60 protein-coding genes (1 of these 60 running past the window's edge) are annotated in these 56,057 nt (G+C 67.4%); 33 read left to right on the forward strand and 27 right to left on the reverse strand.

Annotation, left to right across the window (positions count from 1 at the left end):
• The first annotated feature begins 237 nt into the window (after positions 1-237).
• The 7 genes from BST38_RS13750 to BST38_RS13780 all read left to right on the forward strand — a co-directional run bounded on the left by BST38_RS13750 (position 238) and on the right by BST38_RS13780 (position 7,073).
• A complete protein-coding gene (locus tag BST38_RS13750) occupies positions 238-1,416 on the forward strand; it encodes an acyl-CoA dehydrogenase family protein (protein ID WP_083143891.1) in 1,179 nt (392 codons plus the stop codon).
• Between the two features lie 28 nt (positions 1,417-1,444).
• A complete protein-coding gene (locus BST38_RS13755; RefSeq protein WP_083143892.1) occupies positions 1,445-2,680 on the forward strand; it encodes a CaiB/BaiF CoA transferase family protein in 1,236 nt (411 codons plus the stop codon).
• Complete coding sequence (locus tag BST38_RS13760) at positions 2,673-3,473, forward strand: enoyl-CoA hydratase/isomerase family protein (RefSeq protein WP_083143893.1); 801 nt, start codon at positions 2,673-2,675, stop codon at positions 3,471-3,473. The genes BST38_RS13755 and BST38_RS13760 overlap by 8 nt, the downstream gene beginning before the upstream one ends.
• A complete protein-coding gene (locus tag BST38_RS13765; protein ID WP_083143894.1) occupies positions 3,473-4,621 on the forward strand; it encodes a thiolase family protein in 1,149 nt (382 codons plus the stop codon). The genes BST38_RS13760 and BST38_RS13765 overlap by 1 nt, the downstream gene beginning before the upstream one ends.
• A 14-nt stretch (positions 4,622-4,635) precedes the next feature.
• Complete coding sequence (locus tag BST38_RS13770; RefSeq protein ID WP_083143895.1) at positions 4,636-5,784, forward strand: acyl-CoA dehydrogenase family protein; 1,149 nt, start codon at positions 4,636-4,638, stop codon at positions 5,782-5,784.
• Positions 5,785-5,931: 147 nt separating this feature from the next.
• The gene (locus BST38_RS13775; protein ID WP_083143896.1) at positions 5,932-6,573 is read left to right on the forward strand and encodes a TetR/AcrR family transcriptional regulator; all 642 of its coding nucleotides are present in this window, start codon (positions 5,932-5,934) and stop codon (positions 6,571-6,573) included.
• A complete protein-coding gene (locus BST38_RS13780; RefSeq protein WP_083143897.1) occupies positions 6,570-7,073 on the forward strand; it encodes a hypothetical protein in 504 nt (167 codons plus the stop codon). The genes BST38_RS13775 and BST38_RS13780 overlap by 4 nt, the downstream gene beginning before the upstream one ends.
• 3 nt (positions 7,074-7,076) lie before the next feature.
• Here BST38_RS13780 and BST38_RS13785 read toward each other — a convergent pair whose 3' ends face one another.
• The 4 genes from BST38_RS13785 to BST38_RS13800 are packed head-to-tail and all read right to left on the reverse strand — an operon-like array spanning position 7,077 to position 11,044.
• Complete coding sequence (locus tag BST38_RS13785; protein ID WP_083143898.1) at positions 7,077-8,042, reverse strand: NADPH:quinone oxidoreductase family protein; 966 nt, start codon at positions 8,040-8,042, stop codon at positions 7,077-7,079.
• Between the two features lie 7 nt (positions 8,043-8,049).
• The gene (locus tag BST38_RS13790; protein WP_083144026.1) at positions 8,050-9,042 is read right to left on the reverse strand and encodes a phosphotransferase family protein; all 993 of its coding nucleotides are present in this window, start codon (positions 9,040-9,042) and stop codon (positions 8,050-8,052) included.
• Positions 9,043-9,074: 32 nt separating this feature from the next.
• Positions 9,075-10,373: an acyl-CoA dehydrogenase family protein gene (locus BST38_RS13795; RefSeq protein WP_083143899.1), complete on the reverse strand. Its 1,299-nt coding sequence runs from the start codon at positions 10,371-10,373 to the stop codon at positions 9,075-9,077.
• A gap of 20 nt (positions 10,374-10,393) precedes the next feature.
• Complete coding sequence (locus tag BST38_RS13800; RefSeq protein ID WP_083143900.1) at positions 10,394-11,044, reverse strand: TetR/AcrR family transcriptional regulator; 651 nt, start codon at positions 11,042-11,044, stop codon at positions 10,394-10,396.
• A gap of 87 nt (positions 11,045-11,131) precedes the next feature.
• Here BST38_RS13800 and BST38_RS13805 point away from each other — a divergent pair, with 87 nt between their 5' ends.
• Positions 11,132-11,317, forward strand: coding sequence for a hypothetical protein (locus tag BST38_RS13805; RefSeq protein ID WP_083143901.1), 186 nt, complete (start codon positions 11,132-11,134; stop codon positions 11,315-11,317).
• 25 nt (positions 11,318-11,342) lie between these two features.
• Here the strand turns inward: BST38_RS13805 and BST38_RS13810 are convergent, their stop codons facing one another.
• From BST38_RS13810 to BST38_RS13825, 4 genes are read right to left on the reverse strand one after another with little or no spacing between them, the layout of a single operon-like run.
• Positions 11,343-12,296, reverse strand: coding sequence for a TIGR03564 family F420-dependent LLM class oxidoreductase (locus tag BST38_RS13810; protein ID WP_083143902.1), 954 nt, complete (start codon positions 12,294-12,296; stop codon positions 11,343-11,345).
• A 37-nt stretch (positions 12,297-12,333) separates the two neighbouring features.
• Positions 12,334-14,046: a nitric oxide reductase activation protein NorD gene (locus BST38_RS13815; RefSeq protein ID WP_083143903.1), complete on the reverse strand. Its 1,713-nt coding sequence runs from the start codon at positions 14,044-14,046 to the stop codon at positions 12,334-12,336.
• On the reverse strand, positions 14,043-14,858 hold the full coding sequence (locus BST38_RS13820; RefSeq protein WP_083143904.1) for a CbbQ/NirQ/NorQ/GpvN family protein: 816 nt from the start codon (positions 14,856-14,858) through the stop codon (positions 14,043-14,045). Before BST38_RS13820 ends, BST38_RS13815 begins: the two co-directional genes overlap by 4 nt.
• A 54-nt stretch (positions 14,859-14,912) precedes the next feature.
• Positions 14,913-16,076 carry a spirocyclase AveC family protein gene (locus BST38_RS13825; RefSeq protein ID WP_083143905.1) on the reverse strand — a complete coding sequence of 388 codons (1,164 nt, stop codon included), beginning with the start codon at positions 16,074-16,076 and terminating at the stop codon, positions 14,913-14,915.
• A 103-nt stretch (positions 16,077-16,179) separates the two neighbouring features.
• Between BST38_RS13825 and BST38_RS13830 the strand changes: the two genes are divergently transcribed.
• The 15 genes from BST38_RS13830 to BST38_RS13900 all read left to right on the forward strand — a co-directional run bounded on the left by BST38_RS13830 (position 16,180) and on the right by BST38_RS13900 (position 27,975).
• Entirely contained in the window at positions 16,180-16,785 is a 606-nt protein-coding gene (locus BST38_RS13830) for a TetR/AcrR family transcriptional regulator (RefSeq protein ID WP_083143906.1), read from the forward strand.
• Between the two features lie 205 nt (positions 16,786-16,990).
• On the forward strand, positions 16,991-17,515 hold the full coding sequence (locus tag BST38_RS13835) for a nuclear transport factor 2-like protein (protein WP_083143907.1): 525 nt from the start codon (positions 16,991-16,993) through the stop codon (positions 17,513-17,515).
• Between the two features lie 251 nt (positions 17,516-17,766).
• Positions 17,767-19,044 carry an aromatic ring-hydroxylating oxygenase subunit alpha gene (locus tag BST38_RS13840; protein ID WP_083143908.1) on the forward strand — a complete coding sequence of 426 codons (1,278 nt, stop codon included), beginning with the start codon at positions 17,767-17,769 and terminating at the stop codon, positions 19,042-19,044.
• The gene (locus BST38_RS13845; RefSeq protein ID WP_083143909.1) at positions 19,041-19,385 is read left to right on the forward strand and encodes a hypothetical protein; all 345 of its coding nucleotides are present in this window, start codon (positions 19,041-19,043) and stop codon (positions 19,383-19,385) included. The genes BST38_RS13840 and BST38_RS13845 overlap by 4 nt, the downstream gene beginning before the upstream one ends.
• Positions 19,382-20,641 carry a metal-dependent hydrolase family protein gene (locus BST38_RS13850; protein ID WP_083143910.1) on the forward strand — a complete coding sequence of 420 codons (1,260 nt, stop codon included), beginning with the start codon at positions 19,382-19,384 and terminating at the stop codon, positions 20,639-20,641. The genes BST38_RS13845 and BST38_RS13850 overlap by 4 nt, the downstream gene beginning before the upstream one ends.
• A 33-nt stretch (positions 20,642-20,674) precedes the next feature.
• Complete coding sequence (locus BST38_RS13855) at positions 20,675-21,127, forward strand: MarR family winged helix-turn-helix transcriptional regulator (RefSeq protein WP_083144027.1); 453 nt, start codon at positions 20,675-20,677, stop codon at positions 21,125-21,127.
• 59 nt (positions 21,128-21,186) lie between these two features.
• Entirely contained in the window at positions 21,187-22,218 is a 1,032-nt protein-coding gene (locus BST38_RS13860; protein WP_083143911.1) for a ferredoxin--NADP reductase, read from the forward strand.
• Between the two features lie 22 nt (positions 22,219-22,240).
• Positions 22,241-22,987 (forward strand): SDR family NAD(P)-dependent oxidoreductase, encoded by a 747-nt coding sequence (locus BST38_RS13865; protein ID WP_083143912.1) that lies wholly within the window; start codon positions 22,241-22,243, stop codon positions 22,985-22,987.
• Between the two features lie 94 nt (positions 22,988-23,081).
• Entirely contained in the window at positions 23,082-24,365 is a 1,284-nt protein-coding gene (locus BST38_RS13870; RefSeq protein WP_083144028.1) for an aromatic ring-hydroxylating oxygenase subunit alpha, read from the forward strand.
• Between the two features lies 1 nt (position 24,366).
• Entirely contained in the window at positions 24,367-24,702 is a 336-nt protein-coding gene (locus BST38_RS13875; RefSeq protein ID WP_083143913.1) for a hypothetical protein, read from the forward strand.
• 13 nt (positions 24,703-24,715) lie between these two features.
• Positions 24,716-25,561 carry a TauD/TfdA dioxygenase family protein gene (locus BST38_RS13880; RefSeq protein ID WP_083143914.1) on the forward strand — a complete coding sequence of 282 codons (846 nt, stop codon included), beginning with the start codon at positions 24,716-24,718 and terminating at the stop codon, positions 25,559-25,561.
• 2 nt (positions 25,562-25,563) lie between these two features.
• Entirely contained in the window at positions 25,564-26,103 is a 540-nt protein-coding gene (locus tag BST38_RS13885) for a carboxymuconolactone decarboxylase family protein (RefSeq protein WP_237160798.1), read from the forward strand.
• Positions 26,104-26,200: 97 nt separating this feature from the next.
• Complete coding sequence (locus tag BST38_RS13890) at positions 26,201-27,484, forward strand: cytochrome P450 (protein ID WP_083143915.1); 1,284 nt, start codon at positions 26,201-26,203, stop codon at positions 27,482-27,484.
• Positions 27,481-27,672, forward strand: coding sequence for a ferredoxin (locus BST38_RS13895; RefSeq protein WP_083143916.1), 192 nt, complete (start codon positions 27,481-27,483; stop codon positions 27,670-27,672). Before BST38_RS13890 ends, BST38_RS13895 begins: the two co-directional genes overlap by 4 nt.
• 18 nt (positions 27,673-27,690) lie before the next feature.
• The gene (locus tag BST38_RS13900; RefSeq protein WP_083143917.1) at positions 27,691-27,975 is read left to right on the forward strand and encodes a DUF1330 domain-containing protein; all 285 of its coding nucleotides are present in this window, start codon (positions 27,691-27,693) and stop codon (positions 27,973-27,975) included.
• 24 nt (positions 27,976-27,999) lie between these two features.
• Here the strand turns inward: BST38_RS13900 and BST38_RS13905 are convergent, their stop codons facing one another.
• From BST38_RS13905 to BST38_RS13950, 10 genes are all read right to left on the reverse strand, one after another.
• A complete protein-coding gene (locus tag BST38_RS13905) occupies positions 28,000-28,788 on the reverse strand; it encodes an alpha/beta fold hydrolase (protein WP_083143918.1) in 789 nt (262 codons plus the stop codon).
• 1 nt (position 28,789) lies between these two features.
• Positions 28,790-29,995, reverse strand: a complete 1,206-nt coding sequence (locus tag BST38_RS13910; RefSeq protein WP_083143919.1) for a cytochrome P450 — start codon at positions 29,993-29,995, stop codon at positions 28,790-28,792.
• Entirely contained in the window at positions 29,992-30,192 is a 201-nt protein-coding gene (locus BST38_RS13915; protein ID WP_083143920.1) for a ferredoxin, read from the reverse strand. The genes BST38_RS13910 and BST38_RS13915 overlap by 4 nt, the downstream gene beginning before the upstream one ends.
• 60 nt (positions 30,193-30,252) lie before the next feature.
• Positions 30,253-31,455: a cytochrome P450 gene (locus BST38_RS13920; protein WP_083143921.1), complete on the reverse strand. Its 1,203-nt coding sequence runs from the start codon at positions 31,453-31,455 to the stop codon at positions 30,253-30,255.
• Between the two features lie 121 nt (positions 31,456-31,576).
• Positions 31,577-32,386 carry an NAD(P)-dependent oxidoreductase gene (locus BST38_RS13925; RefSeq protein ID WP_083143922.1) on the reverse strand — a complete coding sequence of 270 codons (810 nt, stop codon included), beginning with the start codon at positions 32,384-32,386 and terminating at the stop codon, positions 31,577-31,579.
• 4 nt (positions 32,387-32,390) lie between these two features.
• Positions 32,391-33,209, reverse strand: a complete 819-nt coding sequence (locus BST38_RS13930) for an NAD(P)-dependent oxidoreductase (protein ID WP_083143923.1) — start codon at positions 33,207-33,209, stop codon at positions 32,391-32,393.
• Positions 33,209-34,096 carry an alpha/beta hydrolase gene (locus BST38_RS13935; protein WP_083143924.1) on the reverse strand — a complete coding sequence of 296 codons (888 nt, stop codon included), beginning with the start codon at positions 34,094-34,096 and terminating at the stop codon, positions 33,209-33,211. Before BST38_RS13935 ends, BST38_RS13930 begins: the two co-directional genes overlap by 1 nt.
• 4 nt (positions 34,097-34,100) lie before the next feature.
• Positions 34,101-35,747, reverse strand: coding sequence for a thiolase C-terminal domain-containing protein (locus tag BST38_RS13940; protein ID WP_083143925.1), 1,647 nt, complete (start codon positions 35,745-35,747; stop codon positions 34,101-34,103).
• 28 nt (positions 35,748-35,775) lie between these two features.
• On the reverse strand, positions 35,776-36,069 hold the full coding sequence (locus BST38_RS13945) for a ferredoxin (RefSeq protein WP_165761592.1): 294 nt from the start codon (positions 36,067-36,069) through the stop codon (positions 35,776-35,778).
• Positions 36,070-36,077: 8 nt separating this feature from the next.
• Positions 36,078-37,373, reverse strand: coding sequence for an NADH-ubiquinone oxidoreductase-F iron-sulfur binding region domain-containing protein (locus BST38_RS13950; RefSeq protein ID WP_083143927.1), 1,296 nt, complete (start codon positions 37,371-37,373; stop codon positions 36,078-36,080).
• Between the two features lie 20 nt (positions 37,374-37,393).
• Between BST38_RS13950 and BST38_RS13955 the strand changes: the two genes are divergently transcribed.
• Positions 37,394-37,870 (forward strand): hypothetical protein, encoded by a 477-nt coding sequence (locus BST38_RS13955; RefSeq protein ID WP_083143928.1) that lies wholly within the window; start codon positions 37,394-37,396, stop codon positions 37,868-37,870.
• A 23-nt stretch (positions 37,871-37,893) separates the two neighbouring features.
• On the opposite strand, the gene BST38_RS13960 is transcribed toward BST38_RS13955, so the two are convergent.
• The 4 genes from BST38_RS13960 to BST38_RS13975 all read right to left on the reverse strand — a co-directional run bounded on the left by BST38_RS13960 (position 37,894) and on the right by BST38_RS13975 (position 41,498).
• The gene (locus BST38_RS13960) at positions 37,894-38,751 is read right to left on the reverse strand and encodes an alpha/beta fold hydrolase (RefSeq protein WP_110781756.1); all 858 of its coding nucleotides are present in this window, start codon (positions 38,749-38,751) and stop codon (positions 37,894-37,896) included.
• A gap of 107 nt (positions 38,752-38,858) precedes the next feature.
• Positions 38,859-39,248: a Rieske (2Fe-2S) protein gene (locus BST38_RS13965; RefSeq protein ID WP_083143930.1), complete on the reverse strand. Its 390-nt coding sequence runs from the start codon at positions 39,246-39,248 to the stop codon at positions 38,859-38,861.
• A gap of 3 nt (positions 39,249-39,251) precedes the next feature.
• Positions 39,252-40,394 (reverse strand): amidohydrolase family protein, encoded by a 1,143-nt coding sequence (locus BST38_RS13970; RefSeq protein ID WP_083143931.1) that lies wholly within the window; start codon positions 40,392-40,394, stop codon positions 39,252-39,254.
• Positions 40,395-40,415: 21 nt separating this feature from the next.
• Entirely contained in the window at positions 40,416-41,498 is a 1,083-nt protein-coding gene (locus BST38_RS13975) for an amidohydrolase family protein (RefSeq protein WP_083144030.1), read from the reverse strand.
• Between the two features lie 309 nt (positions 41,499-41,807).
• Here BST38_RS13975 and BST38_RS13980 point away from each other — a divergent pair, with 309 nt between their 5' ends.
• The 6 genes from BST38_RS13980 to BST38_RS14005 all read left to right on the forward strand — a co-directional run bounded on the left by BST38_RS13980 (position 41,808) and on the right by BST38_RS14005 (position 48,378).
• Positions 41,808-42,803 (forward strand): acyl-CoA dehydrogenase family protein, encoded by a 996-nt coding sequence (locus tag BST38_RS13980; RefSeq protein WP_083144031.1) that lies wholly within the window; start codon positions 41,808-41,810, stop codon positions 42,801-42,803.
• Entirely contained in the window at positions 42,803-43,978 is a 1,176-nt protein-coding gene (locus tag BST38_RS13985) for an acyl-CoA dehydrogenase family protein (RefSeq protein ID WP_083143932.1), read from the forward strand. Before BST38_RS13980 ends, BST38_RS13985 begins: the two co-directional genes overlap by 1 nt.
• Positions 43,979-44,008: 30 nt before the next feature.
• The gene (locus tag BST38_RS13990; protein ID WP_083143933.1) at positions 44,009-45,136 is read left to right on the forward strand and encodes an LLM class flavin-dependent oxidoreductase; all 1,128 of its coding nucleotides are present in this window, start codon (positions 44,009-44,011) and stop codon (positions 45,134-45,136) included.
• Between the two features lie 80 nt (positions 45,137-45,216).
• The gene (locus BST38_RS13995; RefSeq protein WP_083143934.1) at positions 45,217-46,386 is read left to right on the forward strand and encodes a sulfotransferase family protein; all 1,170 of its coding nucleotides are present in this window, start codon (positions 45,217-45,219) and stop codon (positions 46,384-46,386) included.
• 1 nt (position 46,387) lies between these two features.
• Positions 46,388-47,164, forward strand: a complete 777-nt coding sequence (locus BST38_RS14000; RefSeq protein ID WP_237160799.1) for a sugar phosphate isomerase/epimerase family protein — start codon at positions 46,388-46,390, stop codon at positions 47,162-47,164.
• 2 nt (positions 47,165-47,166) lie between these two features.
• Entirely contained in the window at positions 47,167-48,378 is a 1,212-nt protein-coding gene (locus tag BST38_RS14005) for a DUF1214 domain-containing protein (protein ID WP_083143936.1), read from the forward strand.
• An 80-nt stretch (positions 48,379-48,458) separates the two neighbouring features.
• Here BST38_RS14005 and BST38_RS14010 read toward each other — a convergent pair whose 3' ends face one another.
• From BST38_RS14010 to BST38_RS14030, 5 genes are all read right to left on the reverse strand, one after another.
• Positions 48,459-48,896 (reverse strand): hypothetical protein, encoded by a 438-nt coding sequence (locus tag BST38_RS14010; RefSeq protein ID WP_083144032.1) that lies wholly within the window; start codon positions 48,894-48,896, stop codon positions 48,459-48,461.
• 73 nt (positions 48,897-48,969) lie between these two features.
• Entirely contained in the window at positions 48,970-50,340 is a 1,371-nt protein-coding gene (locus tag BST38_RS14015; protein WP_083143937.1) for a cytochrome P450, read from the reverse strand.
• A gap of 174 nt (positions 50,341-50,514) precedes the next feature.
• Complete coding sequence (locus BST38_RS14020; protein ID WP_083143938.1) at positions 50,515-50,709, reverse strand: ferredoxin; 195 nt, start codon at positions 50,707-50,709, stop codon at positions 50,515-50,517.
• Positions 50,710-50,742: 33 nt separating this feature from the next.
• Entirely contained in the window at positions 50,743-51,603 is an 861-nt protein-coding gene (locus BST38_RS14025; RefSeq protein WP_083143939.1) for a mycofactocin-coupled SDR family oxidoreductase, read from the reverse strand.
• Positions 51,604-51,638: 35 nt separating this feature from the next.
• On the reverse strand, positions 51,639-52,340 hold the full coding sequence (locus BST38_RS14030; RefSeq protein ID WP_083143940.1) for an SDR family NAD(P)-dependent oxidoreductase: 702 nt from the start codon (positions 52,338-52,340) through the stop codon (positions 51,639-51,641).
• Positions 52,341-52,606: 266 nt separating this feature from the next.
• Between BST38_RS14030 and BST38_RS14035 the strand changes: the two genes are divergently transcribed.
• The 3 genes in view from BST38_RS14035 to BST38_RS14045 are tightly spaced (at most 32 nt apart) and all read left to right on the forward strand, a layout consistent with a single transcriptional unit that may run on beyond the window.
• On the forward strand, positions 52,607-54,109 hold the full coding sequence (locus BST38_RS14035) for an aldehyde dehydrogenase family protein (protein ID WP_083144033.1): 1,503 nt from the start codon (positions 52,607-52,609) through the stop codon (positions 54,107-54,109).
• On the forward strand, positions 54,106-55,314 hold the full coding sequence (locus tag BST38_RS14040) for a CaiB/BaiF CoA transferase family protein (RefSeq protein ID WP_083143941.1): 1,209 nt from the start codon (positions 54,106-54,108) through the stop codon (positions 55,312-55,314). The genes BST38_RS14035 and BST38_RS14040 overlap by 4 nt, the downstream gene beginning before the upstream one ends.
• Before the next feature lie 32 nt (positions 55,315-55,346).
• Positions 55,347-56,057, forward strand: the 5' portion of a protein-coding gene (locus tag BST38_RS14045) for a Zn-ribbon domain-containing OB-fold protein (RefSeq protein ID WP_083143942.1). Its footprint extends 465 nt past the window's final position; the window shows 711 of its 1,176 coding nt (coding positions 1-711); its start codon is at positions 55,347-55,349; its stop codon lies beyond the right edge, outside the window.

The following is a 56,057-nucleotide window of genomic DNA, read 5'->3' on the forward strand; positions in this document are numbered from 1 at the left end:
GCGCGCTACGCAAAGCCGCCGAAGGCCACGACGTCTCCATCAAAGCCCTGTCCAACAAGGAGAAGACGGGCGCGACGTTCGCCGACTTCGCCGCGCGCGCCAAGGAGATGAGCGGCAACCAGGACTGAGTGCACACCCTCCGCCGAAATTGCGTTCCGGCAGTCGAATCCCGAGTGGGGCTCTGCCGGAACGCAGTTTCGGCGGACTTTTGATCAAGGAGTGACGGCTATGCCGGGCATGAGTTTCGAGCTGACCGAGGACCAGGAGCTGATCCGTAAGTCGGTCGCCGAGTTGTGCAGCAGATTCGACGACCACTACTGGATGGAGAAGGACCAGAACCACGAGTTCCCGCAGGAGTTCTATGACGCGATCTCCAAGGGCGGCTGGCTGGGCATGACCATCCCCGAGGAGTACGGCGGCCACGGCCTCGGGATCACCGAGGCGACGCTGCTGCTCGAGGAGGTGTCCCGCTCGGGCGCGGCGATGAACGGCGCCAGCGCGATCCATCTGTCCATCTTCGGCATGCAACCGGTGGTCAAGCACGGCTCCGACGAACTCAAGGCCGCGACCCTGCCCCGCATCGTCAACGGCGATCTGCATGTCTGCTTCGGTGTCACCGAACCCGGCGCGGGCCTGGATACTTCGCGTATCACGACCTTCGCCAAGCGCGAAGGCGACCACTACCGCGTGAACGGGCGCAAGGTGTGGATCTCCAAGGCGCTGGAATCCGAGAAGGTCCTGCTGCTGACCCGCACCGAGTCGCTCGAGTCCATCGAGGCGCGCGGCGGCAAGAAGACCGACGGCATGACGCTGTTCCTGACCGACCTGGACCGCGACCACGTCGACATCCGGCCGATCCGGAAGATGGGGCGCAACGCGGTCAGCTCCAACGAGCTGTTCATCGACGACCTGATGGTGCCCGTCGAGCACCGCGTCGGGGACGAGGGCAAGGGGTTCAAGTACATCCTCGACGGGCTCAATCCCGAGCGGATGCTGATCGCCGCCGAGGCCCTCGGCATCGGTCGCGTCGCGCTGGAGAAGGCCGTCAAGTACGGCAACGAGCGGCACGTGTTCAACCGCCCCATCGGCATGAACCAGGGCCTGCAGTTCCCGCTGGCCGATTCGCTGGCCCGCCTCGACGCCGCCGAACTGGTGCTGCGCAAGGCGACCTGGCTTTACGACAACGGCAAACCCTGCGGGCGTGAGGCGAACACCGCGAAGTACCTCTGTGCCGACGCCGGGTTCGGTGCCGCGGACCGCGCGCTGCAGTTGCACGGCGGAATGGGCTACTCCGAGGAGTACCACGTGTCGCGGTATTTCCGGGAGTCCCGCCTGATGAAGATCGCGCCGGTCAGCCAGGAGATGATCCTGAACTTCCTCGGCGAGCACGTTCTCGGTCTGCCCAGGAGCTACTGATGACGCGGCGGCATGGTTATCTGGTCACGTGACAGGACCAACACCCGGCGCCGGGCCGCTGGCCGGCGTCACCGTCGTCGCGATGGAGCAGGCGGTGGCCGCCCCGATGTGCACCAGGGTGCTCGCCGACTTCGGTGCCCGCATCATCAAGGTGGAGAACCCGAACGGCGGTGATTTCGCCCGCGCCTACGACGACGTCGTCAACGGCCCCGGCGGCCTCGCGGCCCACTTCGTGTGGTGCAACCGGGGTAAGGAATCGGTCACCCTGAACACGAAATCTCCTGCTGGACTGGAGATCCTGCATCGTCTGTTGGACCGGGCGGATGCGTTCGTGTCCAACCTGGCCCCCGGCGCGACCGCGCGGCTCGGGATCTCTTCTGCCGACCTCGCCGTGCGGCACCCCCAGGTGATCCCGGTCGAGATCGACGGCTACGGCCCCGGTGGGCCGATCTCCCACAAGCGGGCCTACGACCTTCTGGTGCAGGCGGAGTCCGGTTCCTGCGCGGTCACCGGCTACCCGGGGATGCCCGCCAAACCCGGACCGGCGATGGCCGACTTCAGCACCGGGCTGTACGCGGCGATCTCGATCCTGGCGCTGTTGTACGGCCGGGTCCGCCGGCCCGTTCCCGGCCCCGCTCCGCACGTCGAACTGAGCCTGTTCGACGTGATGACCGACGTGATGGGATATGCGCTGACCTACACGCAGCATTCCGGGATCGACCAGGAACCGCTCGGCGTGGGCTCGCCGGCCGTCGCGCCCTATGGGGCGTTCCCGACCCGCGACGGTCAGACCGTCGTGCTCGGCACCACCAACGACCGGGAATGGCAGCGGGTCGCGCGTGAGATCATCGACCGCCCCGACCTCGCCGACGATCCGCGCTTCGCGACCAACCCCGATCGCTGCAAGCACCGCGGCATCCTCGAAGAGGCCATCGGGACCTGGTGTGCCCAGCACGATCTCGTCGAGATCCAGCAGATCGCCGACACCGCAGGCATCGGCAACTCGCGCTACAACAAGCCCAGTGAGGTCGTCGTGCACCCGCACCTGGCGGCCCGTGACCGGTGGCGCACCGTGGCCACCCCGAAGGGCGACATCGAAGCACTGCGGCCCCCGCCGGTGATCAGCGACTTCGAGCAACCCATGGGAGCGATCCCGGGGCTCGGTGAGCACACCGACACCGTGCTCACCGAACTCGGGATCACCGCCGAGGAACTGGCGCGGCTGCGCGCCGACGGCGCGATCGGACCGGCCTACCATGGCTGAGGTGCTGCTGTCCTCCGACCGCGACGGGGTGCGCACGCTGACGCTGAACCGGCCGGAGCGGCGCAATGCCATAGACGCGCAGCTGTGGGTCGAGCTTGCCGACGCGTTGCGTGATCTCAAGCGCGACAGGGATGTTCGCGCGCTGGTATTGACCGGCGCCGGCGGCGCGTTCTGCTCGGGCGCCGACATCGGTACCGGCGAGCAGATCCACCCGCGCTACAAACTCGACCGTCTCACCGACGTCGCACTGGCGCTGCATGAACTCGCGGTGCCGACGATCGCGAAGGTCACCGGCATCGCGGTCGGCGCCGGATGGAACCTGGCGCTGGGCTGCGATCTGGTGGTCGCGACGCCGGAATCGCGGTTCTGCCAGATCTTCTCGAAGCGGGGACTGTCCGTCGACCTCGGCGGGTCCTGGCTGCTGCCCAAGATCGTGGGCCTGCAGCAGGCGAAGCGCCTGGTGTTGCTCGCGGACATGATCGGCGCCGACGAGGCGCACGCACTCGGCCTGGTGACCTGGGTGAAAGCCGCCGACGAGATCGACGCGTTCGTCGACGGGCTGGCCGACCGGCTGGCTGCAGGGCCACCGTTCGCGCTGGCGCAGAGCAAGGCGCTGCTCAACGACGGCGCCAGTTCGACGTTGCGGGAAGCGCTGGCCAGCGAGGCGCGCGCGCAGCCCGGCAACTTCGCGACGGCGGATTCCGGCGAGGCCTACGCCGCGTTCGCCGCCAAACGCGATCCTGAGTTCAACGGGGCATGGGCCCTGTACGACCGAGGCGAGGAGCAGAGGTAATGCGGGAGACGGTGATCGTCGGCGCGGTGCGCACACCGGTCGGCAAGCGCAACGGCGGGCTGTCCGAGCAGCACGCGGCCGACCTGTCGGCGGTGGTGCTCAGCGAACTCGTCGAGCGCACCGGAGTCGACCCCGACATCATCGACGACGTGGTGTGGGGCTGCGTCAGCCAGGTCGGTGACCAGTCCAGCAACATCGGGCGCTACGCCGTGCTCGCCGCCGGCTGGCCCGAACACATCCCCGGCACCACGGTGAACCGGGCGTGTGGTTCCAGCCAGCAGGCGCTCGACTTCGCGGTGCACGCGGTGATGTCGGGGCAGCAGGACATGGTCGTCGCCGGGGGAGTGGAGGTGATGAGCCGGGTGCCACTGGGCTCAGCGCGCGCCACCGGAATGCCGTATGGGCCGAAAGTGCTTGCCCGATATGACGATTTCTCGTTCAATCAAGGTATCTCCGCGGAGATGATCTCGCAGAAGTGGGGCTTCTCCCGGACCCGGCTGGACGAGTACTCCGCGCAGTCCCATGAGCGGGCCGCCGCCGCGCAGGACGCCGGGGCGTTCAAGGACCAGATCGTGCCGGTGTTCACCGAAGGTGGAGGCGCGGTCATCGACGACGAGGGCATCCGGCGGGGTACGACAGTGGAGAAGCTGGCGGGACTGAAGCCGGCGTTCACCGAGGACGGTGTGATCCACGCGGGCAACTCGTCGCAGATCTCCGACGGTGCCGCCGCGCTGTTGGTGACCACCGCCGAGAACGCGGTGAACCTCGGGCTGACCCCGCTGGTGCGCTACCGCGCCGGGGCGGTCACCGGCGCGGATCCGAAACTCATGCTCACCGGCCCGATCCCGGCCACCGAGAAGGTGTTGCACAAAGCCGGGGTGAGGCTCGACGAGGTCGGCGTCTACGAGGTCAACGAGGCGTTCGCGCCGGTGCCGCTGGCCTGGCTCGCCGACACCGGCGCCGACGAGGCCAAACTGAACCCGCTCGGCGGGGCGATCGCGCTCGGCCATCCGTTGGGGGCGTCAGGCGCCGTGTTGATGACGCGGATGATTCATCACATGCGCGACAACGGGATTCGCTACGGACTGCAGACCATGTGCGAGGGCGGCGGCACCGCCAACGCGACACTCGTCGAACTCGTCAAGTAGCTGGAGGGCGCTGCGTGCGTAGAGATCTGTTCACCGAGGACCACGAGGCGTTCCGCGAGCTCGCCCGCGACTTCGTCGACAAGGAGGTCGTGCCGCACTATCCGGAGTGGGAGAAGGGCGGCCGGATGCCCCGTGACGTCTTCGAACGGATGGGTGATCTCGGGATCCTCGGTATCGCGATCCCGGAGGAGTGCGGCGGCGGAGGCCAACCGGACTACCGCTACAACGTGGTGCTGCAGGAGGAGGCCGCCCGCGCGCTGGTGACCCTGTCGACGGTGCGCACCCAGCTGGAGGTGATCCTGCCGTATTTCCTGCACTACGCGAACGACGAGCAGCGGCAGCGTTGGTTCCCCGGGCTGGCGGCGGGCCGGCTACTCACGGCCATCGCGATGACCGAGCCCGGCACCGGTTCGGACCTGGCGGGCATGCGCACCACCGCGGTCCGGGACGGGGACGACTACATCGTCAACGGCGCCAAGACGTTCATCACCGGCGGTATGCAGGCCGATCTGGTGATCGTGGTGGCGCGCACGTCGACCGATCCGGACAACCGGCGCAAGGGTCTGACCCTGCTGGTCGTCGAGGACGGCATGGAGGGGTTCACCCGCGGCCGCGAGCTGGAGAAAATGGGCTGCAAGGTGCAGGACACCGCGGAACTGTCGTTCGTCGACGTCCGGGTGCCTGCCGCCAACGTGCTCGGCGAGGTGGACGAGGCGTTCGGCTATCTCGGCCACAACCTCGCCCAGGAGCGCCTGACGGTCGCGGTCGGTTCGGTGGCGCAGGCGCGTTCGGCGATCGGTGCCGCGATCGAATACACGCAGAGCCGCAAGGCGTTCGGCACCCCGGTGGCGTCGTTTCAAAACACGAAATTCGAGCTGGCGGCGTGCTCGACGGAGGTGGAGGCGGCCCAGGCGATGTTGGACCGGGCCATCTCTCTGCACGTCGAAGGCGAGCTCTCGGGCGCCGACGCGGCCAGGACCAAACTCTTCTGCACCGAGATGCAGCAGCGCGTGGTGGACCGTTGTCTGCAGCTGTTCGGCGGCTACGGCTACATGATGGAGTATCCGATCGCCCGGCTGTACACGGATGCGCGGGTGGCCCGGATCTACGCAGGCACCAGCGAGGTGATGAAGGTGATGATCGCCAAGTCGCTTGGCCTGTAACGGGCTATTTGGCCTGACAAATGCGCTGACCTGCTTCTGACAGGAACTGTGACGGCTGTCTAAACCCGATTTCTGTGAGACCCTTGTCACACGCGCCAAACCTACCTACTGTGTGTTCACTAGGTTGGTTAAGCCCCGAGGAGACGAGTGTCAGCCCCCGATTCCGCCGGGCCTGATCTGGAGACCCCCAGAAGGCCGTATGCGGCGCTGTTCGCCAAAGGTGAGGACCGCAGACAGCGGATTCTCGCGGTGGCCGAACGGCTGCTGGCGCGCAACGGGTGGCGCAACACCTCGCTCGCGCAGATCGCCAGGGAGGCCGGCGTAACCCCGGCCGGGCTGTTGCACCACTTCGAGTCCAAGGAGCAACTGCTCAACGCCGTGCTCGATGCACGCGACCTCGACGACGACGAGCACGCCGACCGGTCCGGGGATCTGATCACCGAATTGAGCAGGGTGCCCAAGAGGTTCGAGCGCGCCCCCGAACTGGTCGGCACCTTCATGGTGCTGCTCGCCGAGAACCTGTCACCCGACGCGCCGTTGCACGACCGGCTGCACAAGCGCTACCGCGCGGCGGCCGAGATCATCAGGGACCTGATCGCGCGCGGCCAGGAACAGGGGCAGTACCGCACGGACTTCGACGCGGCCACCAAGGCCACGGAGATTCTCGCCTTCATCAACGGAATGGAGATCCAATGGTTGCTCGATCCTTCAATCCCGCTGACCGAGGTTTACCAGGGGTACGCGGAGTCGCTGGCCCGCGATCTGGCTCCGCGGAGCAGCCGGACATGAGGTACCGGCTCGACGTGGTCTCGCCCACCGTGCTCGATGCAGTCCAGTACGCGGGCGGGTGGATCTATGACCGCGTGATGGCCGGGTGGGATGTCTGCGTCCTGGTCGACCGGCACGAGGATGTGCGCCCGCTGGAGATCCTCGGTGCGCAGACCCTGGAGCTGGAGTCGGTGCTGGAGTCCTGGGAGCAGCGGCCGCATCCGCAGACCGTCGCCGTGGCGGCCGATCTGTTCGGCCGCGACGACCGGGTCCGGCGCGGCGTGCTCGGCGCGCTGGAGCAGGGTGCCACCGAGGTCACGTTGTGGGGTGGCTCGGTGCCGTCGGAGCTGAACAGCAGCGTCGAGTCGGTCGAGCACCGGCTCAGCGCCGCGGCCCGCGCGTTCAAGGCGCAGGCGCTCAAGGCGGCCGTGGACGCCTCGGCGGACACGATCGAACGTACCGAGTCGTTCTGTAGCGGGACCATGGTCTCGGTCGCCGCCGATCTGGTGCCCGCCAGCTGACAGTCAGCTCAGGTCGATGACGACCTTGCCGACCGCGCGGCCGTCACCGACGTGACGCAGCGCGGCGGCGGTGTCGTCGAGCGGGTAGACCGCGCCGATGTGCGGGGCGGCGCGGCCGGTCACCAGCAGATCCCGCAGTTCGGCGTCGTTGCGGGTGAACTCGTCGGCCGGGATGTCCTGGAACTGGAAACCCAGAACGTGAATCCCCTTGATGAGCACCAGGTTCAGTGGGATCCGCGGAATGCTTCCGGATGCGAAGCCGATGGTGACGAACCGTCCGCCGCGGCGCAACGAGCGCAATGCCGGCTCACTGAGATCGCCCCCGACGGGATCGAGCACGATGTCGGCGCCGTCCGGAACACAACCCCGCAGCGCCGCGCGCAGGTCACCGACTCGGTGATCGACGAGATTCTGCGCGCCGTGTTCGGCTGCCGCGTCGAGCTTCTCGGCTGAGGATGCCACCGCGGTGACGCGCGCGCCCAGCGCGGCGCCGAGTTGCACCGCGGCGAGCCCGACACCTCCACCTGCACCGAGGACCACGAGTTCGTCGCCTTCTGAAAGCCGCGCCGCCGAACGCAGCGAATGGTAGGCCGTGCGGTGGGCAACGCCGAATGCGGCCGCCGTGCGTACGTCGATCCCGTCCGGCAGGCGGGCCAGGATCGGCGCGTCGACGGCGACGCGCTGCGCGAACGCGCCGACCATCCCCGTTCCGGTGACCCGGTCACCGACCGCGAAATCGGTCACGCCGGAACCGATGTCGGTGACCACGCCGGCGAACTCGCTGCCCGGCACGAACGGCACCGGCACGCTGACCTGATAGGAGCCCGCCACCAGAAGTACATCCGGGTAGTTGACCGCCGCCGCGGCCACCGCCACGACGACCTGCCCGGACCCGGCCACCGGATCCGGCAGTTCCTCGACCCGCACGACCTCGGGCGGGCCGTACTGCGGGCACACCGCGGCACGCACCGGCGACTCAGCCCCGGTAATCCGTGGACTCGGCCAGATCGGCCGCCGAGGCCATCAGGCTGGTGATCACCGGACCGTAGGCCAACAGCTTCTCGTCGTCGCCCGCGCGCTGAAAACCCTGCTCCAGCACGATGGCCAGCTTCCACTTCGCCAGCACCAGGTAGTAGTCGAGGTCGTCGACCTGCCGCCCGGACACCTGCGCATAGTGCGCCACCACATCGTCGCGCGACGGCATCCCGCGCATGTCGACGTACCCCATCTCCGACGGCGCAGGGTTGGCGGTGTCCTCCGGCCAGGACTGCACCATCCAGCCCAGGTCCAGCTTCGGATCGCCGACCGTGCCCATCTCCCAGTCCACGATCGCCGCCATCCGTGCGGGCGCCCCGTGGTGATACATCACGTTGGCGAACTGGTAGTCGCCGTGCATCAACCCCGGGACGAAGTCGAGTGGTTTGTGGGACCGCAACCACGCCGTGGCGGTCTCGAGGCCGGGCAGGTCACGCTTCTTGATGCGCTCCAGAAAGCCGATCCAGCGGTCCACCTGGCGCTCGTGGAAGCCGTCCGGACGGCCGAGGTCGTGCAGCCCCCTGGCGCGCCAGTCCACCTTCGACAGCAGCGCGATGCCCTCGGCCAGTTGATAACTCAGCTCCGGGCGGGTGGACGCGTCGCTGTCGAACGGTTCCGGCCAGACGCCGTGGGTGTCCATCGGGGACCAGCCGTCGACGAAGCCCATCAGATAGAACGGGCGACCCAGCACCGACGGGTCGTCGCACACCCCGACCGCCGCGGTGTGCGGTACATCGGTGCCGTCGAGCGCCTCGATGATGCGCCACTCCCGCAGGATGCCCTTGTCGCGGTCCGGCGGCGCGCCGGGCGGCGGCATCCGCAGCACACAACGGTGTTCTCCGCGCACCACCTCGAAGATGATGTTCTGGGTGCCGCCGGACAGGAAGCGGGTGGTCAGCGGTTCGCCTTTGCCCGGAAGGCACGCGCCGTCCATCCAGTCGGCGAGCCGGGTGGTGTCGATCCCGCTCACAGGTTCCCGACCTCGTGTTCGAGGAAGTCGGCGTATTTGGTCAGTGCCGCTTCGCGTTTGGCCGGGATCCACTCCGACGGCCAGGTGCCTTCGGCCGGCCGGTAGTCGCGCAGCACCTGCTTGGCGACGGTCGCTTTGTGTACTTCGGTGGGCCCGTCGGCCAGGCCCATCACCGCCGCGCCGGTGACCATCCCGAGGAACGGCACCTCGTTGGTCACCCCGAGCGCGCCGTGCACCTGCATCGCCCGCCACGCGATGTCGTGCAGCACGGTCGGCATCACGACCTTGACCGCGGCGATGTCCTTGCGGACCCTCTTGTAGTCGTTGTACTTGTCGATCTCCCACGCGGTGTAGAGCACCATCAGCCGGAACTGCAACAGTTGGGCGTAGGAGTCGGCGATGTAGCCCTGCACGAACTGCTTGTCCGACAGCCTGCTGCCCTGCGTCTCGCGGCTCAGCGCGCGCTCGCACATCATGTCGAGAGCCTTGCGGGACAGGCCGATCGTGCGCATCGCGTGGTGGATCCGGCCGCCGCCCAACCGGGTCTGCGCGATGACGAACGCCTGCCCCTCGCCGCCGAGCAGCGCCTCGGCGGGCACCCGCACGTTGTCGTAGTGGATCAGTGCGTGCGAGCCCTGATCGGAGTGCTCGCCGTACAGCCCGATATTGCGTTCGATCCTCACCCCGGGGGTGTCCGTCGGTACCAGGAACATCGACATGCCCTGGTAGGCACTGACGTCCGGGTTGGTCACCACCATCACGATCAGGAACGACGCGGTCGAGGCATTGGAGGAGAAGAACTTCCAGCCGTTGATCACCCAGTCGTCCCCGTCGCGCACCGCGCGGGTGGTGAACATCGTGGGATCCGCGCCGGCGTGCGGTTCGGTCATCGAGTAGCAGGAGAAGAGCTCACCATCGAGCAGTGGGCGCAGGTACCTCTGTTTCTGCTCCTCGGTGCCGTAGTGCGCGATGATCTCGGCGTTTCCGGTATCGGGTGCCTGGCAGCCGAAGATGATGGGCGCCCACTGGGAGCGGCCGAGAATCTCGTTGAGCAGGGCCAACTTCAGCTGGCCGTACCCCTGCCCGCCGAGGTCGGCGCCGAGGTGGGTCGCCCACAGCCCGCGGCGGCGCACCTCCTCCTTGAGTGGATCGATGGCCTGGCGTCGCTTGCCCTCCAGAGGGACGAACTGTTGATGAGGAAATGCCAGATCGAGGGGCTCGATCTCCTCACGGACGAACTCGTCGGCCCAGTCGAGCACCTTCTGGTACTCGGGGTCGGTTTCGAAATCCCACATAGCGGCCTCCTTGCCGGCGATCAGGATGTGTGGAGGTATCCGTTGACGAGCGTGCTGATGTCGGAGGTGACGACCTCGGCGAACGACCGCTCGCCGAACGCGCCCGCGGCCCAGTGCCGGGCGCCCTCGCTGACCATCGTCTGGGCGAGGTACGCCGCGTGCGCGATGTCGACGTGCGCGGGCAGTTTGCCGTCGGCCTTGGCGCGGGTGAACAACTCGGTGAACATGTCGGCCTCGGTGTCGGGTGGGCCGCCGTCGGCGAGGATCCGGTGTTCGTGACGGTATCCCTCGAGGATGGTCTCGATGACGAGTTCGCGGGGGTTGCGTGCCATCGATTGCTCGAAGGCGGTCAACGCCGCGGCGACGACGGTGTCGATCTCGTAGGGCTTCTTCAACAGCGCATGGATGCGTCGTTGCGCCGCTTGGGTGGACAGCACGCCGACTTCGAACAGCACATCCTCTTTGCGGGGGAAGTAGAAGTAGAACAGCGCTTTCGAGACGCCGGCGGCGGTGCAGATCTCGGCGACGGTGGTGGTCGCGTAGCCCTTGGTCCGCCACAGCGCCATCGCGGCCTGGACCAGCAGGCGTTTGGTCTCGCGGGACCGGGCGCGCTGGAAGGATGCCCGCCGCTGACCCCGGTCTGGGGTGGTCGCGTCGGCTGTGCTGGGCATATCGGCACGCTAACAGAGAGATTCGCAGAAGAGAATAGTTGACCGATGTCTAACTACTTAACCCGGATCGTTCGGCACAATGGGGGGATGGGTGCGCTGAGAATCGCCGCGCTGGCATTCGCCGTCCTGGCGCTCGTCGCGGGCGGGTTGCAGCTGGCCGCGTACTTCTCGGGCGCCTTCACCCGGCACCTGATTCTCGGGGTGTTCGCCTGTGCGGTCGGCGTCTCGGTGGGGGCTGCCACCGTCGCATCGATGTGGCGGCCGCGCCGCTGAACGGACCCCGCGTCAGAACCCCGCGTCAGAACTCGGAGGCGACGGAGGCGAGGAAGTCCGCGGTGCGCTGCCGGGACCGGCGGCGCTGTTCGGCGTCCTCGCCCAGCGGGATGATGCGCGCGGCCAGGTCGGTGACACCGGCGTCGCGGTAGGACCGCAGCCGGGTGAGCACGGCGGACTCGTCACCGGCAGCCATCGTGTCTCCGACGTCCTCGGCGTCACCGTGTTCGAGCAACGCGACGTAGTTCGGGGAGAAGTGGGCATGGCCGAGAACCTCACTGGCGTAACCGCGCGCCGCGTCGACGTCGCGCGGATGGCACAGCGCCACCGGCACACCCGCCACGATGCGCGGCCGCGGACGACCGGCGGCGCGCGCGGCGCTCGCCAGCCGCGGTGCGACGTGCCCGGCGATGGCGCGTTCGTCGGCCATCCACAGCACGGTGCCCTCGGCGCGTTCGCCGGCGAGGCGCAGCATGGCCGGCCCCAGCGCCGCGAGCAGGACCGCGGGTGCGTCGTCGGCGACATCCACCGGGCTGTGCACCCGGAAGCCGTCGTTGTCGACGTCGACCTGGCCGGGTCCGGCGAAGGCCGCGTCGAGCACGTCGAGGTAGTCACGCAGCAGATGCAGCGGGCGCTGGTAGTCGAGACCCAACTGGCCGTTGATGATCCACTCGTGAGACAGCCCGAGGCCGAGCGTGAAACGGCCGCTGCACGCGGTGTTGGTGGTCAGCGCCTGCTGCGCGAGGATCAGCGGATGGCGTGTCTGGACCGGGACCACCGCCGTGCCGATCTCGATGGTGGAGGTGGACGCTCCGAGCAGCGTCATCGCCGTCATCGCGTCCAGGTAGCCGGGTACCTGCGGTAACCAGAACGAGGAGAATCCCGCCGTCTCGGCCGCTCTTCCGTCGGCGACGACTCCGGAGAGCCGCTCGGCGCGCGATCGTTCCTTGTCCGAGCCGACCATCAGGCCGATACGCATGGTGCTCCTTCGCCGGGCCCCGGCCGCGCGATATCAACTACTTGTGATTGACGCGAGCATATGCCGGTGGCGTTCTCGGAACGGCCAATTCACGCAACGCGCCCAGGAACAGTTCGTCCATCCGCATGCTCAGGTCGCCGAGGGCGGCACCGGCGGCATAGCTGGCCGAACCGAAGACGCGCTCGAGTGCGTCCGCGTCGGTGGCGGCGCCGATCGACAGGCACAGGCACGCCACCCCGTCGGCGCGCAGTTCCTCCAGCGCTTTCCGTGCATCGGCCTCGGCGTAGCGGCCTTCGTAACCGTCGTCGTAGGGATGTCCGTCCGACAGCACGAGCAGCAACCGGTTCGGGGTGCCCGCCTGGGCCTTCACAATCTCGCCGGCACCACGCACCGCCGCACCGAGGCGGGTGTAGTTCGCCGGCCGGAGTTGGGTCAGCCGGGCCCGGCTGATCGCGCCGAAACGTTGCTCGAACGTCTTGATCGCCGGCAGATGCACGGCGCGGCCCTTGGATCGGAACGCGTACACCGCGACCCGGTCCCCGAGATCCTCCAGCGTGGCCGCGATGGTCGCCGCGGCGCGCCGCTGATGTTCGTGCACCGCCAGACCCTGCGGGTCGGCGTCGGTGGCCGACCCGGACGCGTCGAGCAGAATCAGGACACCCAGGTTTCGGGCGACCTTGCGGTGTTCGGTGTACACCTGCTCCGGCGGCGAGAATCCCGACCTCAGGTCGACGGTCAGGTCGACCAGCGCCTCGATGTCGAGATCGTCGCCGTCGGCTCGGCGCCGCAACACCTTCGGGCCGAGACCCACCCGGGAGAGCCGGTGCCGGAGCACGTTGTCGGGCGCGACCGCCGCGGCCGACACATCGGCCGCGGCGGTGAACGGATAGTCGATCACCCGGCACCACTCGGGGCGGTACCGCTTCGAGAACACGTCCCACTCCGGGTACAGCGCCCCGCCGACGCCGACGGCGGCACCGGGGTTGGCGTCGTCGGTGAACTGGATCCGGGTGGGCAGCGGGCGTGCGCCCGGGCCGGCCACTTGGCCGCGCCGGGCGGCCCCGACGCGAAGTTCGGCGCCGCCCGGGCTGTTCGCCGACGCTCCCGGGGAGCTCCCGAGCAGCTTGCGGAGGAAGTCGCCCACGGCCTGCGAGTTGAACAGCGGGTTGTCGAAGAGCTTGAGGATCTTGCTCTCCTCCGGCGGGCCGTCCCCGTCGTCTGGGTCGTCTTCGTCGCCGGTGGAGGCGATCTCGAATCTCAGCTCGGCGCCCGATACCTGCGTGCCCGCCTGCGCCGGTGGCGACCCCACGCGAGCGGGTTTGAGTACCCCGAACCACGACGGGGCCTCCGCCACCCGGGTGCGGCTGCGAGCCAGCTCGAGGGACTCGGCAGCCGACGTGGTTTCCGGTGCGCCCCAGGTGGATACCGCGGCGGCGAGCGGAAGCCGGGTCGCCACGTCGGCGAGCACCCGGCGACCCTCGATCGCCAGATAGCGCCGCGACCACGAGGCCCGGGCCCGCAGCGGACGGATCGTCGAGGGATCGAGACTGCCCGCGCCCAGCAGCGCGCTCTGCACCAGGACCTCGCGGCGCCGCTCGTCGTGTGCGGCGCCGTGTGAGACATAGACGACGCGGCCGTCGGTGTAGGCGGGCTCTCCTGCGGGGGCCTCGGCGATGTCGACCGCGTAGCCGGCGAGATGACCGGCAAGCAGCCGGAGATGGTGTGGCTCAGCGGGTTCTGAGGTGGTCACGGCCGGGGAAGGAGCGCGTCGACCAGTTCGCCGAGGGCGCGGATGATGTCGTGGTCGTCGGTGAGGGCCTCGACGATGGCGGACTGCACCGCTCGGCGCAGGCTCAACCCCTCGGCGACGAGCCCGCCGGCCAGGATGAGCATCCGGGTGGACGACGCCTCCCGCAGCGGTGACCCGTCGATGTTGCGGATCGCGTCTCCGATCGTGACGAGGGTGCGGGCGGTGTCGACGTCCACCCCGGCTTCGTGGGCGACGATCTCGGTCTCCACCGCCGGCGGCGGGAAGCCGAGCTCGATGGCGATGAATCGCTGACGGGTGGATTCCTTGATGCTCTTGAGCACACTTTGATAGCCGGGGTTGTACGAGATGACCAGCTGAAAACCGGGCGCGGCCTTCAGGGTGGCGCCGAGCCGGTCGATCGGCAGTTCGCGGCGGTGATCGGCGAGCGGGTGGATCACCACGGTGGTGTCCTGGCGCGCCTCGACGATCTCGTCGAGGTAGCAGATGCCGCCGGTGCGCACGGCCCGCGTCAACGGCCCGTCCACCCACACCGTCTCGCCGCCCTTGAGCAGGAACCTGCCGACCAGGTCGGCCGACGTCATATCCTCGTGGCCGGCGACGGTGATCAGCTCTCGGCCCAGTTCGTGGGCCATCGCCTCGACGAATCTGGTCTTACCGCAACCGGTCGGACCCTTCAGCAGCACCGGCGACCCCCGCCGCGCCGCCGCGCGGAACACCTCTGCCTCGTCGCCCACCTGGCGGTAGAACGGGACCGGCGCCGAGCTCTCGATCATGGTGACGCCGTTGGTCATTCACTCGCTCCGCTCGTGGGTGGTCATTCACTCGCTCCGCTCGTGGGTGGTCATTCACTCGCTCCGCTCGTGCGGGATGACCGCGGGCATCTCGACGCCCTCGGGCAGCACGAAGTTGCCGTGGACATCGACGTACCCCGAGTGTCTGGTCGGGATCGGCAGATCGGGATGGGGGCACGGCCGGTCGGTGCCGTCACCGCAGAGACCGGAGGTGAAGTAGGACCGCTTCTGGACGTCCTCGGGCCACGGATCGGCATGCGTCGACATGAACTGCGCCGGAACGATGTAGAAGGTGAAGAACGACGCGCTGATCGCGGCGAAGATCGCCAGGAACCGGACGAACTGCTGTTTGGCGAACCCGCCGCGGACGTTGTCGAGTCCCTTCTCGACGACGGTGCGGCCGCGGTCGTCGGTGAAGAACCTCAGGCAGCACAGCGCGGCCTGCACACCGCCCCACATCAGGCCCTCGTAGATCGGCCACTGGTAGTAGGTGCCCGCGTTGATCGACAGCGCCTGGATGGCGCCGGGGAAGGTGTACATCCCCAGCGGCATCAGGATCAGGCCCTCCATCACGAAGTCGAAGACGAACCCCCACGCGAACGCGACACCGATGAGACCCTTGGTGCCGAGGTTCGGGAACCGCTGCTGGGCCTTGCGCATGATCCAGCAGCCCAGGATCGTGCACAGCAGCACGCCGTAGGCGTAGCCGGAGACGTTGATGCCCAACGGTTCTGCCACCTGGGCGCCGGGCTTCTCGGGCGACATCCAGCCCGGGACGTGCGGTGCCCACGAACCCATGTTGAACGCCCAGGCGTTGTACGTGCACCACGTGTTGATGTAGTTGAGCAGCGGGTCCTGGAAGAAGAACAGCCCGGTCGAGACCATGATCATGCCGTCGAGGGTGATCCGGCGCTCGCGCCGCCAGGGCCGGATGATGAACCACCAGATCGCGACCGGGAACAGCGCCGGCGAGCCGATCTGCCACATCATCAGCGCGACCTTCATGAAGGTCGGCGGGTCCGTCGGCCCCGGGTCGACGCGCGTGAAGTACGGGCCGGTGATCCACCGGATCCACACGTAGATCTGGAAGACCAGGATGATCCCGCCCGCGGTGGCCCAGATCTTGACCCGTCGCGAAGACGGGGGCGACGGGGCATCGAGGCGTCCGACGGAACTCAGCGGCTCCGTCGCCGACTTCCTGTTCGACAGTTCGCTCACTGCGCCTCCTCGGTCGCCGTCGGGCACGAACGCCGCAAAATATACCGACTGGTATCTGAATGACTCAACGGTTTCTGAGAATCTTTTGTGGCAGACTTCTGGAATGGCGGAGCGGTGGACGCGGGAGCGGCGGCTGGAACACACCCGTGGCCTGCTGCTCGACGCCGCGGAGTCGGTGTTCGGCGAAAAGGGTTTCACCGCCGCGACTCTCGACGACATCGCCTATGCGGCCGGCTACACCAAGGGGGCGATCTACAAGCATTTCGCCACCAAGGAGGATCTGTTCCTGGCCGTCAGCGACCGGTATTGGCGGCGCTATTTCGACAGTTTCGCCGAGGTGATGGCCTCGGCAAGTCGAGTGGGTGCGCATGAACTCGACGCGATCGCGGAGCGCTGGCGCCAGCTCAGCCTGGACCGCGGCGCCGACCACGCCGCGCTCGGGCTGGAGTTCACGCTGTATCTGCTGCGGAACCCGGACGCCAGGGACCGCGTCGCCCAGAAGCGCTCCGAGGTGGTCGAGAAGCTCGCCGATTTCATCGTCGACAGCATGGGCAAGCTCGGCGCCACGCTGACGATCCCGCCGCTGACGTTCGCTCAGACCCTGGTGGCGACCAGCGACTCGGTGATCCTGGGCAGCCGGCTCGACGCAGTGGACCTGTACCGGCCGGTGATCGAGATGTACACGTCGGTGATCAAACTGCCGGACTGAGTTCCGGCCGGTGCCGAGCAGGCGCGAACTCGCACTGTTCGGGCCCTTTCCGTGCGATTTCGCGGCTGCTCGCGGCCGGGGACCCCGCCCCGACCGGTTCGGCCATTCACCTGTGTATTGCAGATACGGCTATGTATATTCAGTTCCGAAGGCGCCCGGTGGCCGTCTCGCTGCGGGCCTCGCAGGCGAAAGGAACTGCACGGTAATGGATCTCGTTGAGCGCATCGCCAAGCACCGGAGAATGGCCGAGAGCTACCGCGACAAGTATGTGCAGCAGAAGGTGCAGGACGGGGAGAGCTATGACGAGTGGGAGTTCGCCGACGATGCGGTTTACACCTCCCCGTACTTCGTCGCGGAGCAAGAACTGGTGCTCAAGGACGTCGCGACCCATTGGGACACCGCGGCGACGATCGAAGCCAAGGCCTACGGCATCACCTTTCCGGACTGGAAGCCCGTCGACTTCAAGGTCTGGCCGGCCGAGAACGGATTCGTACAGCGCTACCGCTGGGAGGGGACGAACGTCAACACCGGTGAGGTGATGGGCTTCTACTCGATCAGCTTCGTCGAGACCGACGATGACTGCCGCATCGTGCACTGGTCCACCTACGTCAACGACGAGGAGTACGGACCGTTTCTCGAAGCGGCGATCGGTGCGCGCGGACCGTTCCACGGCGACGCCTACATGCAGGCCCTGGCCCGGCATTTCGAGAAGCACAACCTGACGTTCTGAATCTCGTCTCTCCGGCGAGCAGACGCGAAATCGCACGTTCTCGTCCCGAGGCGTGCGATTTTGTGTCTGCTCGCGCGGAGCCGGCGCACCCAATATCAACTACTTGTGATTGCCGGGCCGAGCGTATACCGTCGGCCTTGTCGTCTCGGCGTGAATCCGAAAAGGCAGCTGCGCCTGATTGTTTGCCGCGAGACTGCCTGGACGGTGCGTGCAAGGCGACACAGCAGCGTTGGCAGCCCCCAGGAGACGACATGCCCCGATTTCCGAAGCCGGCAGAAGGCAGCTGGACCGAGCATTACCCGCAGTTGGGGACCGGCCCGGTGTCCTACCGGGACTCGGTGGACCCGCAGTTCTACGAGATCGAGCGCAAGGCCATCTTCAAACGCGCGTGGCTGAACGTCGGGCGGGTCGAGCAGCTGCCGCGTAAGGGCAGCTATTTCACCAAAGAACTGAAGGTGGCCAACACCTCGATCATCGTGGCGCGCACGACCTCCGGCGAGGTCAAGGCCTACCACAACATCTGCAGGCACCGCGGCAACAAACTCGTCTGGAATGACATGCCGCTGGAGGAGACCAGTGGGGTGTGCCGCCAGTTCACGTGCAAGTACCACGCCTGGCGCTACGACCTCGACGGCAACCTGACCTTCGTGCAGCAGGAGGGCGAGTTCTTCGACCTCGACAAGAGCCGCTACCGACTCGTGGGCGTGGCGTGCGAGGTGTGGGAAGGATTCATCTTCGTCAACTTCGCCAAAGAACCCGAACAGTCGCTGCGGGAGTTCCTCGGCCCGATGATCACCGACCTCGAGGGCTATCCGTTCGACAAGATGACATCGCGGTTCCACTACCGTTCCGAGGTCAAGGCCAACTGGAAGCTCTACATGGACGCGTTCCAGGAGTTCTACCACGCACCTGTGCTGCACGCGAACCAGTCGCCGACGGCGTACTCGAAGGCCGCGGCCGAAGCCGGATTCGAGGCGCCGCACTACCGCATCGAAGGGCCGCACCGGCTGGTGAGCACGTCCGGGGTGCGCGCCTGGGAGATGGCCGACGAGATGCGCAAGCCGATCGAGGACATCTGCCAGAGCGGGCTTTTCGGCCCATGGGACAAACCGGATCTGGGTGAGATGCCGGCCGGGCTCAATCCGGCCAAATGCGATCCGTGGGGCCTGGATTCGTTCCAGCTGTTCCCGAACTTCGTGATGCTGTTCTGGGGGCAGGGCTGGTACCTGACCTACCACTACTGGCCTACGTCCTACAACACCCACATCTTCGAGGGCACGCTGTACTTCCCGCAGCCGCGCACCCCACGCGAGCGCATCGCGCAGGAACTCGCGGCGGTGTCGTTCAAGGAGTACGGCCTGCAGGATGCGAACACGCTGGAGGCCACGCAGACGATGATCGAGTCCGAGGTGCTCGACGACTTCGTGCTCTGCGATCAGGAGGTGCTGATCCGGCACCTGCACACCGAGACCGCGGCGTGGGTGGCCGATTACCGGAGCAAGACCGCGCCGGCCGGGCAGGGGGTGTGAGCGTGGACGTCTCGACAGCCAAGCTGCCCACCGAGTTCGCCGATCTGGAGCGCTTCGCCGACTGGTGCCTGGCGACCGAGCCGGACCGCTATGCCAAGCGGCTGGCCAGTTCGATGCCCGAGATGCAGGCCTTCTACGACGCGATCACCCCGAGGGCCGAGGAGGCGATCGCCTACTGCGACAAGTTCGCGCTCGACGACCTGCCCGAGGATGTGCTCAACCTGATGCACCTGCTGTACTCGATGATCCAGGTGTCGTTCCCGGTCGAGTGCTGGAAGCAGCCGAAGGTGCCCGATTCCGGTGCCACCGCGCTGGACTGCGACGGCGAACCCGTGCCGTGACGACGACCGTCATCCGTGCGGCGCGCTGGGTCGACGTCGCCGCGGGCGAGGTGCGCTCGCCGGCGACCGTGGTCGTCGTGGGCAACCGCATCGAATCTGTCGATCCCGCTGTGCCGCCGCAGGATCCCGACGAGGTCATCGACCTCGGCGACGCGACGTTGCTGCCCGGGCTGATGGACATGGAGCTCAACCTGCTGATCGGCGGGCCGGGCGGGCCGGAGGGGCTGCCTAGTCCGATGCACGGCGTGCAGGACGACCCCGTCTATCGCACATTGCGTGCGGCGGTGAACGCCCGCACCACCGTCGAGGCGGGCTTCACCACGGTGCGCAACCTCGGCCTGATGGTCAAGACCGGGGGATACCTCCTCGACGTCGCGCTGCAACGGGCCATCGACCAGGGCTGGCATGTGGGACCGCGCATCTATCCGGCCGGCCATGCGGTCACCCCGTACGGCGGGCACCTGGACCCGACGGTGTTCCAGCGGTTCGCGCCCGGGATCATGCCGCTGTCGGTGGCCGAGGGCATCGCCAACGGCGTCGACGACGTCCGGGCGTGCGTGCGCTACCAGATCCGGCACGGCGCGAAGCTGATCAAGGTGTCTGCCTCGGGCGGCGTGATGTCGCACAGCACCGCGCCGGGCGCGCAACAGTATTCGGATGACGAGTTCGCCGCGATCGCCGACGAGGCGCACCGCGCCGGAGTCCGGGTGGCCGCGCACGCGGTGGGTGACACGGCCATCCGCGCCTGCATCCGCGCCGGCATCGACTGCATCGAGCACGGATTCCTGGCCAGCGACGACACCATCCAGATGATGGTCGACCACGGCACCTTCCTGGTGTCGACCACCTACCTGACCGAGGCGATGGCAATCGACCGGATCGCGCCCGAGCTTCGCAAGAAGGCCGAGATGGTCTTCCCTCAGGCCCAGGCGATGTTGCCGAAGGCGATCGCCGCCGGGGTCCGGATCGCCTGCGGCACAGACGCTCCCGCAGTGCCGCACGGGCAGAACGCGAAAGAGCTGTGCGCGTTGGTGGCGCGCGGGATGACGCCGATGCAGGCGCTGCGGGCGGCCACGGTCACCAGTGCCGAACTGATCGAGGCCGACGACGAACTCGGCCGGCTGGCGCCCGGCTACCTCGCCGACATCGTCGCCGTCGGCGGCGACCCGGCGCGGGACATCGCCGCGACGCTCGACGTGCGGTTCGTGATGAAGGACGGTGCGGTGGTCAAGCGCGACACCGGCGGCCAGGACTAGCGTCAAGGCATGGACGGGCACGACGCGGTCGGCATCGAACTGACCGACAACATCCTGTGGCTGCTCAAGCAGGCGTTCTACTTCTCGCTGACCAGCGTGAACGAGGCGGTCGCCGAGCACGGCGTCAGCACCGCGCAGATCGGTGTGCTGCGCCAGCTGTCCAACGAGCCGGGCCTGTCGGGGGCCGAACTCGCCCGTCGCCTGCTGATCAGCCCGCAGGGCGTGCAACTGGCCCTGACCGCCCTGGAGAAGCGGGGGCTGGTGGAACGCAAGCAGAATCCCGCGCACGGGCGCATCCTGCAGGCGTTCCTGACCGACCAGGGCCGCAAGGTCGCCGCGGCCGTCGTGCACGACGCGATCGCCGCGCACGACAAGGTGTTCGGTGTGCTGACCAAAGCCGAGCAGCAGACGCTTCGCGAACTGCTCGGCCGGGTCGTCGAGCAGGGCACCGGGCATCGGCTCTACGCCGACCACGTCGACAACTGATCACCGTCGGTACATCAAGTACTTGAGGTTAATGACAAGTACTTGATAAAGTGGCCGGGATGGCCGAGGACCGCGTCGCCGAGGATTTCGCCCCGCTACGGATCGCACGGGTGGTGCGCGAGACCTCCGATGCCGTGTCCCTGGTGCTGGATGTGCCCGAACACTGCTCGCACCGCTTCCGGTACCGGGCGGGCCAGTTCCTGACACTGCGGGTCAGCGTCGACGGACGCGACCTGCGCCGCTGCTATTCGATGTCGTCGGCGCCCGCCGACGCGGAGCTGCGGATCACGGTCAAACGAGATCCGGGCGGGGTCGTCTCCAACTGGATCAACGACACCGCGGCAGTGGGGCATCAGCTGCACGCCGCCCCACCCGACGGGAAGTTCGTTCTCGCCGAGGGTATTTCGGCCACGGCGCCGTTGATCGCATTCGCCGGGGGCAGCGGGATCACGCCGATCATGTCCCTGGTGCGCACGGTGCTGACCGAATCGGACCGGCCCGTGAAGCTGTTCTACGCCAACCGCGGACGGGCCTCGGTGATCTTCTCCGATGTGCTCGCAGAACTCGCCGCCGCCCACGGGGACCGACTGGTGATCGAACATCACTACGACGAGGACGCGGGAGTGGTCACCGGTGCGGCCATCGAGTCCTTCGCCGGGGATGTCACCACCGGGGACTACTACATCTGCGGCCCGGCGCCGTTCATGGAGACCGTGGAGACGGCGCTGCTGAGCGCCGGAGTGAGCCCACCCCGGTTGCACCTGGAGCGGTTCACCGTCGCCGAGATCGCGGCCGAGGACACCGCCGCATCGCAGGACACCGAACAGGTTGTCATCGACCTGAATCGCACCACCACGACCGCGTCCTACCGCAAAGGGGACACGCTGCTGCAGACCGCCCGCTCCGCCGGGCTGCGCGCACCGTACTCGTGCGAAACCGGCTCGTGCGGAACGTGTATGGCACGCATCGTCGAAGGCAGTGCCCGGATGGTCAACAACGACGCGCTCGACGACGACGAGGTGGCCGACGGGTGGGTGGTGACCTGTCAGGCGCTGCCGACCAGCCCGAAAGTGCATGTGGTCTATGAGTGACCGGAGAGAAGGTGTCGAGCGGATGTCGCGGGTGGCGGTGGTGACCGGCGGGGCGTCGGGCATGGGGGAGTCGACCTGTCACGAACTGGGTCGGCGCGGGCACAAGGTCGCGGTGCTCGACCTCAACGATGACGCGGCGCAACGGGTCGCCGAGGATCTGCGGAGCCGGGGTGTCACCGCGCTCGGCCTAGCCGCCGACGTGGCCGACCGCGCCGCGGTCGACGAGGCCTTCGCGAAGGTGCGGACCGAACTCGGGTCCGTCCACATCCTGGTGACCAGCGCCGGACTGGTCGACTTCGCACCATTCCTGGAGATCTCACCGCAGTTGTGGCAGCGCCTGATCGACGTGAACCTCAACGGCACCTTCCACTGCGCCCAGGCCGCGATCCCAGACATGCTCGAGGCACAGTGGGGGCGCATCGTGATGATCTCGTCGTCGAGTGCGCAGCGCGGATCCCCGGGCATGGCCCACTACGCGGCGTCCAAAGGGGCGCTGATCTCCTTCACGCGCTCGCTCGCGCGTGAGTACGGCGCCGCCGGTATCACCGTCAACAACATCCCTCCGTCGGGTATCGAGACCCCGATGCAGCTGCAGTCCCAGCAGGCCGGCTTCCTGCCGCCCAACGAGCAGATGGCCGCGAGCATCCCGGTCGGGCACCTCGGGACCGGCGACGACATCGCCGCGGCGGTCGGGTTCCTGTGCTCGGAGGAGGCCGGGTTCATCACCGGCCAGACCCTCGGAGTCAACGGCGGGTCGGTGATGGCGTGACCGGCGCGCAGATCCCGCGCCGAGTCTGAACTCGTTGGCGAGTTCAGACCCGAAATCAGCGAACGAGTTCAGATTCGACGGCATGGAGGTTCCGATGGGTAAGTGGCCGAAGCCCGCCGAGGGCAGCTGGACCGAGCACTATCCCGAGCTCGGCACGGGGCCGGTGTCGTTCCGGGACTCGATCTCACCGGAGTTCTACGAGCTCGAGCGCGAAGCGGTCTTCAAGCGGGCCTGGCTCAATGTGGGCCGTGTCGAGGAACTGCCCCGCGTCGGCAGCCACCTGACCAAGGACATCGCCGTCGCCAAGACGTCGGTGCTCGTGGTCAAGGGGCGTGACGGGCAGATCCGGGCGTTCCACAACCTGTGCCGGCACCGCGGAAACAAACTGGTGTGGAACGACTTTCCGAGCCAGGAGGTCAAGGGCACCTGCCGGCAGTTCACCTGCAAGTACCACGGGTGGCGGTACGGCCTCGACGGTGCGTTGACGTTCGTCCAGCAGCCGGGCGAGTTCTTCGGCCTCGACCACGCCGAGTACGGGTTGAAGGCCGTGCACTGCGATGTGTGGAACGGCTTCATCTTCATCAACTTCGACCCCGAGCCCCGCCAGACGCTGCGGGATTTCCTCGGCCCGATGATCACCGCGCTCGACGACTACCCGTTCGAATTGATGACGGAGCGTTACGAATTCGAGGCGCACAACAACAGCAACTGGAAGATCTTCGCCGACGCGTTCCAGGAGTACTACCACGTGCCGTCGCTGCACAGCCAGCAGGTTCCGACCGAGGTGCGTCAGCCCAACGCGACGTTCGAATGCGGGCACTTCCAGATCGACGGCCCGCACCGGCTGGTCTCGACCGCGGGCACCCGGCGGTGGCTGCTGGCGCCCGAGTACATGTACCCCGTCGAAAGGGCCACGCGCAGTGGCCTCGTCGGGCCCTGGCGGACCCCGGAGACCCACCAGTCGGCAGGGCTCAACCCCGGGGGAATCGAACCCTGGGGCATCACCAACTTCCAGATCTTCCCGAACCTGGAGATCCTGATCTATCACGGCTGGTACCTGCTCTACCGCTACTGGCCGACGTCGTACAACACGCACAAATTCGAGGCCTACAACGCCTTCCACCCGGCCCGCACCGTCCGCGAACGCGTCGAGCACGAGGTCGCCTCGGTCGTCCTCAAGGAGTTCGCGCTGCAGGACGCAGGCATGCTCGGCGGCACGCAGGCCGCGCTGGAGTACGGCCTCGACGAGCCGATCGTCGACGACTATCCGCTCAACGACCAGGAGATCCTGGTCCGGCACCTGCACCACGTCGCCGTCGAATGGGTGGAGAAGTACCGAGAAGAACGTGATGCCGGGCGCAGTCCGGTGGGGGTCTGAGATGGCCGGGAAGAAGCTGCCGAGCGCCTTCGCCGAGTTCGAGCCGTTCGCCGACAAGTGGTGCCTGGCAACCGAACCCGAGCGATGGGAGATGCGGTTGAGCACCCCGATGCCGGAGATCCATGCGTTCTACGATGCTTTCACGCCGCGGTTCGAAGAGGCCATCGACTACTGCGACAAGTTCCCGCTCGACGACCTGCCCGACGATGTGCTCAACCTGCTGCACCTCGTCTACTCGATGATCATGGTCTCGATGGCCGTCGAGGTCTTCGGTACCCAGAAACCCGCCGACTCGGCTGACGCCGTCATCGACCGCGTCAGCGCTCCGGTGCCCTGACCCAAGGAATCCCATGTCGCTGTTGACGATCAACAAACTCACCCCGTCGGTCGGGGCCGAAGTGCTCGGCGTCGATCCCGAGCGCCTCGTTGCCGACGACACTCTCGGCACCGCGATCCTCGACGCGCTCGAAGACAACGGCGTCCTCGTCTTCCCGGGCCTGCACCTCGATCCGAAGACCCAGGTCGAGTTCAGTTCCCGGCTGGGCGCGGTGGATCACTCCTCGGACGGCCACCACCCGGTCCCGGGGATCTACCCGATCACCCTCGACAAGACCAAGAACGCGTCGGCGGCCTACCTGCGGGCGACGTTCGACTGGCACATCGACGGCTGCACGCCGACCGGAAACGAGTGCCCGCAGAGGGCCACGGTGCTGTCGGCGGTGCAGGTCGCCGATCGCGGCGGGGAGACGGAGTTCGCGAATTCCTATGCCGCGTACGAGGCATTCAGCGACGACGAGAAGGAGCGGCTCTCGAAGCTGCGGGTGGTGCACTCGCTGGAGGCGTCACAGAGCCGGGTCAACCCGGATCCGTCCCCGGAGCAATTGGCGCGCTGGCGGTCGCGTCCCATCCACGAGCATCCGCTGGTGTGGACCCACCGCAGCGGTCGCAGGTCGCTGGTGCTCGGAGCGTCGGCGCACTACGTCGTCGGCATGGACCGGGACGAGGGCCGGGCGCTGCTCGCCGACCTGCTCGATCGGGCCACCCAGCCCGAACTCGTCTACAGCCACCGCTGGTCGGTCGGTGACATGGTCATCTGGGACAACAACGGGGTGCTGCACCGGGCCGCTCCATACGACCCGGATTCGCAGCGGGAGATGCTGCGCACCACTGTCCTCGGCGACGAGCCGATCCAGTAGCCGTGACCGGAACACCGCGCCTGGAACCGCTTCCCGCCGACCGCTGGGACGACACCGTCACCGATGCGTTGCGGCCGCTGTTGTCGCCGGCGCGGATGAACCCGCACGACGCGGGCAATGTGCTGGCGACCCTGGTCCACCACCCCGACCTGACCCGCGCGTACCTGACGTTCAACGCGCACCTGCTCGTGACGTCGACCCTGCCCGCCCGGGTGCGGGAGGTGGCGCTGCTCAGGGCGGTGCACGTCCGGCGCTGCGACTACCTGTGGGACCACCACGGCCCGATCGCCGAGCGGGCCGGGATGACCCCGGCCGAGATCGACGCGGTCCGTACCGACGGCCTCGACGATGCCGCCGAGCGAGCGGTGATTCGGGCTGTCGACGAACTGAGCGAGGCGAACACGCTGACCGACGAGACGTGGTCGGCGTTGCGCGGGTACTTCGACGAACCGCAGATCCTGGACCTGATCTTCACCGTCGGCTGCTATCAGCTCCTCGGAAGCGCGGTCAACGCGCTCCGCATCCAACCCGAGGCCCACTGACGCCGTTTCGTTGACGGGGCGGTGTCGGTATGAAAATCTGATACGCAATAATGAGAATCACGTTCTCGCACCGAGAGACCGTCGAAACGGAGTGAGCATGACAGAAGACCTCACCGCGGTCGACTTCTTCCGGGACAGCCGGCTGACCGACGACCCGTACCCGTTCTACGAAGCGTTGCGCAACAAGTGCCCCGTTGCGCGCGAGGACCACTACGGCGTCACGATGGTCACCGGCTGGCAGGAAGCCGTTGACGTCTACAACGATGCGGAGACCTTCTCGTCGTGCATCTCGGTGACCGGCCCGTTCCCGGGGTTTCCGGTGTCCCTGGAAGGTATGGAAGAAGGGGACATCACCGATCTGATCGTCGAGCACCGCGACGAGATCCCGTTCAGCGACCAGCTTCCGACGCTGGACCCGCCGACGCACACCGACCACCGCGCGCTGCTCATGCGACTCATCACGCCCAAGCGTCTCAAGGAGAACGAGGACGCGATGTGGCAGCTGGCCGATGACATCCTCGACGAGTACCTCGCCCCGGGCGAAGGGGAGTTCATCAAGGGCTTCGCCGCGCCGTTCACGCTGCGGGTGATCGCCGACCTGCTCGGTGTCCCGGAACAGGACCGCCCGGAACTGCTCGAGCGACTCGCCCGCGGCACCCACGGCAGCGGATTGGGCAATGCCGACAAGGCGTTGACCAAGACTCCGCTGGAGTACCTCTACGACGTGTTCGCCACCTACGTCGAGGACCGCCGTGCCGAACCGCGCGACGACGTGCTGACCGGGCTGGCGACCGCGACGTTCCCCGACGGCAGGTTGCCTGAGGTCGGCGATGTCGTGCGGGTGGCCACCAATGTGTTCTCGGCGGGCCAGGAGACGACGGTCCGGCTGCTCAGCACCGCGCTGAAAGTGATGGGCGACCAGCCCGAGGTTCAGGCAAAGCTGCGCGAAAACCGGGAACTGCTGGGCAATTTCATCGAGGAATGCCTGCGGATCGAGAGCCCCGTCAAGGGCGACTTCCGGCTGTCACGCGTCCCGACCACCGTCGGTGATCAACAGCTGGGCGCGGGCTGCACCGTGATGGTGATCAACGGCGCCGCCAACCGCGACCCGCGCCGTTTCGAGGACCCCGACACCTTCGACCCCGAACGCAAGAACGCGCGACAGCACCTGGCGTTCGGCCGCGGGATCCACAGCTGCCCCGGTGCGCCGCTGGCCCGCGCCGAGACCCGGGTCGGTCTGGAGCGGCTGCTGGACCGCACCACCGACATCCGGATCTCCGAGCGCCGGCACGGACCCGCGGGCAACCGGAACTACCAATACATCCCGACCTACATCCTGCGCGGCCTCACCGAACTGCACCTGGAGTTCGACGTCCGATGAAGGTGACGGTCGACGAGGACCGATGCGCCGGCCACGGCATGTGCCTGACGCTGTGCCCAGAGGTGTTCCAGATGACCGACGACGGCTGGGCCGTCGCCGATCCCGAAACGGTGCCGCCGGGGTCAGAAGAGGCCGCCCGTGAGGCCATCGACAACTGCCCGGAGCGGGCGATCAGCGAAATCGATTGAGAGCAGAAAGGTTCAAGCGTGGCGAAGGCTTATGTGTTGCTGACCGAGGACGTCAAGGATCCGGCCGGAATGGGGGAGTACGCCAAGCTGGCGGGCAAGACCATGGGCGCCGCCAAGGTGCTGGCGTTCGGTCCGGCCACCGAGACCCTCGAAGGGGAGTGGCACGGCAGCCAGACCGTCATCCTGGAGTTCGAATCCGTTGAGGCCGCCAAGGAGTGGTACTACTCCGACGAGTACCAGGCCGCGGCGAAGCTGCGCCAAGCGGCCGCCGACTGCAACGCGGCGATCATCACGGGCTTCTGACCCACGCGCGCTCGCGGGTGCCTGCTAGTGCGGGCGCAGCGGGGCGACCGGTGTCGTCGTGGTCGCGTGCACCAGCAGCCCGGCCAGTTCGCGGGGCCGCGACAGGAACGGCGAGTGTGACGCGTCGATGGACAACTGCTCGACACCGAGGCGGCTCGCGACGGTGTCGGCCAGCCAGCGGGGCATCGACCGGTCCTGTTCGCAGACGATGAAGCTGCGCGGCAGATCCGCCGCCCAGAAGTCAGGCACCGACACCGGCGTCACGGTGGTGTCGCCGAAACGTTCGGGACCCAGCCGGTCGAACGACCAGCGTGCGGTCTGCTCGTCGCAGTCGTGGTAGAAGTACTTCCACGCACCCGCGAAGTCGGCGAACGTCATCGCACCGGATTCGTCGAAGTGCAGGTACCCCAACATCTCTCCGACGTCACCGTCGAACTCCCCGTCCAGCTCGACGGGGCCGTCGGCGTCGTCGCGCATCGCCATCGCCTCGGGATAGGTGCGGCCTTCGCGCGGCAGCGCTGCGGCGAGGTAGCAGATGTGGGCCACCAGATCGGGCTCGGCGTCGGCGGCCAGCGTCGCGTCGAAGCCGCCGCCGGAATGTCCGACCAGCACCGACTTCTCGGTGCCGCCGGCCCGCAGCGCCGCGACGATGGTGTCGCGCCGGTTGTCCAGTGTCGACTTCTGATCGATCAGCGCGCCGTGGCCGGGCAGATCGACCGCGACCGCGTCATGACCCAGAGACTGCAGCTCGGCGACGGTGCGCTCCCAGCACCAGGCGGCGTGAAAACCACCGTGCACGAGGACGAACCGCATCTCAGCGGAGTACCCGCACCGGGACGTGGGACCAGCCCGCGACGTTCTGCATCGCGACCCGGCGGCATTCGTCCCAGAGCACCTCGTAGCGCGGCATGAAGTCGAGCAGTCGCTCGAGTGCGATCGCGCTCTCCATCCGGGCCAGCGCCGCACCCAGGCAGCTGTGTACGCCGTAGCCGAAGCCCAGATTCTGCGCCTCGGTCCGATCCCGGTCGATGTCGAACTTGTCGGCATCGGTGAACGCGTCGGGGTCGCGGTTGGCCGAACCGCCGAGCAGGAACACCGGTTTCCCGGCCGGGATCGTGACCCCGTGCAGGGTGATCTCCTTCATCGACCGGCGCACGTTGTACTGCGCGGGCGCCTCGTAGCGCAGGAGTTCCTCGACCGCGGCCGGGACCTTGCCGCGATCGTCGAGAAGCTTCTGCCACTGGTCGGGGTTCTGGGCGAAGGTGACCGCCGCATTGCCGATCAGCTTGGTCACGGTCTCCGCGCCCGCCCCACCGAGAAGCGTTGCGAAACCCGCGATCTCGAAATCGTCGAGACGCTCCATCTGGCCGTCTTCGCGCTCGATCTCGGCTTGGACCAGCCGGGTGAACATGTCGTCCTGCGGTTCGGCGCGGCGCTGCTGGATCAGTTCGTAGTACAGCCCCATGGCCTCGGCTATCGCCTGCTGGCCCTCCGGGGACATCTCGACCTGGCCGGGTTCGCGGTGCAGCGACGTGTCCACCCACTGGCGGACCTGCTGACGGCGGTCGGCGGGCACACCCAGCATCTGGGTGATGACCTCCACCGGGAAGAACGCGGCGAACTCCTGCACGACGTCGAACCTGTCCGGGTCGGCGTCGGCGAAGCAGCGGTCGATGGTGGACTCCACCATCGGTTTCAGGTTCGCGATCTGGCGGGGGGTGAACACCTTGTTGACCAGGCTGCGCATCTGGCGGTGCTCAGGGGGATCCATCAGGATGATCATCTTCATCGGCAGTGGCTCGCCCGACTTCACCATCGCCAGATCCAGGCCGTACGCCGAGGAGAACGTCTCGTAGTCCTTGAACGCCGCGGCGACGTCGGCGTGCCGCGACAGCGCGTAGAAGTCGTGCTCGGGGTTGTAGTACACCGGCGCCTCTTCGCGCAGCCGCCGGTACAACTCCCAGGGCCCGTTGAAGAACTCCTCGGAGAACGGGTCGAAGACGAGTTCGGCGGCGGTCACTCGTCGACGATCGAGATCGCCTGGCGGGGGCACTGCCGCACCGACTCCCGGACCCCGTGCTCGTTCTCCGGTGTCACCTCGTCCTGCAGGACGTGCAGATAGTCCTGTTCGTCGAGGTCGAAGACTTCGGGGATGATGCCCATGCACACCCCGTTGCTCTCACACAGTCCGAAGTCGACGACGATCTTTTGTGTCATGCGCGATCCGCTCCGCTTCTCGCTGATGTCATGCGCGATCCGCTCCGCTCCTCGCTGATGTCACTTCAGCACCCTCACCGGGACATGGTGGTAACCGGCCACATTCTGCATCGAAACCCGCTGCAGGCCAGTGAAATCGACCTCGTAGCGGGGCATGAAGTCCAGCAGGTACTCGAGGGCGATCGCGGTCTCCATCCGGGCCAGTGCCGCACCGAGGCAGCTGTGGATGCCGTAGCCCAGACCGAGATTCTGCGACTGCGTGCGGTCGCGGGTGATGTCGAAGGTCTCCGCGTCGTCGAAGGCGCGGGGATCTCGGTTGGCGGCGGCCTTCATCAGGAACACCGGTTTGTGCGCGGGAATGGTGCCGCTGGGTACGTGCGCCTCCTTGATGGTGTAGCGCACGTTGTACTGCACCGGGCCGACGTAGCGCAGCAGCTCTTCGACGGCATCCGGGATCAGGCTGCGGTCATCGAGCAGCATCTGCCACTGCTCCGGGTGACGCGCGAACTCGACGACCGCGCTGCCGACCAGCTTGGTGACCGTCTCGGCGCCCGCCCCGCCCAGCAGCGAGGTGAAGCCGGTGATCTCCAGGTCGTCGAGCCGGCGCATCTGGCCGTTCTCGTCCGGGATCTCCGCGGCGATCAGCCGGCTGATCATGTCGTCCTGCGGGTTGCGCCGCCGCTCCTGCACCAGCCCGTAGTAGTACATGCCCGAATCGATGTTGGCCTGCATGTTCTCGTCGGACCAGCCGAGCTGGCCCGGCTTGCGCTCCAGGCTGGTGTCGATCCAGTGCCGGACCTGCTGACGGAATTCCTCCGGCACGCCGGCCATCCGGGTGATCACCTCGACCGGGAACGGCCCCGAGAAGTCCTGCACGACGTCGAAGTTGTCCGGGTCGGCCTTGCTGAGGTAGTGCTGCACGAGTTCGATGACGGTCTCGCGCTGGGACTGGATGGCACGCGGCGTGAACGCCTTGTTCAGCAGGCTGCGCATGTGCCGGTGCTCGGGCGGGTCCATGAAGATGATCGACTTCACCGGGCCATCTTCGGAGCGCACCATGGCCAGGTCGCATCCGCGTGCCGACGAGAACGCGTCGTGATCCTTCAGCGCGGCGGCGACGTCGGCGTGCCGGGTCAGCGCGTAGAAGTCCTCTTCGGCGTCGTAGTAGATCGGCGCCTCATCACGCATCCTGCGGTAGATCTCGTACGGGTTGTCGAAGAACTCCTGCGACACAGGGTCGAAGCGAAGTTCAGGAGCGGTCATGACATGTCCTCCTTCACGGCGGGCTGCTGCCGGAAGCGTTACGAGAATTGATTCGACTGTAACGCTATCAGTTTCGGTGTGCCAGCATCGCGACATTCGGGTTCGATGCGTACGGCAAACATCAGGTCGCAGGGGTGGGCAGGGCCCGATCGAGCAGTCCCTCCAGGATTCCGAGATCATTGCCGGTCTCGGCCGCGACGGCCCGGATCACCGCGACGTCCTTACCGAGGAACTCGCCGATCGAATCGATGAAATCCTGTACCGACCCCGCACCGCGGCCGCCGATCAGATCGGCCGCCCGGCTCGACCCGCTGCCGCGGCGGACCGCCGCGATCAGACCGGCCTCGTCGACCCCGACCCGGGCACCGAATGCGGCCGCTTCTGCCAACAACCCCAACTGTGCGGCGAGCAGGGTGTTGTTCAGCAGCTTCACCCATTGGCCTGAACCGAGCCCGCCGGTGTGCAGGATCGGGTCCCCGTAGCTGGCCAGCACCGGCCGGATGCGGTCGAACACGGACTCGGGTCCACCCACGAACAGGGTGATCTGGCCGGCGGCGATGTCGTGCGGCCCGCCGCTGACCGGCGCATCGACGACCGCGATCCCCGGTGCCCGTTCGGCCAGCAGCTCGACGGTGCGGGGGCTGCCGGTGGTGTGCACCACCAGGGTCGACCCCGCCGACATCGCGTCGAGAAGCCCATCGTCGAGGCACACCTGCCGGACCTGGTCGTCGGTGAACACGCAGACCACGACGACGTCTGCACCGTCGGCCACCGCGGACACCCCGGCGACCGGACGCGCCCCCAATTGCTCGGCGGCCGAGCGCTTCTCGCTGCTGCGGCCGAGTACCGCCACGTCGTGGCCCGCCTCGACGAGGCGGGTGACCATGGGCGCGCCCATGCGTCCCGCGCCGACGAAGCCGACGGTGGTCATCGCATCACCGCCTGTGGCCCATGGCTTCCAGCGCCGCATCCGCCGCCGTGAACACCGCACCCTCGGCCGCATGCGCGGCCGCGGCCAGGCTCGCCGCGTGCCGGACGTCTTTCTGCAGTAGCGCACCGGCGATCGGCGCGAGGCCGTCGAGCGTGCCGCCGAACATCGAGATGCTGCCGACGGCCTTGCTGGTCGCCGATCCGCGGTTGAGCACCTCGACGAGCTTGTCGCGCGGGATACCGAGCGACTCGCCGAGATCCAGCGTGCTCACGGCGCTGCCGAGATTCGCGCTGAACAACAGGTTGTTCAGGATCTTGGTGTTCTGTCCGCTGCCCAGCGGCCCGAGGTAGACGATCGGGTCGGCATACGTCGCGAACACCGGACGGCACCGTTCGGCGACCTGCTCGTCGCCACCCACCATGACCAGCAGCGTGCCCTGCTCGACGGCGGGCCCGCCGCCGCTGACCGGAGCATCGATCACCGAAACTCCCTGCGCAGCCGCCTTTTCGGCGATCTCGCGGCAGGTTTCCGGGTGCACGGTGCTGTGGATCGCGATGATTCCGCCCTCGGCCAGCCCGGCCAACACGCCGTCCTCGCCGTAGAGCACCTCGCGGACGTCGTCATCGCCGACGACGCACAGGCACACCAGATCGCTTGCGGCGCCCAGCTCGGCCGGGGTGGCGGCGGTCTTGGCCGGGGTGTCCGCGTACGGCTCCAGGCTCGCCTGTCTGCGCGCCCACAACGTCGTCTCGAATCCGCCCTCGGCGATCCGCCGAGCCATGGGACCGCCCTGACTACCCAGCCCGATGAAACCGACACGCATCAGCTCGCCTCCACTTGCTTCTGATCGCGGCCGTGCGGACCCGCGATGCACTCATCGATGAACGACAGAATCTTTCGGTGGTAGTCGCCGGCGCTGAGCCCGACGCTGAGGTTGTGGCCGCTGCCGGCCATCTCGTTGACCGCGACCCGTTCCGACGCCGTGAACAGCCCGGCGATCGCAGCCAGCGCCTCCGGACCGGATTCCCAAACCTTCTCGTTGTCGGCGACGCTGAACTGGACGGGCGCCGACAGTCGCGCAGCCAGCGCGGGGAAGTCGCGACGCGCCCAGTGCGCGGTGACCTCGCCCTCGTAGCGCACCCCGGGCGCCGACAGCGCGCCGGTGAGCACCTCGGCGGGGTAGAGATCCGCGGGTTCCCACAGCAGGTCGCGCAGCCCGCCGGGCCGTGACGTCACGGTCGCGTCGCGGATGATGGTCCATGCCGTCGGTGTGTAGCGCAGCCCGGTGCCTGCCAGCTCGACACCGATCACGTCCTCGCGCGCGGTCGCCATCCGCAGCGTCAGTTCACAACCGGCCGAGTGCCCGACGATGAACAACCCCGCTCCGCGATCCCCGTCACCGAGGATCTTGTCCACCGCACCCGCGGCGAACGCGACCCGGCGGGCCGGGTCGGCGAACTCGCCGGCGTACACCGCGGACGAGCCGTACCCCGGCCGGTCCAGTGCGATCGTCGTGAAACCCGCTCCGGCCGCGATCCTCAGCAGCGACAGATCAGGACGGCCCGGGCAGTCGAAGTACGCCGCCGACGTCGCGCCGCCGTGCACCGCAAGGATGATCGCCCGTGGCTGCGGCACCTGGGCGACCAGCGCCGACATCGGCACGCCGTCGACGAGAACGACCCGCGGGCGTGGCGCCGCCGACGCGGTCATCGCGTCACGACTCCGTCCGCAGAATCAGCACACCGCTCGGGGTCAGGCCGCCGCTGCTGACCACGGCGGTACGGGCGTCTTTGACCTGCCGCTCGCCGGCCTCGCCGCGCAGTTGCACGACGGCTTCGTGCATCAGCCCCATGCCGTGGGTCCGGCCGTGAGACAGCTGACCGCCGTGGGTGTTCAGCGGGATGACGCCGTCGCGCGCGATCGCCGCGCCGCCGTCGAGGAAGTCCTTCGCCTCACCGATACCGCAGAAACCCAGAGCCTCCAGCCACGACAGGCAGTTGAAGGTGAACCCGTCGTAGAGCTCGGCGACGTCGATGTCGTCGGGACGCAGCGACGTTCGCGTCCACAGATGCGCGGCCTGGCCCAGCACCTGCGGCTCGTGGGTCAGCGTGGTCTGATCCCAGTCGGTGCGCTCGATGATCTGGGTACCGACCGCCTCGAAGTACACCGGCTTCTTCGGTGCGTCGGCGGCGGCGTCGACGGCCGACACCACCACCGCGACCGCCCCGTCGCACGGCACGTCGCAGTCGTAGAGCCCGAACGGGCTGGTGATCGGCCGTGCGTTGAGGTAGTCCTCCATCGTCATCGGATCGCGGTAGATCGCGGTCGGATTCAGTTGGGCGTTGGCCCGCTGGTTCAGCGCGATCCAGCCGAGCGTTTCCTTCGTGGTGCCGTAGCGGTGGAAGTGCCGCTGCGCGTTGAGGGCCAAGGTGTGTGCCGCCGAGGTCGCGCCGAACGGTGCCTGCCAGCTGTTGACGCGGGCGCCGCCCGGCGGAGAAGCCTTGCCCTCCTTCATCAGCTGGTTGAACGTGGCCTCCCACAGCGTGCGGAAGCACAACACGTGGCGCGCCATCCCGGTCGCGACCGCCATCACCGCGGCGATCACCGAACCGCCGGGCCCGAACGTGTCCATGCCCCCGTTGATCCACGTGGGCCTGATACCCAGCGCGCCTTCCAGCACGGTGCAGCCGCCCTCACCCATCCCCATCGCGTCCATCGCGGGATAGGTCGACAGACCGTCGATATCGGCCAGCGTCAGGCCGGCGTCGGCGATCGCCGCCTCACACGCCTCGATCGTCAGGGACAGCGGGGACACCATCAGCCGGCGCCCCAGCTTCGAGGCCCCGATGCCGGTGATCGCCGCCGCGTCCTCGAACTTGTCGGTGGTCAGCATCGGCCGGACGAACTTGCCGAAGTCCTGTGGCGCGATCTCGTCCTCGGGCAGCGGCGCGGTCTCGTGCTCGGCCGTCGGCTTGAACAGCGGCAGCCACACATCGTCGTTCTGCTCGAAGACCACCTCTACGACTCGTCCGAGCTCGAGCTCGTCGGGATCACAGTCGATGATGTTGGTGGTCAACCGGACTCGCGGATCTTCTTCGACGGCGACCTGGGCGACGACGTACGGCGCGGGCAGACCGGGGATCGAGAACCGCTCGTTGACGGTGAACGCCGACAGCACCGCCCGACCGGACAGCTCTCGCGGGCCCAGGTTGTGGCCTTGGCAGTAGCGGCACACCGGCTGCGGCGGATGGATCAGCGACTTGCAGTCACCGCACTCCTGGATGCGCAGCACACCGTCGGCGCCGGACGTCCAGAAGAACTCGTTGTCGAACGTCAACTGCGGCAGTGGAAGCCGGCTCATCGGGATCCTTTGCTCTTCGCGCAAGCGCTCATCGGGTGAAACCCCATTCTGCTTCGTTGTCTTCGATTTTCAGCTTGTCCAGATCCGGCTCACGCAGCGGCTGGATCGGCGTCTCGTCCGGCCGGCGTTCCCCGATGTTGAGAATCGCGTGCACCGGACAGTCCAGCAGCGCACGCTGCACCGCGTCGCGGTCCTTTTCGGGGATGTTGCCGTCGCCGACGAGGACCGCGTAACCCCAGTCGTCGAGCGAGAAGTACTCCGGTGCGTGCTTGGCGCAGATACCGAAACCGTCACACAGGGTCCGGTCGAGTTTGATCCGCATTCCGTCGCTCACAATGCCTCCACCGCGAACGGACGCTGGGCGGTGTAGGTGCCCGTGCCTGCGCACGCCGGGCAGTCACCGGCGAGATGCCGGGCCACGTCGTCGGCGAACATCGACAGCATGCTGGCCGCGATGTTGCAGGCGGCGTCCAGCGTCGCGCACGCGCCGCGCCCGCGAAGGACCTCCGACCACCGCTTCAGCCGCGCGAGGTCGTCGGCGCCGGCAACGCCGTCACGCAGCGCGCCCGCCGCGGCTGCCATCGCCGCTGTCCCGTTGAAGCACCCGCCGCACTGGCCGGCGTTCTCCCGGCCGTAGTAGTCCAGCACCGCCGCGGCGACGGCGACCGGGCACTCGTCGGTGAGCACCGACACCGCCCCGCAGCCGAGCCCGCTGCCCAGCGCGCGCAGCGATTCGTGGTCCAGGGACCCCCCGGCGATCCGCGCGTCCAGCAGGCCGGCGAAGTAGCCGCCCATCAGCGCTCCACGCACCCGCTCGGCGGGGATCCCGTGCAGCGCAAGCACATCAGCTGCAGACACCCCGAACGGTAACTCGTAGAGACCGGGCCCCCGACCGCCGCCGGTCAGCGTGGCGAGGAAGGTCCCGGGCGACCCGGCGGTGCCGAGGCTGCGGTACTCGACCGCGCCGTGGCGCTGCACGAACGGCAGATTGGCCAGGGTCTCGACGTTGCACACGGCGGTCGGAAGGCCGCCGACACCCTCCTCGAACGGCCGGGGCGGCTTGTCGGTGGGCTTCGCCGGTCCGCCGTTGATCGACCGCACCGCCGCGGTCTCCTCGCCGGCGACATAGCTCGGCTCGACGACGTGCACGCTGACGGTGACACCGTCGAGCGCCTCGGGGGTCACCTCGTCCAGCGCGCCGCGCACCACCGCCGCGGACCGCGGGTCCGAGACGTACACGTGCGCGTGGCGTGCGCCGATGATGCGCGCCGCCAGCCGCACGCCGTCGAGCACCAGATGCGGACGGTGGCGCAGCAGCCAGCGGTCCTTGACCGAGGCCGGCTCGCCCTCTTCGCCGTTGGCCACCAGCACGGTGTCCAGCCCGCGCGCCGACGCGCGGTGCACCGTCGTCAGCTTCACCGCCGTCGGGAACGCCGCGCCGCCGCGCCCCTGCACCCCGGCACGGCCGATCTCGCCGAGAAGCGCCTCCGCGTCGTCGAGGGCGAGATAGCCACCCGCAGCCCGGTACTCGTCGACCGACTCGGTGCCCGGGGTGGTGCGGAGCAGCCGGGCGGTCAGGCCCGGCCACACGGCCACGGTCAGTTCGGTGTTCATCGCCGTGTTCATCGGCGGCTACCCTTCCGTGCATGCGGACAGCGGTGGTGCGTATCGGTGTCGACCTGAGCGGCGAGCTGAGCGCCGAACAGCTCGCGGCCGGCATGGCCGAGCTGGCGCGGCTGGTGACCGAGGTGGGCGCCGAACTGATCGACAACAACCTGGCGGTCCTGCCGCCGAAGCGCCGCGAAGTCGAGATCCTGATGCGGGGCACCGACGCCGCGGCGTTGCAGGCCGAGGCAGCGGGCATGTGCGCCAAAGCGTTTCCGACCGAACCCGTGATCGGGGTGCTGACATTCGTCAGCCATGGGACCGACGACGACGCGCACGGTGTGCTCGCCGGATTCGGCGTGTCCGGCGTGATCGACCGGCGCGCCGGCGACGACGGCTGGGACATCATCACGGTGACACTGCGCAAGGCGGACCTTGCGCGCATCCCCGAGAGCCGGATCCACACCGCGCTGGAAGCCTCGACCAACTGCGAGGTGCACATCGTCCTGACGGACTGACCCGACGGAATCGGACGTGGCCATCACTTGCCCAGGAAATCCAGGATGGCCGGGGCGGCCTGCACCCACGTGTCGAACAGGCAGAACGTCTTGCCGCCACTCTGGGCGAACTTCTCGCCCGCGCGTTCCCAGGCGTCCTCAGGCCACGGCGGGTCGATCAGCGTGGAACCCTTGATCAGGCAGTGCACCTCCAGCGAGGTCCGCTTCGGGTGATCCCAGTCGTTCTCGCCGCCCCGGATGATCAAGGTGGGCACAGTGATGTTGTCGAACATCTCGTCGGGCACACCAGGAATCGTCTGGCCCGGCTTGGGCACGAACGCGTTGAGCCAGCGCAGCATCACCTTGAGGAACTCGTCGGCGTCGAGGTCGAGAAGGCGCTGGCGGTTGGCCGGGTTCTGCTCGATGCGCTCACGCCATTCCGGCACACTCAGCAGGCCCTCGATGCCGAGGCCGCGGACCGCGAGGATGCTCGGGGTCACATAGTGGCCACCGAGCACGAAGGATCCGTAGACACCGCCGACGATGTTCCACACCACCAGTTTTCGGACGATCTCGGGGTAGAGCATCGTGGTGAGCATCGAGTCCCGGGCACCGCCGGAGCCGCCGAGGATGATGCACGGGCCCTCGCCGAGGGCGGTCACCAGCTTGTAGAGCGTCTCGGCGCGCATGTGCGATTCGCTCTGCCCGTAGAACTGGACATCGGATTTGCCGCAATTGGGCCGATCCCACAGCAGCACCCGGTAGCCGCCCTCGACCAGTGCCTCGGCGAGCGGGCGCAGCCCGGGGATGTCCTTGCTGAACCGGCCGCCTGGCGTCAGCGCGATCAAGTCGCCGGTCTCACCGAGGATCTCGTAGACGACGTTGCCGCCGTTGATCGCCATGGTCTGTTCGCCGGCCGTCAGCGCGGGTCCCTCGCTCACAAGTTCGCTCCGGGCTGATGATTCGCTCACAAGTTCGCTCCCGGCCGATGATTCGCTCACAAGTTCACTCATGCCTGCACCAGGACTTCCTTACCGACCACCCGCACCGGGTAGGTGCGGATGCTCCATTCCGGTTTCACCGCGGTGGTGCCCGTCGCCAACTCGAATCCCCACTGGTGCCACGGGCAGAAGATGTATTCCTGGTCGCGGACCATCACCGCGTCACCAGGGACGGTCTCGTCGACGATGTTGCGGCCCCGGGCCCGGCCGGAGCACAGCGGACCACCCTCGTGCGGGCAGTAGTTCGCGATCGCGTAGTACGTGCCGTTGACGTTGTACACCCCGACACCGTGGCGGCCGATGGGAACGAGTTTGTGTGTCCCAGGCGGGATCTCATCGACAGTGGCGACGACGTGTTCCCGCCCCTGGGCCAACCGGGGCGTCTTCTCTTTGTCCATGTGTCAGAAAACCCGTACCTGACCTTCGAGCGCGGGCACGGTGTCCGGCAGCTTGTAGGTCTCGATACCGTTGCGGAACATCACCGCTTCGCGGGCGTGTTCGGGAAGGTGCTTGACCAGCCAGCGCGGGTCGTCGAACGTCCAGTGTGGGTAGTCGCTGGAGAACAGCAGGATCTTCTCGCACTCCATCCACTCGAACGCGCGCGACAGCTCGGTCTTGTCCTCGGGATAGTCCAGCGGTTGCGTCGTGAACTTGATGTGGTCCTTGACGTACTCGCTGGGCTTGCGCTTGATGTCCACCCACGACTTGCGTGCCTCGTAGAGCGCGTCCATCCGCCACATCAGCGGCAGGATCCAGGTGAACGCGTGCTCGACGAACACGATCCGCAGGTTCGGGTGCCGGTCGAAGGTGCCGTCGAAGATCAGGCTCATCACCTGGTTCGCCGCGAGCAGCGAGTAGGTCACCATGAAGTCGTGGTTGTAGCTGGGCAATCCGACCGGCGGCATCGGCAGCTCGTCGTAATGGCTGCGGGACAGATGGCAGCTGACGGGGATGTCGTGTTTGGCCGCCGTCGCCCAGATCGGGTCGTACTTCGGGTTCCCCCACGACGGGCGGGGTTCGGCCTTGATCAGGATCTGTGCCATGTACGGGTGGCCGACCCAGCGCTCTATCTCGGCGACGCTGGCCTCGGGTTCCTCGATGGCCAGGCAGATCGACCCTCGCCAGCGCTCATGCCAGTTGTTGTGGCTGTCGAGCCAGTGGTTGGCCTGCCAGTCGTTGAGTGCGTACGACATCGCGTGCTGCGCTTCGGGGATACGGGCCGGGTACGCGGCGGGTTCCAGGATCGCGATGTCGGCGCCGGCCTCCATGATGAGCTGCTTGAACGCCAGATCCGGGTCGCTGCAGGCGAACTCGCCGTCGGGCGGGAACGCGTCCACCCGCATCGCGTACGAGTGCGCGTAATCGGGTGCGTCGTAGTAGATCTGCTCGCCGATTTTGCGGGTCAGGAAGTACTTGCTGCGCCACGGTTCCGGGATGTATGGGGTGAGTTCACCGCGGCGGGGCGCGGGGTGCACGTCGGAGTCCACGCACCGCACCGCGATGCGTTCGGTGGCGGGTACCCGTGGATTGGCGGTAACGGTCATGGTCGTGCCTCCTCGCTCCCTCTACTGTGCCGTAGCCGCGGATGACACGGACGGACTTGCGCCAACTTCGAGGCCGTACAACTGCGCGGCGTTGCGCCAGCACAACTTGTCGCGCTGCTCGGCGCTGTATGAGGTCGGCACCGACAGTTCGTTGAGTTGCCAGTGCGGATAGCTCGACCCGTACATCACCATGTCGTCCTTGCCGGTGAAGCCGGCCCATTCGCCGGCGAAGTCGACGTCGCCGGGGCCGTCCAGGCTGCCCTGGATGAAGTAGACGTGGCCGGGCAGGTAGTCGCTGGGCATCCTGGGTGCCCACGGAGTCTGCTCCAGATGTGGCCTGCCGAAGCAGTCCATCCGCCAGATGAACGGGGTCAGCATGTCCGCGGCACCGTCGGCCCAGACGAACTTCAGGTCGGGCATTCTTTCGAATACCCCCTCGGCGATCATGTTCATCAGGTGGTACAGGAAGTTCAGCGCGGTGAACCCGACGAACTGTTCGTAGGTGCGGGTCAGGCCGTTGGGGGTCGGGGGCAGCATGACCCCCGAGCCGACCTCGAAATGCACCGCGACGGGCCAGCCGGCGTCGACCGCGGCTTCCCACAACGGCCAGAACTGGGGCTTGCCGTACAGGTCGCGCGACTGGAGCGGGATGCCCAACTGTGCGATGCGTGGATGGTCGCGGTACTTGTCGATTTCACGCAAGGCGCCCGCGATGTCGTCAGGGTTGACGCGCAGTGTGCCCCGGAACTTGTCCCCGAACTCCGGATGGTCCAGCCAGCGCGTCACCATCATCTCGTTGTGCGCCGACGCGATCGCGGTGCCGAGGTGCCGATCGGGCATGATGCCCCGCGTCATCGGGTGCAGGATCGCGATGTCGACGCCGCGGTCGGTGAACAGATGCTTGGCCACCAGCGCCGGGTCGGATCCGGGATACTGCCCGTCCGGGCCCTCGGTGCGGTCGGCGTATTCGCCGCCGGGGGCGCCGTACCAGTCCATCTCGTAGTCCGGGAATCCGCGGCTTCGGAACGGCTCGCGCAGGAAATTCTTCCGCAGGTCCTGGTTGGACTGACAGAAGATGTGCACGCTGGCATCGATGACCGGCACGCTGACCGGCGCTTGCGCCGAGGCGGCCGGCCCACCCGTCCCGTCGGTGAATTCCTTCACGCAGCTTGGTCCTTTACTCTCGCGCGGCCGGACACACGACCGTCGACAGTCTCAGTGTAGATCGTTGTTCTTCTTTATCAAGAATTCTGTTCTCCAGCAGGGTGCTTAACATCAACGCAGGTAGAGCGGCCTGCTGGACGGCTGCACAGCAGATTGTCGACGAAAACGTCTACGCGTTTGGTGAGAACGCCGACACCAGATGCGAGAATGATATTCTCGCGGCACGGCGGTCACCAGGAGGAGTACGACGTGTTACTCGAGTTCGATGATGATCAGCGGTTGTGGCAGGAGACCGTGCGCGACGCGGTGTCCAAGCAGTGTCCGGCGTCGCTGATCCGGGATATCGCCGAGAACGGCGTCGACCCGACCCCGCTGTGGAACAGCTATCTCGACGCCGGATGGACCGAGCTGACCGATCCGGAGAATGCCGTCGAGCTCGCGATCGTGCTCGAAGAGTTGGGGCGCGCGACCGACCCGACGCCGTTCCTGGCGACATTGAGTCAGTTCGCTCCGCTGGTCGGAGACCGGTTCGACTCCAACGGCTCCGGCGCCGCCGTGTACTCCGGGGTGTCGGCGATCCGCGACGCGCAGGGTTGGGTACTCACCGGCACCGACCGTTTCGTCCTCGACGGCGACCGCGCCGAGCGCTTCGCGGTGGTGACCCCGGCGGGAGTCTTCGTCGTAGGGCCGTCCGACGTCGTCACCCGCCGTGTCGACATATTCGACCCCGTGTTGCACGTCGCGGAGGTGTCGTTCCCCGGCGTCCACGTCGCCGAATCCGACCGACTGCCCGTCGACACCGAGCGCGCCCACCACGTCGCGCTGATGGGTATGGCGATCACGATGGTGGGTGCCTGCCAGCGCATCCTGGACCTGGTGCTCGAACACGCCAAGAGCCGCCAGCAGTTCGGCGTAGCGATCGGCACGTTCCAGGCCGTGCAGCACAAGGCCACCGACATGTTCGTCGCGATCGAGCGGGCCAGGGCGTTGTCCTACTTTGCGGCGCTGACCATCGCCGCCGACGATCCGCGCCGCCGGCTTGCCGCCGCGATGGCGAAGGCGTCGGCGGGGGAGTGCCAGTCGCTGGTGTTCAAGCACGGCATTCAGCTTTTCGGGGCGATGGGCTTCACCTGGGAGAACGATGTGCAGTTCGCGTTGAAGCGGGCCAAAGCCGGCGAGCTGCTGCTCGGCGGGGCGGCCGAGCATCGGGCGATGATCGCGGAGGAATACGGGAGGGACATCTGATGCAGCTCGCTTTCGATTCCGACGTCGAGGAGTTCCGCGCCGAGTTCTCCGCGTTCCTCGATGAGCACACCCCTTCTGCGGCACAGACTTTGGAGCGTCCTCGGTCGGTGTCGCACATGCCCCAGTGGGCGCGTGACTGGCAGCGGCTGCTATTCGACAACGGCTGGTTGTTGCCCGCCCAGCCGCCGGAGTTCGGTGGCCGCAACGCCAATGTGCTGCAGACCTTTGTGCACGCCGAGGAACTGTGCCGGCGCCGGATCTACCACAGCTTCAACCCCCAGGGCGTCAACATCATCGCCGCCTCACTGCTGACGTTCGGCACCGAGGAGCAGAAGCACCAGTGGGCTGTCCCGGTCCTGCGCGGCGAGCGTACGGCGTCGCTGGGCATGAGCGAGCCGAGCGCGGGATCGGACCTGGCGTCCTTGCGTACCAAAGCGGTGCGAGATGGTGACGACTTCGTCGTCAACGGCCAGAAGGTGTGGACGTCCGGCGCCCACGACGCCGATTTCCTGCTGACGTTCGTGCGCACCGACCCGGATGCGCCGAAGCACAAGGGCATCAGCGTGCTGCTGATCCCGACCGACCTCGACGGGGTGGTGTGCCGGCCGTTCGCGGACATGACCGGCATCGACAACCTGGACTTCAACGAGGTGTTCTTCACCGACGTGCGGGTGCCCGCCGAAAACCTGGTCGGCCCGCTCAATGGCGGATGGGGCGTCGCGAACGGCTCCCTGGGCCACGAGCGGACGATGATGTGGCTCGGCTTCGCCGACCGGATCGCCAACTGCATCGCCGACTTCGTCCCCAAGAACCCACTGGAGCGTGATGCGCTGGCCAGCAGCATCATGGACTACGAGGCGCTGCGGCTACTCGGATCCGTCGGCATCGCGAAAGCGGCGCGCGGCGAAGTGGACGTCGCGTCGGTATCCATCCCGAAACTCCTTGGCGCCGAGGCCGAACAGCGCATCGAAGGCCTCGCGCTCGAGGCGGCCGGACCCGACGGGTTGGTGCACCCGGCGACATCCGGTCCGTACGAGCACATGAACCTCGACCACTACTTCGCGAGCTGGTTCGAGCGCTACTGCCGCAGCTTCGGCGGAACCATCGCCGGCGGAACCTCGGAGATCCAGCGCAACATCATCGCCCAGCAGGTGCTCGGCCTGCCCCGGCGGTGACGGACGGTTGCGGCCGGTGATGGCACGGCGATGAAGGTGCAGCCCGCGGCGTTCCTGCGCACGACGTTGCCGATCGACCTGGGGCAACTCGCCGAGCTCGACGCCGGGCGCTACCACTCGATCTGGCTGCCCGACCACATGGTGAGTTTCTGGCCGGACTCGATCTGGTCGCCGGAATTCACCGACCTGGCCGTCGCATCCCCGTCGCCGCACCGTCATCTCGATGCGATGGCGGTGGCCGCTGCCGCTGCGGTGCTGACCGAGAACGTGCCGCTGGCCACCAGCGTCGTCGACACCGTGCGGCGCCATCCGGCGTCGCTGGCGCAGAGCGCGCTGACCATCGACCACTTGTCCAAGGGGCGATTCATCCTCGGGCTGGGCAGCGGTGAGAGCGAGAACATCGAGCCCTACGGCTTCGACTTCAGCTATCCGGTCAGCAGATTCGAGGAGGCCCTGCACGTCATCCGGCTGCTGTGGGACAGTGACGGACCCGTCGACTTCGACGGTCGCTTCTACCGGCTGCAGCACGCCCGGCTCGACACCGAGCCCTACGCCGGCCGGTTCCCGCCGATCTGGATCGGTGCCAGCGGGCCCCGCGCACTCGACATCACCGGGCGCTACGCCGATGGTTGGTGGCCCGCTGGGGCATGGTCACCGGAGGACTACGCAGAGAAGCTGGCGCGGGTGCGCGCGTCGGCGGAGCGGGCCGGCCGCGACCCGTCGGCGATCACCCCGTGTTTCATCCAGGTCTGTCTGATGGGCCGCGACGACGCCGCCCTGGCCGAGATCCTGCGGGCGCCACTGGTGAAATCGTTCTTACTGCAGGTATCGGCAGAGCTGTTGTCCACGTTCGGCTTCGAGCATCCGATGGGGCCGGACTGGGGCGGTTTCCACGACATCGACCCCGGTGTGCTGACCCGCGAACGCATCATCGACTTCCTCGACCGCGTCGAGCCGGAGATGATCCTGGCGGTGGTGCCGCACGGCACCCCGAAGCAGGTGGCGCGCGTCATCAAGGAATACGTCGATGCGGGACTGCGGGTTCCGAAGATCCTGGATTATGGGGGAATGGCGGGGCTGGACTACGCGAAGGCGTCGGCGCAGCATGTGCGTGAGGCGGAGGACGAGCTGATGGCACTGTGCGGAGCACGCGGATGACACTGTGCGGAGCACATGAATGGCACTGTGCGGAGCACACGAAATGACACTGTGCGGAGCACGCGGATGAGACTGTGCGGATGAGTGAGAAGCTCGACGCCGCAGCATTACTCGCGCGGGCCGAGGCGGAGACGGGATTGCGCGACTACGGTGATCCGACGCTGCCGGACCGGTTCGCGATGGCCGTCGACCTCATCAACGGGCAGGGGATGACTCCGGACGGCTACCGGCACGCCGCCGAGGTGTGCCACTGGCTGCTCACCAGTCGGCTGGAGTTCTTCGCTGACCGGGACCGCTATCCGGTCGCTGACGAGGTGATCGAGGCGCCGATGTTCGTCACCGGTGAACCGCGGTCGGGGACGACGCTGATGCACGCGCTGATGAGCGTCGACCCGGACGCGCGGGCGCTGCGGTTCTGGGAGGTGATGTACCCGTCCCCGCCGCCCGGCCTCGCCGGTACCGAGGACCCGCGCCGGGCGCGCGCTGACCGCGATTGGCGTGAGATCAACGCCAAGGCGCCGAAATGGCTGCACTCCCATCCCTACAACGACATGCTCGGGGACGGCCTGCCCGAGGACGAGCGCACCTGGGCGTTCGACTTCCGGGTGATGACGCCGACGGCGTGGTGGCGGGTGCCGATGCAGACCGTGGTCGGCGGACTGCCGACCGACGCGGCGGCCCAGTACCGGATTCACCGGGCGATGCTGCAACAGTTCCAGCACGCGCGACCGCGTAAGCACTGGGTCTTGAAGGGCTTCCACGGTTTTCGTCTCGCCGAACTGTTCGACGCGTACCCCGACGCGACGCTGCTCTGGTTACACCGCGACCCCGTCCAGGTGGCGGCCTCGCGGACCATGATGATGGCCGACATCCTCGACGGGCTGGTCGGTCCGGTGGATCTGCATGCGGCGGCCCGGATGCACCTGGATCTGACCCGCGCCAGTATCGCGAACACGATGACCAACCCGATGGTGGACGATCCGCGCATCCGGCACGTCCGCTATACGGACTTCCTCGCCGACCCGGTGGGCACCGTGGGCGACTACTACGCGTTCGCCGGGCGGACCCTGACCGAGGCTGCGCAGGCCCGGATGCGCGATTACCTCGCAACCAACAAGGGCGACCGGCATGGCAAGTTCCGCTACTCCACGACCCTGCTGACCGAGATCGGTGAAGACCTCGCGGCGCTGCATGAGGAGTTCCGCCCGTTCCGGGAGAGGTTCGGCGTCGAGATCGAGAATCGCGGCTGAGGTGACCGGCATCGATCAACGGCTGTCCGTGCACTCTGTGACCTTTCACGGCGCGACGTTGCGCGAGTTCTGCTCGCTATGGGACTCGCTCGGCGCCCGGCGGCTCAGCCTGATCGACACTCAGCTGGCCGACCCCGCGCTCGCGGGCGCCGTTGCCGCCGGCGGCTACTCGGTGGAGTCCGTGTTCCACCTGTTCTCGTCCACCGACGGGCTGCGGCGGGTGATCGCATCGGCGGCTGCCGTGGACGCCCGGGTGGTCTACATGCTGACCGGTGGGCGGGGCGAGCGCAGCTGGGAGGACGCCGCCGGGATGTTCTGTGACGCGGTGCATCCGTGCCTGGAGGAGGCACGCCAGGCCGGGGTGGCGCTGGCCATCGAGAACGCGTCGGGCCTGTACGCCGACATCCACATCGCTCACACGCTGGCCGACACCCTCGAGCTCGCCGAGTCGGCGGGATTGGGGGTGTGCATCGACCTGTTCCACTGCTGGACGGAGGCGCACCTGAACACGCTGTTGGACCGCGCTCTGCCGCGCGCGGAGTTGATTCAGCTCAGCGACTACGTGCTCGGCGACAGGGCACTGCCCGCGCGCGCCGTGCCCGGCGACGGTGCCATACCGCTGGAGTCGTTGATCGCCCATGCACTGGCAGGCGGCTATCGGCATGGATTCGACCTGGAGCTGATCGGTCCCCGCATCGCCGAGGAGGGGCCGCTGGAGGCGTCACGGCGGGGCTGCGCACAGGTCACCGAAATTCTGTCTCGTGTCGAGGAGCGGTAGCGATGGCATACGGCGACGGCCAGGATGACGCGGCGCTGCGGCACGCCTGGGAGACGTTCTGCTACAGGGTGAAGGCGGCTGGGCTGCAGATCTTCAAGGAGCACAATCCCGCCTCGGAGATCCATCGCGTCGACGCGTTGCGCTTCCTCACCCAGAATCTGGGACAGGCCTTCGATCTCGCGCTGGAGACCCGCGACAGCCGGTATCCGAGCCTGCACCCGTTCTGCGGGCCCACCCGAAAGCTCGGCGGGGACTGCGCCGACTTCACGTATCAGCAGGCATGGATCGACGGGCAGTCCACCTACCGCATCGTGGGGGAGCGCGGCACCGCGCGCTTCTTCAACATCACGGTGCAGGGGGCCCGGCCGGAGGGCCCGGACGTCCTACATGAGCCGTTCGGCGATGTGCCGCAAGCCAATCTGTCCGGTGCGCAGCTCCGCACCGATGGGGACGGCAGCTTCGAGGTCTATGTCGGAGGCCCGCCCCGCGACCAGAACTGGCTGCCGACAACCGCGGAATCGCGAAAACTGTTCGTGCGGCAGGGTTTCGACTCGTGGGACGAAGTGCCGGCCCGGATGCGGATCGAACGTGTCGAAATGGCGTCGCCGAAACCGGCGATCACCGCCGCGGAGATGGTCGACGCGATCGAGTGGGCCGGTGGGTTTCTCACCGGTGTGATGGCCGATTGGCCGGACTTCCCGTTCACCCACGGAGGCGCCGACGCCGGCCGGCCGAACGAGTTCCCCGACGTCGTCGACGGTGACGGCGACGCCAAGCGGGGACGGTCGGCGGCGAACATGCACTGGGTGCTCGGTCCCGACGAAGCCATGGTCATCGAGTTCGATGCCCACGAGGGGCTGTGGTCGTTGACGAACATGGGGGTGTTCTTCAACAGCATGGACTACCTCTATCGCCCGGTCAGCTACACGCCGAGCCGGACCCGCGCCGACGCCGACGGCAAGATCCGGCTGGTCCTGGCGCACCGGGACCCGGGCGTCCACAACTGGATCGACAGCCAGGGTTTCGAGCGCGGCAACATCACCTACCGTCACATGCTGGAGGGTTCGCCGGTGAAGTTGTGCACGGAGGTCGTCAAGCACGCGGAGCTGGGGGCGGTGCTGCCCACCGACACCGCGACCGTCACCGCCGAGGAGCGCACGGCGCAGATGTGGCGCAGGTTCAACGCGATCCGGCGGCGCTACTCGCTGCTCTGAGCGGCTGCGAGGGTGCGCGGAATGTCCGCGACGGCAGCGAGTCGCCGGGCAGACATGCGCGCTCGCGGTGCCGGTCGACCCTAGAGTTGCTGGAGCTTGAACGTCCAGAACTGGCTTCCGGGAGGGCCGTTGAAGCAGCCGACGTCGTACTTCGAGTCGATGGTGCCGAGCAGCGTCACGGCGTCCCAGGAGTAGGTCTCGCGGGTCGGCATCACATGCCCTGGGCACTGCAGTCCGTCGCGCACGTCCACGGTGAACGTGTACCGCCCGTCGACCAGCCAGGCCTTGCTCTCGTAGTAGTCGTAGAACTTCAGCCGGGGGCGGGCGGCGACGTTGACGCAGTCCGGGGTCTTCTCCGGGATACACAAGGTGACGAACCAGAACCACGACGCGCGGTTGTACCGATTGGTCAACAGGTCGTAATTGGCCAGCTGCATCCCCGCCTGCGACGGCGGTGCCAGGAACGTCGCGACCGCCGTCAGCGTGGCCGCCACGGCACCGATCCTGCTGAGCCTCATCGCTTCGCCTCCCATACTGTCGCCGCTACATGCAACCACCTCGCCGTGATCCGTGGGGTGAGATCGGCGCACACTAGTCGATGACGGCCTGTTCCTTACGCTCGGTGATGGGCCGTGCCAGCTCCTGCTCATCGCAGATCCGCTGCAGCTTCACCAGCGTCTCGTCCAGTCCGGGGCCCAGCGGCTCACTCGGTGTGAACGTGGCGGGAAGGTTACGCATCCCCTGGATCACGCCGATCGTGTCGTAGTGCACGGTGCCTTCGGGATCGCATACATAGTCGGGCATCCGGTCCAGCACTGCGGTCAGCATCGACTTGAACACCGTGCGGGCCACGTTGGATCCGACGCAACGATGCACGCCGATCCCGAAGCTGAAGTGACGGTTGCCCTTTCGGTCCAGCACGACCTCATTGGGCCGCTCGAAGACGGCAGGGTCGCGGTTGGCCATCGCCCAGGACAGCCACAGCCGCTCGAACTTCTTGAACTGGTGGCCCGCGACCTCCACGTCCTCGGCGAACGTGCGCCCGTCGCCCGGTGCCGGCGTGAAGAAGCGCAGGAACTCCTCGGTGGCCGGAGCCAGCAGGGCATCGCGTTCGCGGGAGAGACGGTCGCGCTCGGCGGGGTGCTCGCCGAGCCACTCCAGCGCGTGCGCGGTCAACGCGGTGGTGGTGTCGAAGCCGCCGCCGATGATCAGACCCAGGTTGCCCAGGATCTCCATGTCGGGGGCGGGCTCCCCGTCGATGCGCAACTGCAGCAACGCATTGACCAGACCCGGGCGCGGATCCTCGCGGATCTCCATCATGTTGTTGATGAGATCGATACCCATCTCACGATGCTGCTCGTTGATCTTCTCGCGTTCCGGAGCGTGCTCGGGGGTGTAGACCGACGCGTGCGTGGGCTCGCTGTAGACATTCCACTTGTCGAGCTTGATGCCCATCATCGCCAGCGTGAACACCGCGGGCACTACGTTGGCGAGGTGGTCGACGAAGTCGATCTTTCCCGACTCGATGTGTTCATCGAGTGCCGCACGGGTGATCTCGTCGATGAACGGTTCCCACCGCTTGATCGCCGCGGGGGACAGGTACGGGTTCAGTGCTCCGCGATAGGCGCTGTGCTCCGGTTCGTCCATCTCCAGGATGCCGCCGCGGACCACGGTCGCTCGGCTGGCCTTCGGAATGGTGATGCCCTGAAACGGAGTCTCGCCGGAGATGTCGTGGTGATTCGACACCGCGGGGCAGCGCGCCAACTCGAAGACGTGCTTGCTGTCGGCGGCCACCCAGTGCCCGTTGTAGACATCGGTCCATGCCATCGGGCACTTGGACTGCATTTCTTCGGTGATCTTCTCGAACTGCAGCCGGTACTCGGGGGTGTGCCGGTCGAAGTGGTAGGTGTTTCGCTTCCGGTTGTCGTCGGCGGTGCCGGTCACGACGTCGTCGACACTCAAGGTTTCACTCCGCTTCTACTGTTGTTGGTTCTTCGCGCGAGCGCTCATCAGCGTGATTGGTTCTTCGCGCGAGCGCTCATCAACCTCGTTGGTTCTTCGCGCGAGCGCTCATCACCTTGTTGGTTCTTCGCGCGAGCGCTCATCGACCTTGTTGGTTCTTCGCGCGAGCGCTCATCACTCTTCTATCGAGATGGCCTGTTCGGGGCACGACTGCACCGCCTCACGCACCGCGTCCTCCTGACCCGGTGGGACGACTTCGTTGACCGGGGACGCGGTCCCGTCGATATCGCTGAGCTCGAAGGAATCCGGGGCGATCATCGAGCACAACGTATGCCCTTGGCAGCGGCCGGAATCAACAAAAACCTTCATGTCTGGTCCCTTCTCCGTCGTTCCCGGCTGGCGTCAGATGTGGTAGTCGTACCACTTCAGGTAGCCACCGGCGTCGACGCGCAACTGCATGCCGGTGACGTACCTGGCCTCGTCGGAGACCAACCACAAGATCGCGTTGCTGATGTCCTCTGGCTCGATGAAGTTGACCTTCATCGCCTGCTGCACACCGAAAACCGGCTCGGCGTCGGCCCGAGTCGGGTTCTCCAGGTCGGGTCGGAACGACTTGTACATCGGCGGGCTCTGCAGCATGTCGGTGTTGCAGTTGGTCGGATGAACCACGTTGGCGCGGATGCCGCGCACCGCCAGCTCGGTGGCGAGGTCGTGGACATACTGCGACAGAAGGCGTTTCGACGTCATGTACGCCATGCCGCCCGGGTCGCCGCCGGGATTGGGCTTGTTGTGGGCGTCCATCAGCGCGGCGGTCGAGCCGGTAGCGACGATCGATGCGCCCTCCTTGAGGTGGGGAAGCGCAACCTGGATCGCGTTGATCGTGCCGATCAGGTTGGTGTTGATCACGTCGGTCCACGCCTGCAGCGGGGGTTGGCCCTTCATGCCGGCGATACCGGCCTGGGCGACCACGATGTCGAGGCCGCCGAGCTGCGCGATGCCGTCCTCGAGGGCCTTCTTGAGCTGTGCGGCGTCGCGGACGTCGGCCTTCGCGGTGACGATGCGCTGCCCCGTCTTCTCGACGAAGGCCGCGGTCTCGTCGAGGTCTTCCTGAGTGGCCATCGGGTAGCCGATGGTGTCGACGTTCTCGCACAGATCGACGGCGATGATGTCGGCGCCTTCTTCGGCGAGCCGGACTGCGTGGCTGCGGCCCTGGCCGCGTGCCGCGCCCGTGATGAAGGCGATCTTGCCTTGAACCCGTCCCATTAACACTCGTCCTTTCGCTGAAATCTGTTGGCTGCTCAGGTGTTCCGGCCGCCGTTGACGCCGAGGATCTGGCCGGTGATGTAGCCCGCCTCCTCGGAGATGAAGAACGCGCACGCCGCGGCGATGTCCTCGGGGCGGCCCATCCGACGCACGGGGGTCTGCTGGATCTGCTTGTCGGTGTCGCCGAGGAAGCCGCGCTGCTCGGCTTTGCGCAACATCGGGGTGTCGATGAAGCCGGGCGGGACCGCGTTGACCGTGATCCCGTGCGGGCCGTACTCGAGCGCCAGGGACTTGGTGAGCCCGTTGACCGCTGACTTGGCGGCGACGTAGGGCGACATGAACGGCTGGCCGGAGTGGGTGCTCGACGACGAGATGTTCACGATGCGGCCCCAGCCGGCCTCGATCATGTCGGGCAGCACGGCCTGCGTGCAGTGGAAGACGCCATTGAGGTTGACGTCGACGACCTTCTGCCATTCGTCGAAGGACAGGTCGAGGAACTTCTTGAAACGGTCCAACCCGGCGGCGTTCACCAGCACGGTGACCGGTCCGAGCTCGGCGCGGATCTCGGCGAGCGCCCCGTCGACGGCCGCGCGGTCGGTGACATCGGCGGCGTAAGAGAACTTCGCATCACCGGGGTTGAGATCGATGATCGCCACCTGCAGACCGTCCGCCCGCAGACGGTCTGCCACCGCGGCGCCGATACCCGAAGCGCCTCCGGTCACTACTGCGTTCTTCACGCGGCCCTCAGTAGTCAAGAATCATCCTTCCGAATATGAGAACCGTACTCTCGCATTATGTGAGACCGCAAGACAAGAGCGGCGGTGTGTTCGCACTGGTGAGACGTCTAGCGCAGGATTGTCGCACCGTTTCCTGCAGGCAGCGGGGGTTCTCGTCATTTTCTTGAGTTCTCATCGTACGAATGTATGATTCGCCGGTGATGAGAATGCAGTTTCCATCACATACGGACACTTCCCGCCGGTGACGTCACAGCACGAGGAGGATGATGCAGGAAACAGCCACGATCTCGGGTGACAGCGGCAGCGCTCAGGCAGAGGATCAGCCTGCCCAACGCCGCCTTCTCATCGGCGGGCGGCTCATCGAGAGCGAGCGGACGTTTCCTTCGCTGAATCCAGCCACCGGCGAGGTGCTCGGGTATGCCCCCGATGCGGGCGTCGCCGACGCCGAGGCCGCGGTCGCGGCGGCGCGTGCGGCGTTCGACGCGGGGGACTGGGCCACCGACACCGCACTGCGGATCCGTTGCCTGGAGCAGCTCCATGCCGCGCTGATCGAGCACCGTGACGAGCTCGCGGAACTGACCATCGCCGAAGTCGGCGCCACCCCGGCGCTGTGCCAGGGCGCGCAGTTGGACCAGCCGATCGCAATCGTGCGGTACTACGCCGACCTGCTGAAGACGTATCCGCTGAGCGAGGACCTCGGCAACATCGAGAGCCGCGGCATGCAGCACCACCGCTGGGTCGAGAAGGAGGCCGCGGGCGTCGTCGCCGCGATCATCGCCTACAACTATCCGAACCAGTTGGCCTTGGCCAAGCTCGCGCCGGCACTGGCGGCGGGCTGCACCCTTGTGCTCAAGTCGGCCCCTGACACCCCGCTCGTCACGCTCGCGCTCGGCGAGCTGATCGCCAACCACACCGACATCCCGCCCGGTGTGGTCAACGTGCTTTCCGGCGCCGACCCGGCCGTCGGCGCGGCGCTGACCACCAGCCCCGACGTCGACATGGTCACCTTCACCGGATCGACCCCGACCGGGCGCGCGATCATGGCCGCCGCCAGCGGAACGCTGAAGAAGGTTTTCCTCGAACTCGGCGGCAAGTCGGCGGCCATCGTCCTCGACGACGCCGACTTCAACACCGCCGCGCTGTTCTCCGCGTTCAGCATGGTCACCCACGCCGGGCAGGGCTGTGCGCTGACCTCGCGGCTGCTGGTGCCGCGCAAGCACAAGGACGAGATCGTCGAGTTGGTCAAGAACAACTTCGGACTCGTGCGGCTGGGAAACCCGGCGGATCCGTCGACTTACATGGGTCCGCTGATCAGCGAGAAGCAGCGCGACAAGGTCGACGGCATGGTGCAGCGCGCGGTGGCCGCCGGGGCCACCCTGGTCACCGGCGGCGAGAAGGTCGACCCGGGCTACTTCTATACGCCGACCCTGCTCGCCGACGTCGATCCCGACAGCGAGATCGCCCAGGAGGAGGTGTTCGGCCCGGTGCTGGCCGTCATCGCCTACGAGGACGACGACGACGCGGTGCGCATCGCGAACCACTCCATCTATGGGCTGTCGGGTGCGGTGTTCGGCAGCCAGGAGCGCGCGCTGGCGGTGGCACGGCGCATCCGTACCGGCACGTTCTCGATCAACGGTGGCAACTACTTCAGCCCCGACAGCCCGTTCGGCGGCTACAAACAGTCCGGCATCGGCAGGGAGATGGGCAGGGCCGGCCTGGAGGAGTTCTTGGAATCGAAGACTTTCGCAACGGTGGTGGAACAAGCATGAGTAAGCCATTGGACGGCATCCGGGTGCTTGAGGTCGCGATGTACGGCTTCGTCCCGTCGGCGGGCGCGGTGCTCGCCGAATGGGGCGCCGACGTGGTCAAGGTCGAGCACGCCGTCACCGGCGACCCGCAACGCGGCCTGCGCCAGACCGGCCTGTTGCGGGTGGAGGGCGACCCGAACCCGAACATCGAGCACGCCAACCGCCTCAAGCGCAGCATCGGCCTGGACATGACGGTCCCCGAGGGCAAAGAGGTGCTTCTGGAACTGGCGCGTCGCTCCGATGTGTTCCTGACCAGCTTCCTGCCCGGTCACCGGCAGAAGTTCGGAATCGACGTCGACGACATCCGCGCCGTCAACCCGAAGATCATCTATGCCCGTGGCAGCGCGCTCGGACCGCGCGGCACGGAGTCGGTCAAGGGTGGCTACGACATGACCGCATTCTGGTGCAGGGCAGGCACTGCCGCCACGATCACGCCGCCGGGCACCCCGGGCATGGTCGGCCCGCCCGGACCGGCCTACGGCGACACCATCTCCGGCACCAACCTCGCCGGCGGCATCGCCGCGGCGCTGCTCAAGCGGGAACGCTCCGGTGAACCGTCGGTCGTCGACGTGTCTCTGCTCGGCAGCGGACTGTGGGCGATGGGCCACACGGTGGCGCTGACCAAGCATCTCGGTGAGCGCATGGAGGCCTTCCCGCCGGGTGTGCACGGTTCACCGATCAACCCGCTTGTCGGGTTGTACGCGACGGCCGACGGCCGCTACATCTCCTTCGTGATGATGCAGCCGACCAAGTTCTGGGCCGATGTCTGCAAGCACATGGATCTCGACGAGCTCGCCGACGACCCGCGGTTCGCGACCGCCGAGTCCATCGCCGAGAACACCGAAACGGGAGTGGAGGTCCTGTCCGAGGCGATGGCCAAGCGCACGCTCGCCGAGTGGAGTGAGCGGTTCGCGACGCTGGCCGGGCCGTGGGCCCCGGTGCAGGACACCCTGCAGGCGGCCGAGGACGCCCAGGTGCGTGCCAACGAATACCTGGTCCAGGCAGGCGAACTCGAGCTGGTGGCCAACCCGGTGCAGTTCGACGTCGCCGCGCCCGTGTCGGGTCCGGCGCCCGGATTCGCCGAGCAGACCGACGATATCCTCGTCGAACTCGGCCTGGACTGGGACCGCATCATCGAGCTCAAGACCGCCGGCGCGGTCACCTGACCGTCCACGGTCGAGATCTGGAGAAACTGTCAATGCCCTACGTCGCGTCCGTCGGCACGTACCTCCCGTGCTGGGGTTCGGCCGTACATCGGGTCGCCGGCGACGACGAGGACGCCGTCACGATGGCGGTCGAGGCGGGTAGGGCAGCGCTGACCGAAGCCGGCGCGGTCGAGCGGGTGGTGCTGGTCAGTCGCGATCTGCCGCTGCTGGAAAGTAGCAATGCCGCAGTGCTTCTCGCCGGGCTCGGACTCGACCCGGAGCTGGAGGTCGACGAACGCCTCGGCGGTGCGCCGGCCACCGTCGACGCCCTCAGCTCCGCGCGTCCACGCACGCTGATCATCGGTGCCGACCTGGCGCCCGCCGGCGCGGCGGCGATCCTGACCGCCGAACGGGGTCTGCAGGTGCGCACCGCCGCTCGTGTCGCGCGCAGCCTTCCGGTACGCACCCGCAACGCGACCGGCGACGTGCACGACTACGGCGACCCACGGCTGCTGCACGAGCGCGGGTTGATCGCCTCGCTGGCCGCGGCGTGGCTGGACACCCCGGTGGCGATCGCCGGCGTCGACCACGCACGAGCGGTCGAACTGTGCCTGCCCGGACCGCCGGTGCTGCCGACCACCGGCGCCAGTGCCAGCCTGTTCGCGCTGGCCGGACTCGCCGAGCAGGGCAAGGCAGGCCCGCTGGTGGCCGTCGAGCAGGCCATTCTGTCCGGCATCAGCGTCAGCGGTGGCAGCGCCCGAATC

This window comes from Mycolicibacterium parafortuitum, from assembly GCF_002086815.1.
GTDB classification, from domain to species: domain Bacteria; phylum Actinomycetota; class Actinomycetes; order Mycobacteriales; family Mycobacteriaceae; genus Mycobacterium; species Mycobacterium parafortuitum.

Bases quoted from the DNA above. Each gene is read 5' to 3' on its own strand.
- BST38_RS13750 (WP_083143891.1), top strand. From the start codon at position 238: ATGAGTTTCGAGCTGACCGAGGACCAGGAGCTGATCCGTAAGTCGGTC.
- BST38_RS13760 (WP_083143893.1), top strand. From the start codon at position 2,673: ATGGCTGAGGTGCTGCTGTCCTCCGACCGCGACGGGGTGCGCACGCTG.
- BST38_RS13765 (WP_083143894.1), top strand. From the start codon at position 3,473: ATGCGGGAGACGGTGATCGTCGGCGCGGTGCGCACACCGGTCGGCAAG.
- BST38_RS13780 (WP_083143897.1), top strand. From the start codon at position 6,570: ATGAGGTACCGGCTCGACGTGGTCTCGCCCACCGTGCTCGATGCAGTC.
- BST38_RS13790 (WP_083144026.1), bottom strand. From the start codon at position 9,042: ATGGACGGCGCGTGCCTTCCGGGCAAAGGCGAACCGCTGACCACCCGC.
- BST38_RS13795 (WP_083143899.1), bottom strand. From the start codon at position 10,373: ATGTGGGATTTCGAAACCGACCCCGAGTACCAGAAGGTGCTCGACTGG.
- BST38_RS13800 (WP_083143900.1), bottom strand. From the start codon at position 11,044: ATGCCCAGCACAGCCGACGCGACCACCCCAGACCGGGGTCAGCGGCGG.
- BST38_RS13805 (WP_083143901.1), top strand. From the start codon at position 11,132: ATGGGTGCGCTGAGAATCGCCGCGCTGGCATTCGCCGTCCTGGCGCTC.
- BST38_RS13810 (WP_083143902.1), bottom strand. From the start codon at position 12,296: ATGCGTATCGGCCTGATGGTCGGCTCGGACAAGGAACGATCGCGCGCC.
- BST38_RS13820 (WP_083143904.1), bottom strand. From the start codon at position 14,858: ATGACCAACGGCGTCACCATGATCGAGAGCTCGGCGCCGGTCCCGTTC.
- BST38_RS13830 (WP_083143906.1), top strand. From the start codon at position 16,180: ATGGCGGAGCGGTGGACGCGGGAGCGGCGGCTGGAACACACCCGTGGC.
- BST38_RS13835 (WP_083143907.1), top strand. From the start codon at position 16,991: ATGGATCTCGTTGAGCGCATCGCCAAGCACCGGAGAATGGCCGAGAGC.
- BST38_RS13840 (WP_083143908.1), top strand. From the start codon at position 17,767: ATGCCCCGATTTCCGAAGCCGGCAGAAGGCAGCTGGACCGAGCATTAC.
- BST38_RS13860 (WP_083143911.1), top strand. From the start codon at position 21,187: ATGGCCGAGGACCGCGTCGCCGAGGATTTCGCCCCGCTACGGATCGCA.
- BST38_RS13865 (WP_083143912.1), top strand. From the start codon at position 22,241: ATGTCGCGGGTGGCGGTGGTGACCGGCGGGGCGTCGGGCATGGGGGAG.
- BST38_RS13870 (WP_083144028.1), top strand. From the start codon at position 23,082: ATGGGTAAGTGGCCGAAGCCCGCCGAGGGCAGCTGGACCGAGCACTAT.
- BST38_RS13875 (WP_083143913.1), top strand. From the start codon at position 24,367: ATGGCCGGGAAGAAGCTGCCGAGCGCCTTCGCCGAGTTCGAGCCGTTC.
- BST38_RS13880 (WP_083143914.1), top strand. From the start codon at position 24,716: ATGTCGCTGTTGACGATCAACAAACTCACCCCGTCGGTCGGGGCCGAA.
- BST38_RS13890 (WP_083143915.1), top strand. From the start codon at position 26,201: ATGACAGAAGACCTCACCGCGGTCGACTTCTTCCGGGACAGCCGGCTG.
- BST38_RS13895 (WP_083143916.1), top strand. From the start codon at position 27,481: ATGAAGGTGACGGTCGACGAGGACCGATGCGCCGGCCACGGCATGTGC.
- BST38_RS13905 (WP_083143918.1), bottom strand. From the start codon at position 28,788: ATGCGGTTCGTCCTCGTGCACGGTGGTTTTCACGCCGCCTGGTGCTGG.
- BST38_RS13915 (WP_083143920.1), bottom strand. From the start codon at position 30,192: ATGACACAAAAGATCGTCGTCGACTTCGGACTGTGTGAGAGCAACGGG.
- BST38_RS13920 (WP_083143921.1), bottom strand. From the start codon at position 31,455: ATGACCGCTCCTGAACTTCGCTTCGACCCTGTGTCGCAGGAGTTCTTC.
- BST38_RS13925 (WP_083143922.1), bottom strand. From the start codon at position 32,386: ATGACCACCGTCGGCTTCGTCGGCGCGGGACGCATGGGCGCGCCCATG.
- BST38_RS13930 (WP_083143923.1), bottom strand. From the start codon at position 33,209: ATGCGTGTCGGTTTCATCGGGCTGGGTAGTCAGGGCGGTCCCATGGCT.
- BST38_RS13935 (WP_083143924.1), bottom strand. From the start codon at position 34,096: ATGACCGCGTCGGCGGCGCCACGCCCGCGGGTCGTTCTCGTCGACGGC.
- BST38_RS13940 (WP_083143925.1), bottom strand. From the start codon at position 35,747: ATGAGCCGGCTTCCACTGCCGCAGTTGACGTTCGACAACGAGTTCTTC.
- BST38_RS13945 (WP_165761592.1), bottom strand. From the start codon at position 36,069: ATGCGGATCAAACTCGACCGGACCCTGTGTGACGGTTTCGGTATCTGC.
- BST38_RS13950 (WP_083143927.1), bottom strand. From the start codon at position 37,373: ATGAACACGGCGATGAACACCGAACTGACCGTGGCCGTGTGGCCGGGC.
- BST38_RS13955 (WP_083143928.1), top strand. From the start codon at position 37,394: ATGCGGACAGCGGTGGTGCGTATCGGTGTCGACCTGAGCGGCGAGCTG.
- BST38_RS13960 (WP_110781756.1), bottom strand. From the start codon at position 38,751: ATGGCGATCAACGGCGGCAACGTCGTCTACGAGATCCTCGGTGAGACC.
- BST38_RS13965 (WP_083143930.1), bottom strand. From the start codon at position 39,248: ATGGACAAAGAGAAGACGCCCCGGTTGGCCCAGGGGCGGGAACACGTC.
- BST38_RS13970 (WP_083143931.1), bottom strand. From the start codon at position 40,394: ATGACCGTTACCGCCAATCCACGGGTACCCGCCACCGAACGCATCGCG.
- BST38_RS13985 (WP_083143932.1), top strand. From the start codon at position 42,803: ATGCAGCTCGCTTTCGATTCCGACGTCGAGGAGTTCCGCGCCGAGTTC.
- BST38_RS13990 (WP_083143933.1), top strand. From the start codon at position 44,009: ATGAAGGTGCAGCCCGCGGCGTTCCTGCGCACGACGTTGCCGATCGAC.
- BST38_RS13995 (WP_083143934.1), top strand. From the start codon at position 45,217: ATGAGTGAGAAGCTCGACGCCGCAGCATTACTCGCGCGGGCCGAGGCG.
- BST38_RS14005 (WP_083143936.1), top strand. From the start codon at position 47,167: ATGGCATACGGCGACGGCCAGGATGACGCGGCGCTGCGGCACGCCTGG.
- BST38_RS14010 (WP_083144032.1), bottom strand. From the start codon at position 48,896: ATGAGGCTCAGCAGGATCGGTGCCGTGGCGGCCACGCTGACGGCGGTC.
- BST38_RS14020 (WP_083143938.1), bottom strand. From the start codon at position 50,709: ATGAAGGTTTTTGTTGATTCCGGCCGCTGCCAAGGGCATACGTTGTGC.
- BST38_RS14025 (WP_083143939.1), bottom strand. From the start codon at position 51,603: ATGGGACGGGTTCAAGGCAAGATCGCCTTCATCACGGGCGCGGCACGC.
- BST38_RS14035 (WP_083144033.1), top strand. From the start codon at position 52,607: ATGCAGGAAACAGCCACGATCTCGGGTGACAGCGGCAGCGCTCAGGCA.
- BST38_RS14040 (WP_083143941.1), top strand. From the start codon at position 54,106: ATGAGTAAGCCATTGGACGGCATCCGGGTGCTTGAGGTCGCGATGTAC.